This is a genomic window from Methylorubrum sp. GM97 (genome assembly GCF_024347855.1).
Lineage (GTDB): Bacteria > Pseudomonadota > Alphaproteobacteria > Rhizobiales > Beijerinckiaceae > Methylobacterium > Methylobacterium extorquens.
Window position 1 is genome coordinate 4,202,099 of record NZ_AP025942.1, and the last position, 53,987, is coordinate 4,256,085.

55 protein-coding genes and 2 pseudogenes (2 of these 57 running past the window's edge) are annotated in these 53,987 nt (G+C 69.8%); 25 read left to right on the plus strand and 32 right to left on the minus strand.

Features of this window, described 5'->3' with window-relative positions; translation table 11 throughout:
- A protein-coding gene (locus tag MSPGM_RS19655; protein WP_015857324.1) for a DUF488 family protein crosses the window boundary here: on the plus strand, window positions 1-92 show its 3' end. It extends 361 nt beyond the left edge of the window; the window shows 92 of its 453 coding nt (coding positions 362-453); its start codon lies beyond the left edge, outside the window; its stop codon occupies window positions 90-92.
- Window positions 93-146: 54 nt separating this feature from the next.
- On the opposite strand, the gene MSPGM_RS19660 is transcribed toward MSPGM_RS19655, so the two are convergent.
- Window positions 147-1,382: an FAD-dependent monooxygenase gene (locus MSPGM_RS19660; protein WP_015857325.1), complete on the minus strand. Its 1,236-nt coding sequence runs from the start codon at window positions 1,380-1,382 to the stop codon at window positions 147-149.
- Between the two features lie 627 nt (window positions 1,383-2,009).
- Here MSPGM_RS19660 and MSPGM_RS19665 point away from each other — a divergent pair.
- From MSPGM_RS19665 to pncA, 3 genes are all read left to right on the plus strand, one after another.
- Complete coding sequence (locus tag MSPGM_RS19665) at window positions 2,010-2,234, plus strand: hypothetical protein (RefSeq protein WP_015952173.1); 225 nt, start codon at window positions 2,010-2,012, stop codon at window positions 2,232-2,234.
- A 158-nt stretch (window positions 2,235-2,392) separates the two neighbouring features.
- Window positions 2,393-3,364, plus strand: a complete 972-nt coding sequence (locus MSPGM_RS19670; RefSeq protein WP_003606981.1) for a quinone oxidoreductase family protein — start codon at window positions 2,393-2,395, stop codon at window positions 3,362-3,364.
- 83 nt (window positions 3,365-3,447) lie between these two features.
- Window positions 3,448-4,074 carry a bifunctional nicotinamidase/pyrazinamidase gene (gene pncA / locus MSPGM_RS19675; protein WP_003606982.1) on the plus strand — a complete coding sequence of 209 codons (627 nt, stop codon included), beginning with the start codon at window positions 3,448-3,450 and terminating at the stop codon, window positions 4,072-4,074.
- Window positions 4,075-4,084: 10 nt separating this feature from the next.
- Here the strand turns inward: pncA and MSPGM_RS19680 are convergent, their stop codons facing one another.
- Genes MSPGM_RS19680 through pabB form a run of 3 tightly spaced genes read right to left on the minus strand, consistent with a single transcriptional unit; the run spans window position 4,085 to window position 6,955 of the window.
- Window positions 4,085-4,942, minus strand: coding sequence for an aminotransferase class IV (locus MSPGM_RS19680; RefSeq protein ID WP_015857326.1), 858 nt, complete (start codon window positions 4,940-4,942; stop codon window positions 4,085-4,087).
- Window positions 4,929-5,558 carry an anthranilate synthase component II gene (locus MSPGM_RS19685; protein ID WP_003607382.1) on the minus strand — a complete coding sequence of 210 codons (630 nt, stop codon included), beginning with the start codon at window positions 5,556-5,558 and terminating at the stop codon, window positions 4,929-4,931. The genes MSPGM_RS19680 and MSPGM_RS19685 overlap by 14 nt, the downstream gene beginning before the upstream one ends.
- On the minus strand, window positions 5,555-6,955 hold the full coding sequence (gene pabB / locus MSPGM_RS19690) for an aminodeoxychorismate synthase component I (protein WP_015857327.1): 1,401 nt from the start codon (window positions 6,953-6,955) through the stop codon (window positions 5,555-5,557). Before pabB ends, MSPGM_RS19685 begins: the two co-directional genes overlap by 4 nt.
- 292 nt (window positions 6,956-7,247) lie before the next feature.
- Between pabB and MSPGM_RS19695 the strand changes: the two genes are divergently transcribed.
- The 6 genes from MSPGM_RS19695 to MSPGM_RS19720 all read left to right on the plus strand — a co-directional run bounded on the left by MSPGM_RS19695 (window position 7,248) and on the right by MSPGM_RS19720 (window position 10,212).
- Window positions 7,248-7,511: a type II toxin-antitoxin system RelB/DinJ family antitoxin gene (locus MSPGM_RS19695; RefSeq protein WP_003605879.1), complete on the plus strand. Its 264-nt coding sequence runs from the start codon at window positions 7,248-7,250 to the stop codon at window positions 7,509-7,511.
- Window positions 7,498-7,779, plus strand: coding sequence for a type II toxin-antitoxin system YafQ family toxin (locus MSPGM_RS19700; protein ID WP_003605878.1), 282 nt, complete (start codon window positions 7,498-7,500; stop codon window positions 7,777-7,779). Before MSPGM_RS19695 ends, MSPGM_RS19700 begins: the two co-directional genes overlap by 14 nt.
- Before the next feature lie 116 nt (window positions 7,780-7,895).
- Window positions 7,896-9,242 (plus strand): 30S ribosomal protein S12 methylthiotransferase RimO, encoded by a 1,347-nt coding sequence (rimO, locus tag MSPGM_RS19705; RefSeq protein ID WP_003605876.1) that lies wholly within the window; start codon window positions 7,896-7,898, stop codon window positions 9,240-9,242.
- 96 nt (window positions 9,243-9,338) lie between these two features.
- Window positions 9,339-9,524: a hypothetical protein gene (locus MSPGM_RS19710; RefSeq protein ID WP_003605874.1), complete on the plus strand. Its 186-nt coding sequence runs from the start codon at window positions 9,339-9,341 to the stop codon at window positions 9,522-9,524.
- A gap of 6 nt (window positions 9,525-9,530) precedes the next feature.
- On the plus strand, window positions 9,531-9,932 hold the full coding sequence (locus MSPGM_RS19715) for a DoxX family protein (RefSeq protein ID WP_003605873.1): 402 nt from the start codon (window positions 9,531-9,533) through the stop codon (window positions 9,930-9,932).
- Between the two features lie 88 nt (window positions 9,933-10,020).
- Window positions 10,021-10,212, plus strand: coding sequence for a hypothetical protein (locus tag MSPGM_RS19720; protein ID WP_003605871.1), 192 nt, complete (start codon window positions 10,021-10,023; stop codon window positions 10,210-10,212).
- 85 nt (window positions 10,213-10,297) lie between these two features.
- Here MSPGM_RS19720 and mazG read toward each other — a convergent pair whose 3' ends face one another.
- Window positions 10,298-11,128, minus strand: a complete 831-nt coding sequence (mazG, locus tag MSPGM_RS19725) for a nucleoside triphosphate pyrophosphohydrolase (protein WP_043708089.1) — start codon at window positions 11,126-11,128, stop codon at window positions 10,298-10,300.
- Window positions 11,129-11,891: 763 nt separating this feature from the next.
- Between mazG and MSPGM_RS19730 the strand changes: the two genes are divergently transcribed.
- Both MSPGM_RS19730 and MSPGM_RS19735 read left to right on the plus strand, forming a co-directional pair.
- Complete coding sequence (locus MSPGM_RS19730) at window positions 11,892-12,989, plus strand: replication protein RepA (protein ID WP_003605867.1); 1,098 nt, start codon at window positions 11,892-11,894, stop codon at window positions 12,987-12,989.
- 476 nt (window positions 12,990-13,465) lie between these two features.
- Window positions 13,466-14,020, plus strand: coding sequence for a winged helix-turn-helix domain-containing protein (locus tag MSPGM_RS19735; protein ID WP_015857329.1), 555 nt, complete (start codon window positions 13,466-13,468; stop codon window positions 14,018-14,020).
- A 130-nt stretch (window positions 14,021-14,150) separates the two neighbouring features.
- Here the strand turns inward: MSPGM_RS19735 and MSPGM_RS19740 are convergent, their stop codons facing one another.
- Entirely contained in the window at window positions 14,151-15,452 is a 1,302-nt protein-coding gene (locus MSPGM_RS19740) for a patatin-like phospholipase family protein (RefSeq protein WP_003606526.1), read from the minus strand.
- Here MSPGM_RS19740 and MSPGM_RS19745 point away from each other — a divergent pair.
- The 4 genes from MSPGM_RS19745 to MSPGM_RS19760 all read left to right on the plus strand — a co-directional run bounded on the left by MSPGM_RS19745 (window position 15,424) and on the right by MSPGM_RS19760 (window position 18,822).
- On the plus strand, window positions 15,424-15,657 hold the full coding sequence (locus MSPGM_RS19745) for a hypothetical protein (protein WP_131473099.1): 234 nt from the start codon (window positions 15,424-15,426) through the stop codon (window positions 15,655-15,657). The genes MSPGM_RS19740 and MSPGM_RS19745 overlap by 29 nt on opposite strands.
- Window positions 15,658-15,967: 310 nt before the next feature.
- Complete coding sequence (locus MSPGM_RS19750; RefSeq protein WP_003606527.1) at window positions 15,968-17,017, plus strand: HpcH/HpaI aldolase/citrate lyase family protein; 1,050 nt, start codon at window positions 15,968-15,970, stop codon at window positions 17,015-17,017.
- Window positions 17,018-17,076: 59 nt separating this feature from the next.
- A complete protein-coding gene (hspQ, locus tag MSPGM_RS19755; RefSeq protein WP_015857330.1) occupies window positions 17,077-17,415 on the plus strand; it encodes a heat shock protein HspQ in 339 nt (112 codons plus the stop codon).
- A gap of 180 nt (window positions 17,416-17,595) precedes the next feature.
- Entirely contained in the window at window positions 17,596-18,822 is a 1,227-nt protein-coding gene (locus MSPGM_RS19760; protein WP_015857331.1) for a sensor domain-containing diguanylate cyclase, read from the plus strand.
- A gap of 176 nt (window positions 18,823-18,998) precedes the next feature.
- Here the strand turns inward: MSPGM_RS19760 and MSPGM_RS19765 are convergent, their stop codons facing one another.
- Entirely contained in the window at window positions 18,999-19,181 is a 183-nt protein-coding gene (locus MSPGM_RS19765) for a hypothetical protein (protein ID WP_015857332.1), read from the minus strand.
- A gap of 282 nt (window positions 19,182-19,463) precedes the next feature.
- On the opposite strand from MSPGM_RS19765, the gene MSPGM_RS19770 reads away from it, so the two are divergent.
- The 3 genes from MSPGM_RS19770 (at window position 19,464) to MSPGM_RS19780 (ending at window position 25,397) form a co-directional block, all read left to right on the plus strand.
- A complete protein-coding gene (locus MSPGM_RS19770) occupies window positions 19,464-20,672 on the plus strand; it encodes an efflux RND transporter periplasmic adaptor subunit (protein WP_015857333.1) in 1,209 nt (402 codons plus the stop codon).
- Window positions 20,673-20,682: 10 nt separating this feature from the next.
- Window positions 20,683-23,823: an efflux RND transporter permease subunit gene (locus tag MSPGM_RS19775; protein WP_003606644.1), complete on the plus strand. Its 3,141-nt coding sequence runs from the start codon at window positions 20,683-20,685 to the stop codon at window positions 23,821-23,823.
- A gap of 416 nt (window positions 23,824-24,239) precedes the next feature.
- Window positions 24,240-25,397 carry an HD-GYP domain-containing protein gene (locus MSPGM_RS19780; protein WP_209688321.1) on the plus strand — a complete coding sequence of 386 codons (1,158 nt, stop codon included), beginning with the start codon at window positions 24,240-24,242 and terminating at the stop codon, window positions 25,395-25,397.
- A 53-nt stretch (window positions 25,398-25,450) separates the two neighbouring features.
- Here the strand turns inward: MSPGM_RS19780 and speB are convergent, their stop codons facing one another.
- The gene (gene speB, locus MSPGM_RS19785; RefSeq protein WP_003606829.1) at window positions 25,451-26,488 is read right to left on the minus strand and encodes an agmatinase; all 1,038 of its coding nucleotides are present in this window, start codon (window positions 26,486-26,488) and stop codon (window positions 25,451-25,453) included.
- A gap of 339 nt (window positions 26,489-26,827) precedes the next feature.
- Here speB and MSPGM_RS19790 point away from each other — a divergent pair, with 339 nt between their 5' ends.
- Entirely contained in the window at window positions 26,828-27,832 is a 1,005-nt protein-coding gene (locus MSPGM_RS19790) for a lipid II:glycine glycyltransferase FemX (RefSeq protein WP_003606830.1), read from the plus strand.
- Between the two features lie 63 nt (window positions 27,833-27,895).
- On the opposite strand, the gene MSPGM_RS19795 is transcribed toward MSPGM_RS19790, so the two are convergent.
- From MSPGM_RS19795 to MSPGM_RS19840, 10 genes are all read right to left on the minus strand, one after another.
- On the minus strand, window positions 27,896-28,210 hold the full coding sequence (locus MSPGM_RS19795) for a hypothetical protein (protein ID WP_003606831.1): 315 nt from the start codon (window positions 28,208-28,210) through the stop codon (window positions 27,896-27,898).
- Between the two features lie 200 nt (window positions 28,211-28,410).
- Complete coding sequence (gene coaBC / locus MSPGM_RS19800; protein WP_015857338.1) at window positions 28,411-29,697, minus strand: bifunctional phosphopantothenoylcysteine decarboxylase/phosphopantothenate--cysteine ligase CoaBC; 1,287 nt, start codon at window positions 29,695-29,697, stop codon at window positions 28,411-28,413.
- A gap of 69 nt (window positions 29,698-29,766) precedes the next feature.
- Entirely contained in the window at window positions 29,767-30,045 is a 279-nt protein-coding gene (locus MSPGM_RS19805) for a type II toxin-antitoxin system RelE/ParE family toxin (RefSeq protein ID WP_003606482.1), read from the minus strand.
- A gap of 12 nt (window positions 30,046-30,057) precedes the next feature.
- Window positions 30,058-30,285: a hypothetical protein gene (locus MSPGM_RS19810; RefSeq protein WP_003606483.1), complete on the minus strand. Its 228-nt coding sequence runs from the start codon at window positions 30,283-30,285 to the stop codon at window positions 30,058-30,060.
- A gap of 42 nt (window positions 30,286-30,327) precedes the next feature.
- The gene (gene ubiB / locus MSPGM_RS19815; protein ID WP_041929320.1) at window positions 30,328-31,890 is read right to left on the minus strand and encodes a 2-polyprenylphenol 6-hydroxylase; all 1,563 of its coding nucleotides are present in this window, start codon (window positions 31,888-31,890) and stop codon (window positions 30,328-30,330) included.
- 226 nt (window positions 31,891-32,116) lie between these two features.
- Entirely contained in the window at window positions 32,117-32,896 is a 780-nt protein-coding gene (gene ubiE / locus MSPGM_RS19820) for a bifunctional demethylmenaquinone methyltransferase/2-methoxy-6-polyprenyl-1,4-benzoquinol methylase UbiE (RefSeq protein WP_003606485.1), read from the minus strand.
- A 130-nt stretch (window positions 32,897-33,026) separates the two neighbouring features.
- Window positions 33,027-33,434 carry a dihydrofolate reductase gene (locus MSPGM_RS19825; RefSeq protein WP_003606487.1) on the minus strand — a complete coding sequence of 136 codons (408 nt, stop codon included), beginning with the start codon at window positions 33,432-33,434 and terminating at the stop codon, window positions 33,027-33,029.
- 72 nt (window positions 33,435-33,506) lie between these two features.
- Complete coding sequence (locus MSPGM_RS19830; RefSeq protein ID WP_056113180.1) at window positions 33,507-34,250, minus strand: SDR family NAD(P)-dependent oxidoreductase; 744 nt, start codon at window positions 34,248-34,250, stop codon at window positions 33,507-33,509.
- A 20-nt stretch (window positions 34,251-34,270) separates the two neighbouring features.
- Window positions 34,271-35,746, minus strand: a complete 1,476-nt coding sequence (gene purF / locus MSPGM_RS19835) for an amidophosphoribosyltransferase (RefSeq protein WP_004446262.1) — start codon at window positions 35,744-35,746, stop codon at window positions 34,271-34,273.
- A 442-nt stretch (window positions 35,747-36,188) separates the two neighbouring features.
- Entirely contained in the window at window positions 36,189-36,782 is a 594-nt protein-coding gene (locus MSPGM_RS19840) for a CvpA family protein (RefSeq protein WP_004446265.1), read from the minus strand.
- A gap of 387 nt (window positions 36,783-37,169) precedes the next feature.
- On the opposite strand from MSPGM_RS19840, the gene MSPGM_RS19845 reads away from it, so the two are divergent.
- A complete protein-coding gene (locus tag MSPGM_RS19845) occupies window positions 37,170-38,288 on the plus strand; it encodes an MBL fold metallo-hydrolase (RefSeq protein WP_004446267.1) in 1,119 nt (372 codons plus the stop codon).
- Window positions 38,281-38,901 carry an SCO family protein gene (locus tag MSPGM_RS19850; RefSeq protein WP_015857341.1) on the plus strand — a complete coding sequence of 207 codons (621 nt, stop codon included), beginning with the start codon at window positions 38,281-38,283 and terminating at the stop codon, window positions 38,899-38,901. The genes MSPGM_RS19845 and MSPGM_RS19850 overlap by 8 nt, the downstream gene beginning before the upstream one ends.
- 7 nt (window positions 38,902-38,908) lie before the next feature.
- On the opposite strand, the gene radA is transcribed toward MSPGM_RS19850, so the two are convergent.
- The 13 genes and pseudogenes from radA to MSPGM_RS19915 form a co-directional block, all read right to left on the minus strand.
- Window positions 38,909-40,339, minus strand: coding sequence for a DNA repair protein RadA (radA, locus tag MSPGM_RS19855; RefSeq protein ID WP_004446270.1), 1,431 nt, complete (start codon window positions 40,337-40,339; stop codon window positions 38,909-38,911).
- Between the two features lie 179 nt (window positions 40,340-40,518).
- A complete protein-coding gene (gene alr, locus MSPGM_RS19860) occupies window positions 40,519-41,640 on the minus strand; it encodes an alanine racemase (RefSeq protein ID WP_144010609.1) in 1,122 nt (373 codons plus the stop codon).
- Between the two features lie 64 nt (window positions 41,641-41,704).
- Window positions 41,705-43,192 carry a replicative DNA helicase gene (locus tag MSPGM_RS19865; RefSeq protein WP_004446275.1) on the minus strand — a complete coding sequence of 496 codons (1,488 nt, stop codon included), beginning with the start codon at window positions 43,190-43,192 and terminating at the stop codon, window positions 41,705-41,707.
- 323 nt (window positions 43,193-43,515) lie between these two features.
- Window positions 43,516-44,088: a 50S ribosomal protein L9 gene (gene rplI / locus MSPGM_RS19870; RefSeq protein ID WP_004446280.1), complete on the minus strand. Its 573-nt coding sequence runs from the start codon at window positions 44,086-44,088 to the stop codon at window positions 43,516-43,518.
- A gap of 37 nt (window positions 44,089-44,125) precedes the next feature.
- The gene (locus tag MSPGM_RS19875) at window positions 44,126-45,184 is read right to left on the minus strand and encodes a DUF2232 domain-containing protein (protein WP_004446282.1); all 1,059 of its coding nucleotides are present in this window, start codon (window positions 45,182-45,184) and stop codon (window positions 44,126-44,128) included.
- 135 nt (window positions 45,185-45,319) lie between these two features.
- On the minus strand, window positions 45,320-45,574 hold the full coding sequence (rpsR, locus tag MSPGM_RS19880) for a 30S ribosomal protein S18 (RefSeq protein ID WP_004446294.1): 255 nt from the start codon (window positions 45,572-45,574) through the stop codon (window positions 45,320-45,322).
- A gap of 2 nt (window positions 45,575-45,576) precedes the next feature.
- A pseudogene (gene rpsF, locus MSPGM_RS19885) lies at window positions 45,577-46,022 on the minus strand (30S ribosomal protein S6).
- 200 nt (window positions 46,023-46,222) lie between these two features.
- On the minus strand, window positions 46,223-46,771 hold the full coding sequence (locus MSPGM_RS19890; protein WP_004446299.1) for an AAC(3)-I family aminoglycoside N-acetyltransferase: 549 nt from the start codon (window positions 46,769-46,771) through the stop codon (window positions 46,223-46,225).
- 9 nt (window positions 46,772-46,780) lie between these two features.
- Entirely contained in the window at window positions 46,781-47,155 is a 375-nt protein-coding gene (locus tag MSPGM_RS19895; protein WP_004446301.1) for a PH domain-containing protein, read from the minus strand.
- 71 nt (window positions 47,156-47,226) lie between these two features.
- On the minus strand, window positions 47,227-47,556 hold the full coding sequence (locus tag MSPGM_RS19900; protein ID WP_004446303.1) for a hypothetical protein: 330 nt from the start codon (window positions 47,554-47,556) through the stop codon (window positions 47,227-47,229).
- Window positions 47,557-47,964: 408 nt separating this feature from the next.
- Window positions 47,965-48,345 (minus strand): DUF6481 family protein, encoded by a 381-nt coding sequence (locus tag MSPGM_RS19905; RefSeq protein ID WP_004446306.1) that lies wholly within the window; start codon window positions 48,343-48,345, stop codon window positions 47,965-47,967.
- 229 nt (window positions 48,346-48,574) lie between these two features.
- Window positions 48,575-48,909: pseudogene (locus MSPGM_RS25545) on the minus strand (cold-shock protein).
- 463 nt (window positions 48,910-49,372) lie between these two features.
- Complete coding sequence (locus MSPGM_RS19915) at window positions 49,373-49,633, minus strand: hypothetical protein (RefSeq protein WP_004446310.1); 261 nt, start codon at window positions 49,631-49,633, stop codon at window positions 49,373-49,375.
- Between the two features lie 451 nt (window positions 49,634-50,084).
- On the opposite strand from MSPGM_RS19915, the gene MSPGM_RS19920 reads away from it, so the two are divergent.
- A complete protein-coding gene (locus MSPGM_RS19920) occupies window positions 50,085-50,615 on the plus strand; it encodes a peptide deformylase (RefSeq protein WP_004446312.1) in 531 nt (176 codons plus the stop codon).
- 125 nt (window positions 50,616-50,740) lie between these two features.
- On the plus strand, window positions 50,741-51,172 hold the full coding sequence (locus tag MSPGM_RS19925) for a hypothetical protein (RefSeq protein WP_004446313.1): 432 nt from the start codon (window positions 50,741-50,743) through the stop codon (window positions 51,170-51,172).
- 21 nt (window positions 51,173-51,193) lie between these two features.
- Here the strand turns inward: MSPGM_RS19925 and MSPGM_RS19930 are convergent, their stop codons facing one another.
- A complete protein-coding gene (locus tag MSPGM_RS19930) occupies window positions 51,194-53,365 on the minus strand; it encodes a TonB-dependent receptor (protein WP_015857342.1) in 2,172 nt (723 codons plus the stop codon).
- 288 nt (window positions 53,366-53,653) lie between these two features.
- Between MSPGM_RS19930 and MSPGM_RS19935 the strand changes: the two genes are divergently transcribed.
- Window positions 53,654-53,987, plus strand: partial view of a DUF3750 domain-containing protein gene (locus tag MSPGM_RS19935; RefSeq protein WP_004446317.1) — the 5' end (the start) only. 512 nt of this gene lie beyond the right edge of the window; the window shows 334 of its 846 coding nt (coding positions 1-334); the start codon lies at window positions 53,654-53,656; its stop codon lies beyond the right edge, outside the window.

The window sequence follows — 53,987 nt, forward strand, 5'->3', positions numbered from 1 at the left end:
GCGATCCGGCCCGCTGCCACCGCCGCGTGCTCGCCGAACGGCTGGCCCCGCGCGGCTTCGAGACGGTCGATCTCTACGGCGATATTTTGTGACTTTTTGGGGCGTTGGGCGCGCGTCCCGCGCCCGCCCCGAAACTCCGAAATGAATCAGCGCATCAGGCTCGGCGCGCCGAGCCGCGGCTGCACGCCCTCGCGCATGACGATGCGCCGCAGAGGCGGGATCGCGCCGAGCACCACGAGGCCGAGGCCCCGCAGGGCATCGACGGGCAGGAAATCGGTGAGCAGCGAGCGGTTGAGCATGTCCACCGCCGCACCCCGCAGCCGCGCATCGACGCCCCGGTTGCGTCCGAACCCCGCGAGCGAGGCCGGTGCCCCCGGATCGCGGTTCGCCTCGCGGGCGGTGAACACCGCATCCCGCACGGCCGCCGCATCGCGCAGGCCGAGATTGAGCCCTTGCGCCCCGATCGGCGGGAAGACATGGGCGGCCTCGCCGATCAGGGCGAGGCGGTCGGCCACCGGCCGCTCCACCGAGAGGCCGCGCATCGGCACGAGGCCGCGCGGGCCGTCGATCCGCATGGCGCCGAGCATCGAGCGGGCCTGATGCTCCACCGCCGCGGCGAGATCCCGGTCGTCGAGCCCCGAGAGGCGCTTGGCCGCCGGCTCCGCCGTAACCCAGACGAGGCTGGAGCGGTGGCCGCCGGGGAGCGGCACCAGGGTGAAGGGTCCGTTGCGGGTGTGGAACTCGGTGGAGATGTCGCGGTGGGGCCGCTCGTGGGCGAGCAGGGTGGTGAGCGCCGCCTGCGGGTAGGACCATTCGCGGGTGCGCAAGGCAGACGCCGCCCGCAGCGGCGAGCGGCCCCCGTCGGCGCCCACGACGAGCTGCACCGCGAGGCTGCGCCCATCCTCCAGGTCCAGCACCGCGGCGTCTTGCTCGAGGCGCATGCCGGCCGAATCCGCCTCGAACAGGGTGAGGCCCGGCGTGGTGCGGGCCTGACGCCGCAGGGTCTCGACGAGGCGGGCGCTCTCGACGTTCCAGCCGAAGGCGTCGAGGCCGATCTCCGCGGCCGAGAAGCGGGCGGGCGGCGGGCGGAACAGGCTGCCGGTGTCGTCGACGATCTGAAGTTCGGCGAGCGGGCTCGCATGCGGGGCGATCTCGTCCCATGCGCCGAGCACCCTCAGGAACCGCACCGAGCCGTCGAGCAAAGCCACGGTGCGCCCGTCCGCCACCGGTGCGTGACGCCCAACCAGCGCGGTCTCCACCCCGTCGCGGGCGAGCGCCAGGGCGGCGGCAAGGCCTGCCGCCCCGGCGCCCACCACCGCCACGGTGAAACGCGGCGGCGCGGCGGAGGGGCGGGCGGGGGACGTCTGCACCGGGACCGTCACGACGGGAGACTCCTTGAAGGGCTCTCGGAAGGACCCTCAAAACGAGGATCGAAGACCGACTTCCTACAGAGGTGCGGCCGGCCTGGGGTCAAGTGCGGCCGAGGGTCCGAGCAGCACCTTGCCCGAAGCCGTAGGGGCAGCTTCGCGGCGCGAAGAGCGCCGCACCGAGCGGAAGCAACGGCGTGGAAGCATCAGCCTGCGGAGCTGGGCGCCAGCGCATGAGGCCTGCAAGAACCGAGGGTCAACGCCTTCAAGCGATGGCCCTGAGGGTTCGGGAGCAGCCGGACGTTCAAGCGTGGCGGGATCAAATTCAAATGAAACCAATTCACGCGCCCGGCATTGCCAACTTATGTTGAGGGAACTGCGCGCTCTCGCCGCACGCTCTCCGGGACAGAACCATCATTGACGTCCGAGGGGGCGTACCATGAAGCCATTTATCACCTCGCAGCCGGAGTCCGAGCGGAACCGGCTCGGCTCGTCCTTGGATCCCGTGCTCTCGGGCGTTGCGCGCGGCCTCGCGCGGCTGTTTCCACCCGTCGAGAATGTCAGGCCGCAGCGCAGCGGGAGCACCATCCCCGCCACTTCCGGAACGGACGGCACGGCCGGCGGGCGGCGCGGCCGCGTATGATGAGGCCCGACCTGGTCGCGCAGCACATCGCGGCGATGACCACGGCAAGCACCAACCTGCTGCGCCAGATGGAGGATGAGGGCCTGCGCTATCGGGTCATCGTGAGCCCGGAGGATACCGCCACGCTGCACGTCCGCGTGCGCGAACTGACGCCCGACCTCACGCAACGCATCGAGCGCTGCCTCGCGGGCATGGGCATGCAGGTCGCGGTCCGGGAAGAGTGACGGGCGAACCCGCCCACTTGGCCTGTTCCCACTTGGCTTGTGCCCAATTGGCCGGTGTCCTTCGGGCATAAGCCGCCAGGAACCCCTCGGAGCCCTTGTCTGGCTCCGCCGGACCGATATCTCGACCGTAGTTCGAGACGGGAACGCGGGAGACGGCGATGAAAGCGATCCGGGTACACGCCTACGGTGGGCCGGAGGCAATGGTCTACGAGGACGTGCCTTCGCCCGAGCCGGGGCCGGGCCAGATCCGCGTCCGCCAGACCGCCGTCGGCGTCAACTTCATCGACATCTACTTCCGCTCCGGCGCCTACAAGGCGCCCTCGCTTCCCTTCACCCTCGGCAAGGAGGGCGCGGGCGTGGTCGATGCCCTGGGCGAGGGCGTCACCGATTTCCGCGTCGGCGAGCGCGTCGCCTATGCCGGCGCCACCGGCACCTATGCCGAGGAAGTGGTGGTGGACACCAAGGGCGTCGTCCACGTGCCGGATTCGATTTCCGACGAGACCGCCGCGGCGATGATGCTGAAAGGCCTCACCGCGCAATACCTGCTGCGACGGACCTACCGGGTGCAGCCCGGCGACACGATCCTGTTCCACGCCGCCGCCGGCGGCGTCGGGCTCATCGCCACGCAATGGGCCAAGCATCTCGGCGCCACCGTGATCGGCACCGTCGGCTCGGCCGAGAAGGCGGAGTTGGCGCGCGAACACGGCTGCGACCACGTCATCCTCTACCGCGACGAGGATTTTGCGGCTCGGGTGAAGGAGATCACCGGGGGCAAGGGCGTGCCGGTGGTCTATGACGGCGTCGGCAAGGCGACCTTCCCCGCCTCGCTCGACTGCCTCTCCCCCTTCGGCATCTTCGCGAGCTTCGGCTCGTCCTCGGGGGCGATCGAGGCCTTCGACATCGGCATCCTCGCCGCCAAGGGCTCGCTCTATGCCACCCGCCCGACGCTCTTCACCCACATCGCCACCCGCGAAAGCCTCGACGCCAACGCGGCCGAGCTGTTCGAGGTGGTGGCGAGCGGCGCGGTGAAAATCCCGATCCACGCCCGCGCCAAGCTCGCCGACGCGGCGCAGGTTCATCGCGATCTCGCGGGGCGGCAGACGACCGGGACGACGGTGATGACGCCGTGATCCGCGTATCCTAGGACGAAGGGATTCCGGGCTCTGCCCGGACCCGCCGAGGGACTTGTCCCTCGGAACCCTCGGACTTCCCCATGATGCTCACAGACACCGACGTTCTGCTCGTTATCGACGTGCAGAACGATTTTCTGCCCGGCGGGGCGCTCGCGGTGCCCGACGGCGATGCCGTCGTCGCCCCGATCAACCGGCTGGCCGCGTGCGTTCCCCACGTCACCCTCACCCAGGACTGGCACCCGCCCGGGCATGCCTCGTTCCACGGGAGCCATCCGGGCAAGGCACCCTTCGACACCACGGACCTGTCCTACGGTGAACAGGTGCTCTGGCCGGAGCACTGCGTGCAGGGCACGCACGGCGCCGAGTTGGCCGCGGGCCTCAGGACGGAGCGGGCCGAACTGGTGATCCGCAAGGGCACTCACCCCGGCATCGACAGCTACTCGGCCTTCATGGAAGCCGACCGGCGGACCCGCACCGGGTTGGCCGGCTACCTCGCCGAGCGCGGCCTGACCCGCCTGTTCCTCGCCGGCCTCGCCACCGATTTCTGCGTGCTCTGGACCGCGCTGGATGCCCGCGCCGCCGGGTTCGAGGCCTTCGTGATCGAGGATGCCGTGCGCGGCATCGATCTCGACGGCTCGCTGGCGCGGGCCTGGAACGAGATGGAGCGGGCGGGGGTCGGGCGCACCGCCAGCTCGGCGCTCGGCTGAGATCCCGGGATTACGGGTCGAGGGCGTCCGCCTCGACGCCGCACTCCGCCGCCACGGTTTCCCGCAAAGCCGCGTAGAGGCTGCGAACCGTCCCGTGCCCGGCGCTGTCATAGGGCTGCGCACCGAGCGCGGTCACGGGGGCGAGCAGGCGCAGCGAGTTGGTGACGAACAGCGCCTCCGCCGCCGTCAACTCCGAGGGCAGGAGAGGGCGCTCTTCGACCGCGATGCCGAGGCTCGGCGCGATCCTGGCAACAAGCTCGGCCCGAACGATGCCCGGCAGCACGCCCTCGCTGAGCGGCGGCGTGACGAGCGTCCCTCCGAGGATCGCAAAAACATTGCCGGTACCGGCGCAGGCCACGCGGCCCCGCGTGTTCAGGAACAGAGCCTCATCGAAGCCTTGTGCCTGCGCCGCGCGGGCGGCGAGCACCGCATCGAGATAGCCGAGGGTCTTGAGGCGCGCGGCCGGCGAGGTCTCGTTGCGGGCGATCTGCGTGAGCGCCAGCCGCAAGGGCGCGAAGAATAGGGCGGCGCGGGCCGGGGCGGCGCTGCCGAACAGGAACGGGTTCGGCTCGGGCGGGGGCGCCAGCCCGCGCGGGCCGGGGCCGCGGGTCAACGTGGTGCGGATCGCCGCGAGCGGCGCGGTGCTGGCCAGCGCGCGCATCGCCTCGACGATCCGCTCCCGCGCGATCGCGAAGCCGAGCGCTTCCGCGGCGGCGGCGAGGCGATCAACATGGGCGGCCTCGAAGGCGACCTGCCCCTGAATCGCGAGGGCGGTGTCGAACACGCCGTCGCCGAGCAGCAGGCCACGGTCCCCCATGGCGAAGGGGAGGGTGCCGCCCTCGACCAGCCGCCCGTTAGACCACAGCATCGGCGAGCCTGTCCGTCCGCTCCGGCGCGCCCGCCGCCCGCCACGCACGGGCCTCCTTCAGGAAATTGGAAAACAGCGCGTGGCCGTTCTCGGTCAGCACCGATTCTGGGTGGAACTGGATGCCCCAGGTCGGGTGGCTACGGTGCGACAGCGCCATCACCTCCCCCTCCCCGGAGGCGGCATCGACGGTGAGGTGGCGCTCCATCTCCGGCGTCGGCTCCACGATCAGCGAGTGGTAGCGCCCGACCTGCATCGGCTGCGGCAGCCCTGCGAACAACCGCTCGCCCCCGTGCCGGATCGGCGTGGCGTGGCCGTGGAGCGGGCGGCCCGCCCGCTCGACCCGGCCGCCGAAGGCCGCGCCGATCGCCTGATGCCCGAGGCAGACGCCAAGGATCGGCACCTCGCCGGACAATTCGCGGATGGCCGGCAGGCTCACGCCGGCTTCCGCCGGGGTGCAGGGGCCGGGCGAGATCACCACCGCCTCCGGGTTCCGCGCGCGGATGCCGGCCACATCGAGCGCGTCGTTGCGCACGACCTCGACGGTCTCGCCCAACTCCTCGAAGTAGCGCACCACGTTGAAGACGAAGGAATCGTAGTTGTCGACGACGAGGATCATGGCGCCTCCTCCTCGAAGGCCGCGAAGACGCGGGCCGCCTTGGTCAGCGTCTCCTCGTATTCGGGGCCGGGCTCGGAGAGCAGCGTCACGCCCCCGCCCGCCTGGAGCACGGCCTGTCCCTTTGCCATGAACACGGTGCGGATCGCGATCGAGGTGTCGAGCGATCCGTCGAAGCCGAGCGCGCCGATCGCCCCGCAATAGAGCTCGCGCGCATCCGTCTCGATCTCGGTGATGATGTCCATGGCCCTGAGCTTCGGCGCGCCGGTGATCGAGCCCCCGGGAAAGGTTTTCTGGATGAGGTCGAGGGCATCCGAACCCTCGCGCAGCGTGCCCGTCACCACCGAGACGAGATGGTGGATGCCGGCATAGGATTCCAGCCCGCACAGGGTCGGCACCCGCACGCTGCCCGGCTCGCACACCCGCGACAGGTCGTTGCGCAGCAGGTCCACGATCATGATGTTCTCGGCCCGCTCCTTCGGATTGGTCTGGAGCGCGGCGGCGATCTCGGCATCGCGGGCGGGATCGGGATGGCGGGCCACGGTGCCCTTGATCGGTCGCGTCTCGACCGCCCGCCCCTCCAACTTGAGGAAGCGCTCGGGCGAGGAGGAGGCGACGGTAAGCCCTTCGAAATCGAGATAGGCGCCGAAGGTGGCCGGGTTGGTCTCGCGAAGCCTCCGGTAGAAGGCGAACGGGTCGAAGCCGGGCGGCAGGTCGGCGGCGAAACGCTGGGCGATGTTGGCCTGATAGATATCGCCGGCGCCGATATAGTCGCGGACCTTTTCGACAGCCACTTCATAGGTTTGTCGCGAAAAATTCGAGCGCCATGTGAGCCGGGCGCCCGTCCATTTCGGCAGCGGTTCGGACGGGGCGGCGAGCCAATCGGCGAAGGCATCGAGCCGCGCCTGCGCCCGTGCCGCGCGGGCCGGTCCGTCGGCTTCGGGAAAGCCGGTGGCGATCAGCAGGCAGGTGCCGCGGCCATGATCGACGGCAAGCAGGGTGTCGTAGAGGTTGAAGGCGATGTCATCGGTGAGCCCCGCCCGGCGCGCCGGGGCCGCGACCCGCTCCAGGCTCGCACCGAGATCGTAGGCGAAATAGCCGATCGCTCCCGGAATGGCGGGCAGGTCGGGCCGGGGCGCCAGACGGTAAGGGGCGAGGCACGCCCGCAACGCCGCGATGGGCGAGCCGGGCACCGCGCGCCCGTCCAGGGTGGCACGGCCGTCGCGGTAGCGGAACCGCGCGAACGGGTCGGCGGCCAGCACCGAGACGCGGCCGAGCGTATCGTGCCGCATGGCGCTGTCGAGGAAGGCGAGACCGGGCAGCCGGGCGAGCCGCGCCGCGGCCGCGACCGGGTCGATGAAGGGAATCTCGCGGGTCCAGACCATGGGCTCGGCCGTCATGCCTCGTGCGGCGCTCATTGGGATTCACCCAAGGGCGCGCGGCACCCTCCCGTCAATCGCCCCCGCGTTCCGGCCTCGCGGGCGGGGTATGCAGCCGCTCAGCCCGAAGATGAAGTGCTGTCTGAGGTTCCTGTACAAAGCCACTGTTGAATAGAGTCTTTTGGCTCTCAACGCCGCAAAGAGAGAAAAAGCTGAGAGGGGCCACCATGGCCTCGCCTCGTAGAGTCGCACCGGACGCGCTTGCAGCGCGTTCCACGCTGCACGACACTGTCAGGCAGCTCAAGGAGCCGCCATGCCGACCAAGTCGCTGATCCAGGCGCGGATCGATGCCGACACCAAGGAAGAGGCCACAGCCGTTCTCAAGGCCATGGGGCTGACCGTCTCCGATGCGGTTCGCATGATGCTCGTGCGCGTCGCGCGCGAGAAGGCGCTTCCCTTCGAGCCTCTGGTTCCCAACGAAACGACCATCGCAGCCATCCGCGAGGCGCGGTCCGGTAACCTTCCGGGCTTCACCAGCGTCGAGGCGCTGATGGCCGATCTCGATGCGGACGATTGAGCGAACCACGCAGTTCAAGCGTGACTATAAGCGGGAGATGAAGGGCAGGCACCGGGCGAGCCTTCAAGCCGACCTGACGGCGGTGCTGACCGAGTTGGCCGCGGATCGCCCCCTGGCGGCGCGCCTGCGCGACCACGCCCTGACCGGCAACTGGGCCGACCATCGCGACTGCCACGTGAAGCCGGATCTGGTGCTGATCTATCGGCTTGCAGGAACGGAAACGCTCCAATTGGTGCGCCTCGGCTCGCATGCCGAACTGGGCTTCTGACGATCCTACCGGCTACGCTCGCAACAGCGCCCCAATGCCGTTATATCGGCGCATCCACCGCTCTCGATGCAGGACGCGCGGGCCTCCGTTCCGGAGGGCCGCCCCAACGGGCCGTCATGACCGCAACCGCCTCTCCCTCGGACACCAAGGGCGCCGCCGCGCCGCGGATCTCCTTCGTGTCGCTGGGCTGCCCCAAGGCGCTCGTCGATTCCGAGCGCATCCTCACCCATCTGCGCGCCGAGGGCTACGAGCTGTCGCGCCGCCATGACGGGGCGGACGTCGTCATCGTCAACACCTGCGGCTTCCTCGATTCGGCCAAGGCCGAGTCGCTCGCCGCGATCGGCGAGGCCATGGCCGAGAACGGCCGGGTGATCGTCACCGGCTGCATGGGCGCGCAGCCGGAAGAGATCCGCGAGAAGTACCCGAACCTGCTCGCCGTCACGGGCCCCCAGGCCTACGAGTCGGTGGTCGCCGCGGTGCACGAGGCGGTGCCGCCCGCCCACGATCCGTTCCTCGACCTGATCCCGCCGCAAGGGGTCAAGCTCACCCCGCGCCACTACGCCTATCTGAAGATTTCCGAGGGCTGCAACAATCGCTGCACCTTCTGCATCATCCCGAGCTTGCGCGGCGATCTTGTCAGCCGCCCGGCGGGCGACGTGCTGCGCGAGGCGGAAAAGCTCGTCAAAGCCGGCGTGAAGGAGTTGCTGGTCGTCTCGCAGGACACCTCCGCCTACGGCATCGACACCCGCTACGCGTCGAGCCCGTGGCAGGACCGGGAGGTGCGCGCCCGGTTCTACGATTTGGCCAAGGAACTCGGCGAGCTCGGGGCGTGGGTGCGGCTGCACTACGTCTACCCCTACCCGCATGTCGACGAGGTCATCCCGCTGATGGCCGAGGGCAAGATCCTTCCCTATCTCGACATGCCGCTCCAGCACGCCAGCCCCTCGGTGCTCAAGCGCATGCGCCGGCCGGGCAACCAGGAGAAGCAGCTGGACCGCATCCGGCGCTGGCGCGAGATCTGCCCGGATCTGGCCATCCGCTCGACCTTCATCGTCGGCTTCCCCGGCGAGACCGATGCCGAGTTCGAGGAACTGCTCGACTGGATTCGCGAGGCGCGGCTCGAGCGCGTCGGCTGCTTCGAGTACGAGCCGGTCAAGGGCGCCACCGCCAACGATCTCGGCCTACTGGTGCCGCCGGAGGTGAAGGCCGAGCGCAAGCGCCGCTTCATGGAGGCGCAGAGCCACGTCTCGCTGCGCTTGCAACGGGCGAAGGTGGGCAAGCGCCTGTCTGTCATCATCGACGAGGCGGGCCCGACGGTTGCGCGGGGCCGCTCCAAGGCCGACGCGCCGGAGATCGACGGCAGCGTCCACGTCACCTCGCGCCGTCCCGTGCGACCCGGCGACATCGTCACCGTGAAGATCGAGCGGGCCGACGCCTACGATCTGCACGGCATCGCGGTGTAGGGCCGGGCGGCGGAGGAGCGGGGAGGGCGGGACGCGAACCGCCCCGCGCGCCGCACGTTGCCCCGTCACGATTCCACGCGAATGACGAGGCTCAGCATGGCGGACGAACAGCGCGACCAGAGCAGCGGGGCCGCGGTCTCGCCCAAGGACCCGGCGACGGGCAAGCTGAAGTCGCAACCGGGACCGATGGAGCGGGCCGGCACCGAGGCCGAGGAGGCCGCGCGCGGCAACTCCCCCTCCGGGGAAAGCAAGACAGGCTCCGAGGACGATCGCTCCGCTTGATCTGAGATGCGCACCGGCCTGACCGGCCTCTACGGCTTCATCGGCATCGTCCACCTCGTGGCGACCGAGCGCTTCCTGCCGATCATGCCGGGTTGGGTGCCCGCGCCCCGCCTCGTGGTGATCGGCACCGGTCTGTGCGAGATCGCCGGTGCGCTGGCGCTGTTCGTGCCCCGGCTGCGACGGATCGCCGGGATCATGCTGGCGCTCTACGCGGTCTGCGTGTTCCCGGCCAACATCAAGCAGGCGGTCGAAGGCATCGCCGTGCCGCCGATCCCCGACACGTGGTGGTATCACGGCCCGCGCCTCGCGCTTCAGCCGGTGATGGTGTGGTGGGCCCTCTACGCCGTCCACGCCATCGATTGGCCGTTCGCAGCACGAAGAACGGGCGATACTGGAGCACCTCGTTAAGATTAACCCGTCGGAGTAAAAGGCTTTTCGCTGAGGAAAACGGCACCGAAAGCGTATCCGAGCGGGCTCAACCGGTGGTCTTCGCCTCGTGACCCTGTCTACGCTCGCCGTCATGCCGAAGAGCCGCGATTCGAACCGGACGAACCGCCCGCCAGACGGCGCCGCACCGCCGGAGCAGGCGGCGGTCGAGCGCGCCCTGGAGCAGATCGTGGAGCGCCTGAAGCCGAAGGCGCCGGACCCGAAGCCCGCGAAGAAGGGCGACCCGCGGACGAAGGGCTGAGTCCCTGCCCATCGGCTCCGCCGACGTCAGGGCACTGCCCTGACAACCCGCCAAAGGGCCTGAGGCCCTTTGGGATCCCCGAACCTCATGTCTTCTCGTCGCGCTTCACGGCCTGCCAAGCCGCTTCCATGGCGGGGAGGGCGGTGTCCTCCAGGGTGTGGCCCTCGGCGGCGAGCCGGGCGGCCATGGCGGTGAAGCGGCGCTCGAACTTGAGGGTGCCGCGCCGCAGGGCCTCCTCCGGATCGACGCCCGCGTGACGGGCGAGGTTGGCGACCGAGAACAGCAGGTCGCCGATCTCCTCGAACACCGCCTCCGGCTCGCCCTTCTCCAAGCTCTCCTCGACCTCGTCGGTCTCCTCACGCACCTTGGCCAGGACCTGGGCCGCGTCCGGCCAGTCGAAGCCGACGCCGGCCGCCCGCTTCGAGATCCGGTCGGCCCGGGCGAGGGCGGGGAGGGCGCGCGAGACTCCGGCCAACGGTCCCGCCACCTCTGTTTTGCCCGCCGCCGCCTTCTCCGCGCGCTCCCGCGCCTTGATCGTCTCCCAGGCCGCCTTGATCGCGGCCGGGTCGGTCGGGCGCCGCTCGGGCGGCAGGAAGTCACCGGACGCGTCGAAGACGTGCGGGTGACGCCGGATCAGCTTGGCGCAGATCGCCTCGGCGACGTCAGCGAAGCGGAAGGCGCCCTCCTCCTCGGCGATCCGCGCCTGGAACACGACCTGGAGCAGGAGGTCGCCGAGTTCGTCGCGCAGGTCGGCCCGGTCGCCGCGCTCGACCGCGTCGGCGACCTCGTAGGCCTCCTCGATCGTGTAGGGGACGATGCTGGCATAGCTCTGTTGCACGTCCCAGGCGCAGCCCCGTTCCGGATCGCGCAACCGCGCCATCAGCGTCAGCAGCCTGTCGATCGGCGCCTCGTCCATCGCTCTTTCGCCCCATCCCGCCGGAAGCCCGGCCTCAGCCAAGCCACCGCTCATAGACCGTCCGCCGCTGCCGCGCAGCGCCGCTTCGCGGGCTCTCAATCGGGGAGAGAAGGGGCACAGTCTGTGCAAAATTCCGTGTATTCCTTTTGAAAAGAAGAGAAAAAGCCTCCGTTCGGTTTGGCGAACGCAGCTCCAACCTCCCTAGGAAAGCTATCTGTTAAGGATTCTCAGGGAGTCAGTTCAGCAGGTTATAGGGGAGGCGGAAAAGCCGTGATTTTACCGTGGCTTGAGACCCCTTTGCGCATCGAACTCTGCGCGAAACCGCATCGAACTCTGCGCGGCCCTGCATCGGATTCTGCGCAACCGACGGGGCCTGTCGCATCGGATTCTGCGTGGGCCCGTACCGGATTCAGCGTGCAAAACCGGTTTGGCCGGGGAAGAGCGGGGACAAGTCCGGAGTCGGGGGCAAGCGGGGGCGTATTGAACTCTGCGCAGGCGGATTCGGGCCGGCCGGCGGGCGTATGGAACTCTGCGTGCCCGGAATCCGCCCCTCCTCCGATCGCGGACGACACGCCTGTGCAGGACTCGGCCGTCCAAGCGTGGATTCCCGGGAAAACTCCGAAAGGCCACGGGACTCCGCGGAGCCGAATCGTGACAGATCGGTTGCGGCCCTGAGGGTCCTCCGACGATTCCGTCCGGAGCCCGAGGCTTGGATGAAGGCGAACACGACGTGACACGCAGCGGGAGGCCTTGAGGGCAGGCGATGTCGGGGCTTGAGGCCAAGATCGCCGCGATCCGTGACCCGGATCTGCAGGCGGAGCTGGAGGCGGCGCGGGGCAGGTTCCTGTTCGCGCCGATCGTCGAGCACCTGCTGTTCCGCCAGCGCGAGCGTGACGCCGCCCGGGCCCAGGAGGGGGCGCAGGCCGAGGCCCGCGAGGCCATGGGCCGCGACCGTCGCCGCCGCGACGCCGTGCGCGAGGTGATCGAGAGCGAGCCCACCGGCCCGGAAAACCTCCAGCATCTCCACTCGGTGCTGGCGCTCTGCGGCCTGCCCTACCGCGATCCCGGCGACGCCCGCGACTTCGTGCGCGAATACGGCCGCAACTCGCTCAGCCTCTCGGCGGGGCGCCTCAAGAACCCGATCACCGGCGAGATGGAGCTGCAGGGCCTGCCCTACGGCCCCAAGGCCCGGCTCGTGCTGCTGCACCTCTGCACCGAGGCGGTGCGCCAGCGTAGCCCGACCATTGAGGTCGCCGACAGCCTCTCAGGCTTCATGAAGGCCATGGGGTTCGCCGTCACCGGCGGCGAGCGCGGCACCATCGGCGCCTTCAAGGAACAGCTCAACCGGCTCGCCGCCTGCTCGATGCAGCTCGGCCTGTGGGACGGGGAGGGGCAGGCCTCGACCCTCAACGTGCCGCCCTTCCGCCAGCTCGAATTGTGGCGGCGCGGCGATGACGGCCTCGTCTGGCAGCGCACCGTCTCGTTCCATCAGGATTTCTACGACAGCCTGATCCGGCACGCCCTGCCGGTCGATATCCGCGCCGCGCGGGCCTTCTCCGGCTCGGCGCGCAAGCTCGACCTCCTGTTCTGGACCGGCTACCGCCTGCGCGCCCTGCAGCGCCCCCTGCGGCTGACCTGGGACAACCTGCACCGCCAGTTCGGCGCCGAGAACGCCAGCCTGCGCAGCTTCCGCCAAGCCTTCAAGGCGGATCTCGCCGGCCTTCTCGAGGTGTTTCCGCGGCTGCGGATCGACCTCGACGAGGGCGGCATGCTGCTCCACCCGGCCGATCCCGGCAGCCTGCTGGTGCCGCCCAAAGCCGCCCGCACCGCGCGCGCAGCGGCTTCTGCGGCCCGCGCCTGACGGAATTTTTTCGGGTTTCGGCCTTCAGAATATTCCGTGCGCCTATCCCCGTCGTTTAGGTAGTATGGAATATTCCAACATTCCGACGAAGGAAGACTTCTTCCCCAGCCGGGGAACGGTTCATTCTCTCTTCGGGGGCCGTATGATCCGCCTGTTCCGATACCCTGAAAGCCCTTCTTGCCGCGGTGGTGTGACAGCCGCCTCGAAGCACGCCACGACGCGTCTTCCCGTTGAGAGCTGATCCGGCCCGTTTCGAGGTGGCGCGCTGGCTCGGCGCCTCGGCACGCGGAGTGGCGGCCCGTAAGCCGCGCTCGCACAGACTTCCATCGCGCTGGTTCACTGTGTGCCTTCCATTCCGTATTCCGATCAGCGAACACCCCTGACGGAATAGAAAGACTCGCCTTCTCTTCCATTCCATGACATCGTCCATTCCGAGAAATTCCCCTCGTTGGGAATGAACGGTGAGGAATGCCAGCATGGTCCTGTCGGAAGCCGAGGCTCTGGCGCGGCTGGAGGCTTTGCGTCAGCAGCGCGACGCGATCGAGCGGCAGATTGCCGATCTCCTTCTCTACCTCGATCTCGGTCGACGCCTCGGCGGCCCGGCCGCTCCCGCTCAGCCCTCGCCGGACGCACGAGCGGACGCCCCCATCCCCGTTCCGGAACCCACGCCGCAACCGGCTCGGGCGCCGGCCGCCGCCCCGCCGGCTCCGCCCGCCGCTGCGCCCGAGAGACCTCCGGTGCCGGCCTTTGCCGTGCCGGTCGAGGGGGAGGCCGGCCTGTCGGAGACGGTGCTCGCCCGCCGCTACGGCCGGGCGGTGATCGAGGCGGTGCTCGCCGTCCTGGAGGAGGTGGGCCGCCCGATGCATGCGAGCGAGATCCTGGCGCGGATCAGCGAGCAGGGATTTTCCCTGCCGGGGCAGGACCCGGTGGCGGCGCTCAACACCCGGCTCTGGAAGCGCTCCGGTCCCGGCGGCCCGCTGAAGCGCCTGGGCGAGGCCGTCTACGCCCCGGCCGATGCGGAGGAGGCATAGGAAGAGGGATCGGCGGCGCGCCCTGAAAACATGAAGAGGCGGCCCGCGCGGAGCCGCCTCTGAACCCTGTCCGATGCCGTCTGCGGGCGCGACCGCCCCGTCCGAAGGAGCGCCGCCGGTCCGCGCCGTCTCAGCGCGAGGCGGCGACGGAGCCGGTCGATTCCGTCACCGCGCGCCGGTTCAGGTCTGGGCCAAGGTCTGGCCCCTTGGCCGTGGCGGGCGGATGGGCCGGAGCGAAGGCGCTGCCGTCGCGGGCCAGGGCCTCGCCGTGGGCGAACAGCGCCTTCATGTAGGGCTGGTCGAACGGCTTCTCCGAGGTCTTGGCGAAGCGCCCGTCGATGAGGGCGATCCGGAGATCCAGGCCGGTGCGCGCGGCATAGCCCTTGGTGAGCGCGAGCACCGCGCGGGTCTGCGCCTTGATCGCCGCCGACATGGTGCGGCCGAGCACCGAGAGCGTGGTGCGCGAGGCCATCTGGAATTCCGGTTCGAGCCGGTTGTTGACGACGAGGTAGACCCGGTTCGTCGGCAGGCGCAGCCGCGCCTCCCCTTCCAGGGCGGCGGCCGGCGCGAGGTAGAACGGGGCCATCGCCCCGCCATCGTCGTGCAGCTCCGCGAAGGGCTTGGCTTTGGCTCCGTCTTTCACTTCGGCGGGGATCGCCACCGGCGGGAAGACGCCGGGCACCGCCGTCGAGGCGAGCACGATCGAGCGGAACAGGGCCAGCGCCCGCGGGTCACCGGTCTCGGCATTGCGCTGGGCGATCGCGCCCATGTCCCACAACACCGGCCGCTCGCTGTCCACCTGCGTCGTGGCGATCAGCAGACGGCGGCCCTTGGCGTGCTCGGCCGCCACCGCCTTGAGCAGGGCCGGCGTCACCGCGCGCCCGATCCGCTCCTTGAGCGGCCACGTGTCGGTGAGCGAATCCGGCGTGCCGCCGAACTCGAACACGTCGGCGGCCGAGATCTCGGTGTAATTCTCGCGAAGGGCCGCGTCGGCCTTCTCGCCGAGCGTCGGCGCCGCGAAGGCGAAGGGGGCGATCAGCGCGCCGGTCGAGACGCCGGTGACGACGCCGAACTCGGGGCGGTCGCCGCGCTCCGACCAACCCGCCAGCAGGCCGGCGGCAAACGCGCCGTTCTCGCCGCCGCCGGAGAGCACCAGCCAGGGATCGGCGGCGCGGGGCGCCCCATCGATCAGGGCCTGGAACGCACGCGTGTCGTCGCCCGCGATCCGCACCGAGGCCGGCAGGCCCTCGGGCTGCGCGGTCGCAGCCTGGGCTGCAGTGTAGTCCGGCCGCGCGTCGGCGGGCTTCTTCGCCGGTCCGGCCATCGCCCCCTGCGACAGCGCGAGCGCGAGCAGCACGCCGGCCAGGACCCCGCCCCCGCGTGGGCCGGACGGAAAAGTCCGCATGATCGGTTCGTTGAACAGTTTTGGCATCGACGTACGTCTCCCGACGATGTTCGACAGCCCGCCTCGGCCGGAAAACACGGGCCGCGGCGGTCCGTTCCGTCCCGACTGCCCGGCGCCGAATGCTGCGCCGGGCAAGCTTTGCCGTTTCGCTCGTCCCGCGCACCCTTGCCGCCTGTCCTGGCATCCGGGCGGAAGCGGCGAAAACGAGAAAGACCTTGATGAAGACTTCTGAAATCTTGGGAAGTGTCGGACGATTTGGCTCACCGCGCAATCTTCGCTTTCGGATATTCACGGGTGGATCGCCAATGGGTGATGCGGGTCCGTATGCGGGAGCGGGTTCGTGCCGTGCGCGGGCGCACGATCCGCCGGATCGGGGATCGCGCGTCTCATCCCGCATCTCATCGCGTGTCTCTTGGGCCGATCACACGGCCGAGGGCAGGACCAAGGTCGGCTTTACGCCGGGGGGCGCCGTGCTCTAACGCCAAGGGCATAAGCGGAGGGCCGACGCCACGGCCCTTCGCGCAGCCGGAGACCGAGAGCCGATGAAACTGCCGCGCCGCTTCTTCCAGCCCCTCGCCGCGGGTGCGCCCGAGCCGTTCCGCGAACTGCCGATCAAGCTCGAGCGGATGATCCACTTCGTGCCGCCGCACAACGAGAAGGTCCGCGCCCGCGTGCCCGAACTCGCCAAGACGGTCGATGTGGTGCTCGGCAACTTGGAGGACGCGGTCCCCGCCGACCAGAAGGAGGCGGCGCGCAAGGGCTTCGTCGAGATGGCCCGCGCCACCGATTTCGCGGCCTCCGGCACCGGCCTGTGGACGCGCATCAATGCCCTGAACTCGCCCTGGATCCTCGACGACCTGTTCACCATCGTCGCCGAGGTCGGCGCGAAGCTCGACGTGGTGATGGTGCCGAAGGTGGAGGGCCCCTGGGACATCCACTACATCGACCAGTTGCTGGCCCAGCTCGAGGCGCGCCACGGCGTGACGAAGCCGATCCTCGTTCACGCCATCCTCGAGACCGCGGAAGGCGTGGCCAACGTCGACGCCATCGCCTCCGCCTCGCCGCGCATGCACGGCATGAGCCTCGGGCCCGCCGATCTCGCGGCGTCCCGCGGCATGAAGACCACCCGCGTCGGCGGCGGTCACCCGGATTACCGCGTCCTGTCCGATCCCAAGGGCGATGCCGAGCGGGCGTCCGCCCAGCAGGATCTGTGGCACTACACCATCGCCAAGATGGTCGATGCCTGCATGGCCAACGGCATCAAGGCGTTCTACGGCCCGTTCGGCGACTTCTCCGATTCGGCCGCCTGCGAAGTGCAGTTCCGCAACGCCTTCCTGATGGGCTGCGCCGGCGCCTGGACCCTGCATCCGAGCCAGGTCGCGCTGGCCAAGACCGTGTTCGCCCCCGATCCGGCCGAGGTGAACTTCGCCTCCCGCATCGTCGAGGCGATGCCCGACGGCACCGGCGCGGTGATGATCGACGGCAAGATGCAGGACGACGCCACCTGGAAGCAGGCCAAGGTCATCGTCGATCTCGCCCGGCTCGTGGCCGAGAAGGATCCGGATCTCGCCAAGGTCTACAATCTGCCCTGATCGTCGCGAATGGTGGCCTTGCGTTGGAACGGAAGGGCCGCGAGGCCTATCTATCGGTCATGACCCAGACCAGCATGAGAACCGCCAAATTCGGCCTCGGGGCGGTGGTCCGGCATCGGATCTACCCGTTCCGGGGCGTCGTGTTCGACGTGGACCCGGAATTCGCCAACACCGAGGAATGGTGGCTCGCGATTCCGGAGGACGTCCGGCCGCGCAAGGACCAGCCCTTCTACCACCTGCTCGCCGAGAATGCGGACAGCGAGTACGTCGCTTACGTCTCCGAGCAGAACCTCGTGCCCGACACCTCCGGCGAGGCTCTGCGCCATGCCGGCATTAGTGAGGTGTTCGAGCGTAGCGCCGACGGGGCCTACCGCATGCGGGTCAGCCACGCGAACTGACAGGCCCCGAAAGCGGACATCCGGCTCTCGGTAAAAGGCGGCGTGAAAACAACAGCCTAGCCTCGTCCGGAAGGGTGTGGCTGGGGCGATGGGCCGAAACGTCAAGCCGGGGAACGCTTTGTTCAACGGCTGTTGCTATCGAAGCGCGTCACCTCACCGTTGCGCGGGTTCGAGATAGCCATGGATGTGGTCACCATGCTGGTCATGAGCCTTGCCGCGGCCGCTGCCGCTGCGGGCTTCCTGGCCGTCGAGTGGCGGATCCTGCGCAACCCCGCGCTGCTTCTGTGGAGCGCGGGCTTCGCCACGATCGTCCTCGGCTGCTCGCTCTCGCCGGTCCGCGCCGCCTCCTTCCTCGTCGGGGTCTGGTTCGCCAACGGCCTGCTCGTCGTCGCCCACCTCCTGTTCCTCTTCGGCACGGCCCGCTTCACCGGGCGCCGGGTCGCACCGCTCTGGTGGGGCCTGCTGCTGGCCTGGGCCGGGCTCCTGCTCCTGCCGGCGGGGATCGACCCGACCCCGGCCTTCGCGATGACCAATTCCAGCCTCGTCGCCCTTGCCGCCCTGCGGGCCGCCCATCTCCTGCTGTCGCGGGCCGGCACGCCCTTCCCGGAGCGCACCGCCGCCTCCGACGCGCTCGGCGCCGTCTTCCTCGCCCACGGCACCTTCTACGCCGTCAAGGCGCTACTCGTGCCCGTGCCCGGCGCCTTCGTCAGCCTCGTCGGCTTCAAGGGCGTGCTGATCCAGGTCTCGCTGTTCGAAGGCATCCTCGTCGAGATGCTGCTCGCGCTGCTGATGGCCGCCGCGGTGCGCCGCCGCCGGGAGGAAGCGATGACGGCGCTCGCCGAGCGCGATCCCCTCACCGGCGCCTTCAACCGCCGCGCCTTCGAGAGCCGCGCCGCGGAGGCGTTGCGGGACATGGCCGCCGGACGCCAGTTCGGCGCCCTGCTGCTGCTCGACGTGGACCGGTTCAAGACGGTCAACGACAGCTTCGGCCACGCCGTCGGCGACCGCATCCTCGTGGCGCTCACCGGCGTGCTGGAAGCCTGCCTGCCGCGCCACGCGATCCTGGCACGGCTCGGCGGGGACGAGTTCGTGATCCTGGTGCCCGGCCTCGACGAGGCGGCGGCATCCGCGCTCGGCGCGGCGATCCGCGACCGCATGGCCCGCGAGAGCGGCCGGGGCCTGCCCACCGGCGCCACGGTCAGCCTCGGCGCCGCCCTGTTCAGCGGCGGCCCGGCCGGGCTCGACACCCTGATGGCGCTCGCCGACACGGCGCTCTACGAGGCCAAGGCCCATGGCCGCGACCGGCTGCAGGCCCGCCGCCTGGAGCCGCCGGCGGAGCGGGTTCCGGATCGATCCGGGCCGGGGGCGGCGACGCAAATGTCCGCGCAGGGTGGCTGCTGCGCCTGAGTGTCTCTCACAAAACGCCCGCTGCGCTGCCGTGCCCAGAACGGAGACGATCGGTGATCGGGAGTTTTGTGAGGCACTCTGAGACGGTTTCCGCGTGTGCGACGTCCGAATCGAAAGGGGCGCCCGCATGGCGGACGCCCCTGGTCGCAGATGATGTCGGGGATGCCGGACGGATCTCAGAAGATCAGGTCGAGTCTCGCCGCCTCGAAGCCCGCCGCCCGCACGCTGTCGGGGAGGGCGGAGGAATCGGCATAGCCGGCCTCGCGGGCCATGGCGTCGAGGGCGGTGCGCTCGTCCTCGGCACTGCCGGTCCAAAGGATCGCGCCGCTCGTCTTCTGCCGGATCTGGAAGATGCTCATCGTGAACCGTCCGTCGTCGTGAATCTCTTGACGGGGTAACCCGGCGCAGCCGTCCCGGTTGCACACGAGCGGTCCGGCGAAATCTTGAGCGAAGCGAGGAGGCGTCCGCCGCGTCTCGGGACCGACGGACCTCGGGGACGGGCCGCCGATCTCATTCGCCTGCGGCAACGCGCACAGGCTTCGACCGGGGATGGGTTTGCTACCCCATTCGCCACGAAATCGCCGGTTGCGCCGCGGAAAGCAGGCTGCGGCGCATCGGCGCGCCCCATGAGGCGATTCGCGATGCCGGCCCGTTTGCCCTTCCGTCCCGCTGCGGCGTGCCTCGCCGCCCTCCTCGTCGCGACCCCGCCGGCCCGCGCCGCGGAGACGCCGCCCGCGGCCGGGGTGCCCGATCCCGCTACGCTCCTGCCCGCGGTGAGCGTGGTCCCGGCTGAGCGCCGGGAGATCGTCGAGCGGGCGGTCGTGACCGGGACGCTGGTCCCCCGCGACGAGATCCTCGTCGCCCCCGAGGTCGAGGGCCTGCGCATCGTCGCGCTGCTCGTCGAGGAGGGCGACCGGGTCGAGCGCGGCGCGGTGCTGGCGCGGCTCTCATTGGAGATGATCGAGACGCAGGAGGCCGCCAACCTCGCGGCCACGGCGAAGGCGGAGGCGGCGATCCTCCAGGCGAAGAGCCAGATCGTCCAGGTGCAGGCGGCCCAGACCGAGGCGCGCCAAGCCCTGGAACGGGCGCAGGCGCTGGTGCGGACCGGCAACGCCACCGCCGTCACCCTGGAGCAGCGGGTCTCGGCGGCGCAGGGCGCCGACGGCCGGCTCGAGGCGGCACGGGCCGGGCTGGCGCTCGCCGAGGCGGATCTGGCCGCCGCGCGGGCGCAGGGGCGCGAGATCGGCCTGCGCCGGGCCCGCACCGAAATCCGGGCGCCGGAGGCCGGGATCGTCAGCCGCCGCACGGCCCGGGTCGGCGCCACCGCGAGCGCGGTCGGCGAGCCGCTGTTCCGCCTGATCGCCCGCGGCGAGATCGAGCTGGAGGGCGAGGTGCCGGAATCCGTCCTGCCGCGGCTCAGGGCCGACGCCCCAGCGCGGCTCGAATGGGAGGACGGGCGCGTGACGCCCGGCGCCGTGCGCCGGGTCTATCCCGAGGTCGATCGGGCGACGCGCCTCGGCCGGGTCCGCATCCGCCTGGACGCCGACCCGGCGCTGCATATCGGCGCCTTCGCCCGCGGCCGGGTCGAGGTCGCCCGGCGCGAGGGCGTGGCGGTGCCGCTCGCCGCCGTGCTCTACGCCGCCGACGGCTCGGCGAGCGTTCTCGCGGTTGCCGACGGCCGCGTCTCCGCCCGCCGGGTCGAGACCGGCCTCTCGGCCGAAGGCTTCACGGAACTGCGCTCCGGCATCGCGGCGGGGGAGGCGGTGGTCGCCCGCGCCGGCTCGTTCCTGCGCGACGGCGACCGGGTGCGGCCCGTCCCGCCGACGGCCCGAGCGGCCGCGGCCCGCTGAGGATCATCGCATGCGCCTCAACGTCTCGGCCTGGGCGATCCGCAAGCCGATCCCCTCCCTCGTTCTGTTCCTCGTGCTGATGGTGCTCGGCCTCGTCAGCTTCCGCGCCCTGCCGATCACCCGGTTTCCCAATATCGACATCCCGATCGTCTCGGTGACGGTCACGCAGTCGGGCGCCGCACCCTCCGAGTTGCAGACCCAGGTCACGAAATGGGTCGAGGATTCGGTGGCCGGGGTGAAGGGGGTCAAGCACATCCTCTCGACCATCTCGGAAGGGTCCTCGATCACCACGATCGAGTTCCGCCTGGAGGTGAACCAGGACCGCGCCGTCAACGACGTGAAGGACGCGATCTCGAAGATCCGCATCAACCTGCCGCGCACCATCGACGAGCCGATCATCAGCCGCGTCGAGATCGCCGGCCTGCCGATCATGATCTACGGCGCCTCCGCTCCGGCGATGACGCCCGAAGACCTGTCTTGGTTCGTCGACGACGTGGTGGCGCGCCAGCTCCAGGGGGTGAAGGGGGTGGGCGGCGTCGAGCGCCTCGGCGGCGTCGCCCGCGAGATCCGCGTGACCCTGAAGCCCGACCGCCTGCTCGCGCTCGGCATCACCGCGGCCGACGTGAACCGGCAATTGCGCCTCACCTCCGCCGACATGGCCGGCGGGCGCGGCGAACTCGCGGGCGGCGAGCAGTCGATCCGCACGCTCGGCGCCTCGGCGAGCCTCGAGACGCTAGGCGCGACCTCCATCGTCGTGCCGGGCGGGCGCAAGGTCCGCCTCGACGAGTTGGCGAGCCTGATGGACGCGGCCGAAGAGCCGCGCACCTTCGCCCGCTTCAATGGCGAGCCGGTGGTGGGCTTTGCCATCTCCCGGGCGATGGGGGCGAGCGACGCCGAGGTCGCGGTCGCCGTGGCCAAGCGCATCGAGGATCTGCACGCCGAGAATCCGGGCGTGCGCTTCGATCTGATCGACACCAGCGTCGTCAACACCATCGGCAACTACCACTCGGCGATGATGGGGCTGCTGGAGGGCGCCGCCCTCGCCGTGATCGTGGTGTTCCTGTTCCTGCGGGATTGGCGCGCCACCCTGATCGCGGCGGTGGCGCTGCCGCTCTCGGTCCTGCCGACCTTCTGGGTGATGAGTGCCCTCGGCTTCTCGCTCAACGCAGTGAGCCTGCTCGCGATCACGCTGGTAACCGGCATCCTCGTCGATGACGCCATCGTCGAGATCGAGAACATCGTCCGCCACATGCGGATGGGCAAATCCGCCTACCGCGCGGCGCTCGAAGCCGCCGACGAGATCGGGCTCGCGGTCATCGCCATCACCGCGACCATCATCGCGATCTTCGCCCCCGTCTCCTTCATGCCCGGCATCGCCGGCCAGTACTTCAAGCAGTTCGGGCTCACCATCGCGGCGGCCGTGTTCGTGTCGCTGCTCGTCGCGCGCCTCATCACGCCGCTGCTCGCCGCCTACTTCCTGCGCGACCACGGCCCGGACCACGAGCGCGAGGGTCTGGTGATGCGGGCCTATACCCGCCTCGTCGCGTGGTCGGTGCGGCACAAATACCTGACGCTGATCCTCGGCCTCGCCTGCTTTGCCGGCTCGATCGCCTCGACCCGGCTGCTGCCCGCGGGCTTCATCCCGGCGGAGGACGCGGCGCGCACGATGTTCGTGGTCGAACTGCCCCCCGGTGCCCGGCTCGACGATACCCAGCGCCTCTCCGACGGCCTCGTCGAGACCCTCCGCCAGATGCCCGAGGTCCGCTCCGTCTTCGTCGATGGCGGGCGCCAGTTGCCCGGCAAGAAGGAGGTGCGGCTGGCGAGCCTCACCGTGAACCTCACCCCGAAGAGCGACCGCGCCCTGACCCAGAAGCAGGTCGATCTCAAGATCTCGAGCGTCCTGCGGCAGGTCCCCGACATCCGCTTCTGGTCGCTGCAGGAGGGCGGGCAGCGGGAATTCGCGCTGATCGTCTCGGGCCCCGACAAGGCGGTGGTCGCGGATGTGGCCGCCCGCCTCCAGCGCGAGGCCGCGGGCGTCCCCCACCTCGTCAACGTGATCTCGACCGCGCCGCTGGACCGCACCGAGATCCGCATCACCCCGAAACCAGGCGTTGCCGCCGATCTCGGCGTCTCGACCGACGTCATCGCCGAGACGGTGCGGGTGGGCACCATCGGTGACATCGCGGCCAACCTCGCCAAGTTCAACGCCAAGGACCGGCAGGTCCCGATCCGGGTGATGCTGCCCGAGCGGCTGCGCGGGCAATTGCCCGAGATCGCCAGCCTGAAGGTGCCGGTGAAGGCCGGCGCGGCGGTCCCGCTCGCCACCGTGGCCGACCTGACGCTGGGGCGCGGCCCCACGGCCATCGACCGCTACGACCGCACCGTGCGCGTCGCCGTCGAGGGCGATCTCCAGGGCTCGGACGCGCTCGGCTCGATCATCGAGCAGGTGATGGCCCTGCCCGCCGCCACGAACCTCCCCGAGGGCGTCACCATCCGCCAGACCGGCGACGCCGAGGTGATGGGCGAGGTGTTCGAGGGCTTCGCGCTGGCCATGGGCGCCGGGCTGATGATGGTGTTCGGCGTCCTCGTGCTGCTGTTCGGCAACTTCCTCCAGCCGCTCACCATCCTGTTCTCGCTGCCGCTCTCCATCGGCGGGGCGATCCTGGGGTTGCTCGTCTTCCACATGCCGATCTCGATGCCGGTGGTGATCGGCATCCTGATGCTGATGGGCGTGGTGACGAAGAACGCGATCATGCTGGTCGATTTCGCCATTGAGGAGATGGCCCGCGGCGTCGATCGCGTCACCGCCATCGTCGATGCCGGACGCAAGCGGGCGCGCCCCATCGTGATGACCACCATCGCCATGGCCGCCGGCATGGTGCCGTCGGCCCTCGCGCTCGGGATCGGCGGCGAGTTCCGCGCGCCGATGGCGGTCGCCGTGATCGGCGGGCTGATCGTCTCGACGGGCCTATCGCTCGTCTTCGTGCCGGCGATCTTCCTGCTCGTCGACGACCTGTCGCGGCTGTTCGTGCGCCTGTTCGGCCGCTTCGTCGGCGGGGCGGACGAGCCGGAGGAAGAGGACGATGCGTATCGTCCGGGTCCGCCCGCCAACGCCTCCGGTCTCGGCCGCCGAGGGGTGGCCGCCGAGTGATCCGGGCTTCGGGTGACCAATGGGGGACATCAGGGTGCCGAAGTCGCGCGGCTGAGGCGTCTGTCACAAAACACCCGCCACGCCGCCTCCGGAAGGACAATGGGCCCGTGACCGGGGGCCGGGGATCACGCCGAGAACCAGGGCAACCTTAAGTAGCGCGCCCATGGCGCGGGCCTGACGACCCTTGTGCTCGGGCTCGGCACGCGTCCTGCAAGCGTGATTCCCTGACCCGCCACCGAAATCGCTGCGGAGTGAACGGCGGCTCGGCGGCATCGCCGCGGTGGCGAAGCATGGCACCGTGCGAATACGTCAGGGTTGTACCATCAAGATGGTGCGAAGCATTTCTCAACGCTTTTGATGTAAGCGGCCAAGATACGCTTCGAGTCCGCCACTGGCCTCGCGGCCACGGATGACCGATGCAGGAACCTCGGGACCGACACGAGCGTCAGGGAGTGCAACGCGAGGACGTCGTCGTCCTCGTCTCGGACCGCCGCGAGCGGGCGGAGCGCCTTGCCCGCGGCATCGCCCTGGTCCTGCCCTGCCGGGTCGTCGAGCCCGGTGCAGCCCTGCCCGCCGACCGGCCGATCGCCTTCGTTGTCGATCTCGCCACCGATCTCGCGGCCGATCGGGGAAGTGCCTGGATCATGTGGCTCGCCGAGCGCATTCGCGAGAGCGGGCTGCCCTGTCTCTATCTCGCCCGCGGCAATGCCGTCCAAGACACGGCGGCCGTGCGTCTGCTCGGCACGCCGACGGTGATCGATCCGCGCCAGTCCGCCGGCATCGTCCCGACGCTCATCCGCCTCGTCGCGGAAGGAAAGGCGAGGGGAGGCTCATCCGACAAGGCCCGGAAACCGGGCGGCGTAAGCCCCGAACTGCGGGTGGAGCGGGCCACCACCCTCGTCACCCGCCTGTTCGACAAGGCGGCCACCGGCCGGCCCCCGAGCCCCGAGGAGGCCGAGGAAGGCACGCGGATCGTCCTCGACACGGTCTCCGAGGTCGGCATCCGCACTTGGCTCGACCTCGTCTGGCGCCACGACATCCAGGTCTACCAGCACTCCTTGAGCGTCGCGGGCTTCGCGGCCGCCTTCGCCGCCGAGCTCGGCTTCTCCCGCGGCGACCGGCAGCGGCTCGCCAAGGCCGCGCTGCTGCACGATGTCGGCAAGGCGCTGATCCCCCATGCCATCCTCAACAAGCCGGGTCCCCTCACGCCCGACGAGATGAGGGTGATGCGCACCCATGCCGCGCTCGGCGCCGACCTGCTGGCCCAGGAGGCCGCCTTCGAGCCCGAGATCCTCGACGTGGTGCGCTACCACCACGAGCGCCTCGACGGGTCCGGCTATCCCGAGGGCCTGAAGGGCGCGCGGATCAGCGATCTCGTGCGGCTCGTGGCGATCTGCGACGTCCACTCGGCCCTGACCGAGCGCCGGGTCTACCGGCCGCCGCTGCCCGCCGCCGAGGCCGCCGCGATCATGCAGGCCCAGGCCGGCCAGCTCGATCCCGACCTGCTCAGGGTCTACCGCCCGATCATCTTCCGCGCCGGCGACGCCGCGGGCGGACCGTCCGTGCGGAGCTGATCCGGGATTCCGAACGGCATCCCTCCAAACCAGGGTCCCGTCTTTCAAGCCGGTCAGTGCCGTGCGGCGACCCGCTCGGCCAGCAGGCACAGGATCTCGAAGGCGATGCCGGCGCCCGCCAGCGCCGTGATGCCGGCGGAATCGAGCGGAGGAGCGACCTCCACCACATCCGCCCCGACGAGATCGAGGCCGCGCAGGGCCCGCAGCAGGTGCAGCGCCTCGCGGGTGGTGAAGCCGCCGATCTCCGGCGTGCCGGTGCCGGGGGCGAAGGCGGGGTCAAGGGCGTCGATGTCGAAGCTGAGATAGGTCGGGCCGTCGCCGGTCACGGCGCGGGCTTCCGCGGCCACCTCCGGCAGGCCGCGGGCGCAGACCTCCTCCATCGTAAGGATGCGCATGCCCTGCGCCAGGGCCCAGTCGCGATCGTCGGCCGCATCCATGCTGCCGCGGATGCCGATCTGGATGCAGCGCCGCGGGTCGAGCACCCCGTCCTCGACCGCGCGCCGGAACGGCGTGCCGTGGGTGAGCCGCGCCCCGCCATACTGGGAGTCGTCGGTGTCGCTGTGGGCGTCGATATGGATCAGCCCGAGCGGCCGGGCGGCCCCGAGCGCCCGCAGCACCGGATAGGTGATGAAATGGTCGCCGCCGACCGTGAGCGGCACGATCCCGGCCTCGGCGAGCGGCCGGTAGAACGCCTCGATCCGCCGGGCGGTCTCGGCGGCGTCCACCGGGTTGACCGGCACGTCGCCGAGATCGGCGCAGGCCGCCAGGGCGTAGGGCGCCACCCCCGTGGCGTGGTTGAGCGCCCGCGTGCCGGTGGAGGCCTCGCGCACGGCCCGCGGCCCGAGCCGGGCACCGGGGCGGTTGGTGGTGGTGCCGTCGAAGGGGATGCCGATCAGGCCGATCTCGATCAGTCCAGTCCCTTCGCCGGCCCCTTCGCCGGCCCCGTCTCCCACCGCCTCGACGGGATCGAGCACCGGCAGCCGCATGAAGCTCGCAAGGCCGGAGAAGCGCGGTGTCAGCATCCCCGAGGCCGGCTGGAACCGCGCCAGCCGTTCCGCCCGCGCGCCCGCCGATTCGCTCTCATCCGCCATGACGATCCTCCCCGGCGCGGCGTCTTCACAGCCACTTGCAGCGATGGTGCGATCTCACCCGCGCTCCGCATCAAGCCGCTCGTCTCCTCCGGCCGCAAGCCGTTTCATGAACCCGTTTCATCAACCGGTTTCCTGGCCGCAGCGTCATGCGCCTGTCGCGGCCGGCGCAGACTACGCAAGGGGCTCCGGCGAGCGGATACATTCGCTTGCGATGGCGTTGCGCATCGGAGCACGATACCGCCAAGCCTGATCGCGCAAGCCTGATCGAGACGTCGGGCACGCGCTCGAGAGACGTCGTCCGGCTGGCGCAGAGAGCGAGCGGACAGGAGAGGGCGGTTCATGACAGCTCAGGTCGCGGTCATCGACCGTTCGGGGGCCGAGGATTGGGATGAGATCCTCTGGCAGCAGCCGGCCGCCAACCTCTACGCGTCCCGGAGCTGGGGCCAGTACAAGAGCCGGCTCGGCTGGACCGTCCGGCAGGTCGCCCTGAACGACAACGGGGCCGATCTCGCCTACATCCAGTACCAGGAGCGCCGCACCGGCCCCGTGCGCCGGATCCTCGTGCAGGGGGGGGCGGTCCTCACCGCCCGCGGGCAGTTCCGGGCGGAAGCGGTGCTCGCCGCCTTCATCGACCATCTCGCCCTGCGCCCGGCGGACCTGCTCGCGGTGAAGAGCTACCGGCCTCAGGATCCGGAGGGGGTCACCGCCCTGCTGTCGCACGGCTTCGTGCCCGTCGTGACGGCGATGGATCACACGATCGAACTCGACCTGACACCGGACACGGACGCGATCCTGGCCGCGGCCGACCGGCGCTGGCGGCGCGAGGTCAACAAGGCGACGGGACAGCCCGATCTCACCGCCGTCTTCCTGACGGACCCGGACGAGCGGCTGCGGGCCTTCGACACCTTCGTGCGGATGTATGCCGCTCTCCAGCAGCGCAAGGGCTTCTCGAGCGGCCTCGACACGGCCGCCTATCGCGACCTCGCGGCGTCCGATCCGCACCTGCTCTTCCTCGAAATCCGCCAGGGCGGAGAGCCGATCCTGGTGCGCATCGTCCACACCGCGCGGGCCGTATGGACCGATTTCTTCACGGCCTCGGACGAGCGGGCACGATCGACCGGTGCGGCGACCCTCGCCGTCTGGCGGATCATCGAGCGCGCCCGGCAGGAGGGCGCCAGCCGCTTCGATTTCGGCGGTGTCGATCCGGCCGGCAACCGCGGCGTCTTCGATTTCAAACGCGCCTTGAGCCGCAACGTGATCCAGAGCGGTCCGACCTGGATCTACGCACGCAACGCCTTCATCCGCCGCGCCGCCGCGACCGCCCTGTTCCTGCGCTCGATCTAAGCCGCCGCCGGCCGGGGAGGTGGGGTCGGGCGCGCTGCCCCGCCCTCCCCTCGACGCAGCGGCTCAGCCTCGCTGCTTCGCGCGCAGGCTGCTGGCGTCGCCCGAGGTGTTCGTCATCGGTCCGGCGGGGCCGCTCGAATTGGCCTCTTCCTCGCCGGTGCGGCCTCCGCCTTGGCGGGCGCCGACATGGTCGTGGTACTGCTCGGTCTGGACGTGGCGGCTGTCGAGGCCGCGCTGGTCGGTGTGCCGGGACTTGTCGCGGTTGCTCAGCACCTCGTTCTCGCCGAGGATGCCCTCGGGCAGATCGGTCATGGCGCCGCTGCCGTCGCCCTTGCCCTGCGCGCCGGGGCCCATGCTGTGCCGGTCGGCCTTGGCCATGATGTCGCTCCTGTCGCTGTGAATGACGTGGAGGGAAGATCTGGGCACGGGGCCGAAGAGGGCAAGCTGAGCAGAAGAAAACTTATAGGTCTTTTGTGCGGGAACATTTCCGCTCACCGGACGGTCGCGGTATGATTGCCGCGCAACGGCTGCAGAGTCTCCTGCCGAACCGCGAATACGCTCCGAGGAGCCGGAGATGTTCAGGCGGACTTCGCCGCGAGCAATTCCGCAAACCGCGCAACCAGCCGCCGTGCGACCTCCTCCTTGCCGAGCTTCGGCCACGTCTCGACACTGCTGCCACCGTCGCGGGCGACGAGGTGGACGGTGTTCTCGGTGCCGCCCATGACCCCGCCCTCCGCCGAGACGTCGTTGGCCACGATCCAGTCGCAGCCCTTCCGCGCGATCTTCTTCTGCGCGTTCACGATGACGTCGTCGGTCTCGGCGGCAAAGCCCACGACAAGGGGCGGGCGCCCTTCGCTCCGGCCGGCGATGGTGGCGAGGATGTCCGGGTTCTCGACGAGCTGCAGGGGGGCGGGCGTGCTGCCGTCCTTCTTGATCTTGCCCGCCCGCATCTCGGCGGGCCGCCAGTCGCCGACGGCGGCGGCGAAGATCGCAAGATCGGCGGGCAGGGCCGCCTCGACCGCGGCGAGCATCTCGCGGGCGCTCTCGACCCGCACCACGGTAACGCCCGCCGGATCGGGGATCGCCACCGGCCCCGAGACCAGGGTGACGCGGGCGCCGGCCTCGGCCGCGGCGGCGGCGACCGCGTGGCCCTGCCGCCCCGAGGAGCGGTTGGCGAGGTAGCGCACCGGATCGATCGGCTCGTGGGTCGGCCCCGAGGTGACGAGCACGTGCCGCCCCGCCAGCGGTTTTTTTGGGATTTCATGGCCCGCCAGGAACCCGATGCCGGCGCCCTCGGCGCGCTGCGCCAGCAGGGCTTCGAGCGCGTCGGCGATCTCGTGCGGCTCGGCCAGGCGCCCCGGCCCGAACTCGGCCTCGGCCATCGCGCCCTTGTTGGGGCCGATCACCGCGACGCCGTCGGCCTTCAAGGTCGCGAGGTTCCGCTGTGTCGCCGGATGCTGCCACATCCGCACGTTCATGGCCGGGGCGATCAGGATCGGCAGGGTGGTGGCGAGCAGCACCGTCGAGGCGAGGTCCGGCGCGTGGCCGGTCGCCATCCGCGCCATCAGGTTGGCGGTGGCCGGCGCCACCACGATGGCGTCGGCGTCCCGGGCGAGCTTGATATGGCCGATATCGGCCTCGCTCTCCCGGTCGAACAGGTCGGTATGGGTCCGCTCCCCGGCCAGCGCGGCGGCGGCCAGCGGCGTGACGAACTCCTGCGCTGAGTCGGTCAGCAGCGGACGCACCTGCGCCCCGCGCTCGCGCAGGCGCCGGATCAGGTCGAGCGCCTTGTAGGCGGCGATGCCGCCGCCGACGATCAGGAGGATGCGGCGGCCGGCGAGGGGTTTTGGGGACGGAGAAGACATGAGGGCAGAACGGGGAATCGTAGGGCGCGCGTCAAGGGCCGCATGTTCGGCGCAGCTTGAGCCGAGGATTCAGGTCAAAGGGCGACGCGCGGTATGGCGCACGCTGCGGATGATGATTTCGCCGTTTCCGATGCGGTAGGTGAGTACGTAAGGATAGGGCGAGGCGACGATCCGCCGGACTCCACGCCGTGCGGTTGCCTGCCCTGCAAAAGGATGTTGCAGCAACAGGAGCATCAGGTCTTGCAAGCGTGCCTGCACATGGTTCGCACCCTGCGGATTATGCTGCGCGATGTAAGCGAGTGCCTGATCGAGTTGACGCGCGGCAGGGCGTGTGAGCCGCAGCTTCATAAGCCGCACGTCTCACAGCCCATACTTGGCCCAGATGGCGCGCACTTCCTCGTCGGTCGCGAAATCGCCACGCGCTTCGGCGGCATCGGCCTCATCCTGCTCCGCCTCTTCCTCAGGAGTGAAGCGGTAGACGGCCTGTTCCTCGCCCGCATAGCTCAGCACCATGCGGGCGATGGCGTCCTGCACCTCGGGCGGGAGGTTCCGGGCGGCGGTGATCGCCTTGTCGAGCAGATCGGTCATGGCAGGGGAGTGTAGGAGAAATCCGGCCGGTGAGAAGGTCTCTCACCGAAAGGCCAGCACCAGCGCCCCCACCGCGATCCCCCACAGGGCCAGGGTCGACCAGATCGCGCGTCGCCGTTCCAGCCGGGCGATCCGCTCTATCACCTGAACGTCGCGCGAGCCCTCCTCGTCGAGGCGGATCATGATGCGGCGGATGCGCTGGGCGATGTCGGGGATGTCGGAGACGACCTCGGCGAGCGTCAGCGCCGCGCGGGCGCCGCCCTCGATCCGGCCGACGGGGCCGAGATGGCGGGTGATCCAGGAGCGCACGACCGGTTCGGCGCCGGTCCACATGTCGAGCTGCGGATCGAGCGAGCGGGCGACGCCCTCCACCACCACCATGGTCTTCTGCAGCATCACCAGCTCGGTGCGGGTGCTCATGTCGAACAGGGCGGTCACGTCGAACAGAAGCGTGAGCACCTTGGCCATCGAGATCTCGTCGGCCCGGCGCTGGTGGATCGGCTCGCCGATCGCCCGGATCGCCTGCGCGAAATCATCCACCGAATGGTGGCGCGGCACGTAGCCCGCCTCGAAATGCACCTGGGCGACGCGGCGATAATCGCGGGTGATGAAGCCGAGCAGGATCTCGGCGAGGAAGCGCCGCTCGGCGTGGCCGAGCCGGCCCATGATGCCGAAATCGACCGCGACGAGCCGCCCCTGCGGATCGACGAACAGGTTCCCCGGATGCATGTCGGCGTGGAAGAAGCCGTCGCGGATCGCCTGGCGCAGGAAGGACTGGATCACCGTGCGGCCGAGCGCCTTCGGGTCGTGGCCCGCCGCGACGATGCCGGGGCGGTCGTTGAGGCGCACGCCGTCGATCCACTCGCTCGTCAGCACGTCCCGCGAGGTCAGGGCCCATTCGGGGCGCGGCGTGCGGAAATCCGCGTCGCCCGCGGTGTTCTGCGCGAGTTCCGACATCGCCGCCGCTTCGAGGCGAAGGTCCATCTCCATGGTGACGGAGCGGGCCAGGATCTCGACCACCTCCCGCGGACGCAGCCGCTCGGCATCGGGCAGGAGCGCGTTGACGATGCGGGCCATGAACCGCATCGCCTGGATGTCGCGCGCGAAGCGCTCGCGCACGCCGGGCCGCATCACCTTGACCGCGAGCGTGCGCTGCGTGCCGTCGGCATCGAGCACCGTCGCCTTGTGGACCTGGGCGATGGATGCCGCGGCGACCGGCTCGCTGAAGGCGGTGAACAGCGCTGGGACCGGCTTGCCGAGTTCCCCCTCGACCACGCGCAGCGCCACCCCCTGCGGGAAGGGCGGAACCCGGTCCTGAAGCCGCTCCAGATCGCGCGCGGCGGCCATGCCGACGATGTCGGGGCGGGTCGCCAGGAACTGGCCAAACTTGACGTAGGAGGGACCGAGCCGGGTCAGCGCCCGCTCCAGCGGGCTCGCGCCGGGGGCCTCCGCGATGCCGCGCCGCTCCAGCGAGCGGCCGAGCTTGAGCGCGAGCCGCAGATGCGGCGGCAATTGCGCCGCATCGATCAGCGCCAGCCCGCCCTCACGGGCGAGCACGAAGCCGACATGGGCGCCGCGGGCGAGGTAGAAGACGGCGCCGAGCATCATCGAACCCTGACAGGCATTTGCTCGAAGAGGGATCGCACCGGATCACCGACGCTAGAGCATCGTCCCGAAAGGTGGCCTCCGGCTTTCGGAAAAAGACGATGCAGAAACAGGAGCTTAGAGCATCGTCCCGGATCCGATATCCGGGACGATGCTCTAGGCGTGCCCTGCGCCGCGGGGCCCGGCCCGGCCGAGGTGCCCGTCAGCGATCGCGATCGGAAAGAAATCAAGAAATCTTCCAGCCGGAATGGATCGCGACGATGCCGCCCGAGAGCCGGCGATGGCTGACATGGCTGAAACCCGCCGTCTCGATCATCCGGGCGAAGCTGTCCGGGGAGGGGAACTTGCGGATCGACTCGACGAGGTACTGGTAGGATTCGCGGTCGCCCGCCACCCGCTCGCCGATGCGCGGGATCACGTGGAAGGAGTAGGCGTCGTAGATCTTCTCCAGCACCGGCAGGTCGACCCGCGAGAATTCCAGGCAGAGGAAGCGCCCGCCGGGCTTGAGCACCCGGTGCGCCTCGCGCAGCGCCACGTCGATGCGCGGCACGTTCCTGATGCCGAAGGCGATGGTGTAGCTGTCGAAATGGTTCGATGGCAGGGGCAGCGTCTCGGCATTGCCGGTGACGAAATCGATGCGGCCGTCGTACTTATGGCCCGCCCGCTCGGCGCCGACCCGCAGCATCGCCTCGTTGATGTCGAGCACGGTGACGTGGGTCTCGGGGCCGCCCGCCTCGAGAGTGCGGAAGGCGATGTCGCCGGTACCGCCCGCGACATCGAGATGCTGGTAGGGCCGGGTGCGCGACGGGCGCAGCATCGAGATCAGGTGCGACTTCCAGACCCGGTGCAGCCCACCCGACATCAGGTCGTTCATCAGGTCGTAGCGGCGCGCGACCGAGCGGAACACGTCGTCCACCTTGGCCTGCTTCTCGGAAAGCCGCACGCGCTCGTAGCCGAAATCGGCGGTGGCTTCGCTGTCGCCGGCTCCGATGTCCGTTCCGCTCATCCGATCATACCCTGCGCTCGCCCGTCGCCGCTCACGGCGTCGGCCGAGCCTCCTTAGCGAATGCCGGCTGGAACCGCCATGCGGCAGCGCGGATGCAGGCAGTGCCTGCCGCGTGGGTGCAAAATAGGAATCAGCTCCGCAGCGGCCCGCCGACGAGCCAGGCCGGGTCGAACCAGCGGTCGGCCTCGCCGTCGTAGGGGAGGCGGGTGACGTCCCAGTGCTGGATGTATTTCGCGTAGACGTTCCAGACCGCGATGCCGCCGCCGACGAAGATGCGCCGGCCGGGATAGCGCTTCAGCACCGCCTCCGGATCCTCGTGCGAGCGGATCACGTCGATGGTGCGGTCCTTGAACGCGAATTCGGGCACGGAGGCCACGGTCTTGGGGCCGGCGATCAGCACGTGGCCCATGGTGAGCGCGAAGAAGCGCGTCACGTCCTCGACGAAGAGCGGATCGGTGTTGCCCTCCCAGGGAAGGTGCCCGTTGAGGCCGAGCTGGCCCCGCTGGCCGATGGCGCAGATGCAGCGAACGTCGATCATGGCGCGAAACCTGGAAAACAAAGAAAGCGGGCTCTGCCCGTAAACCCGCCGGGGCCTTGGCCCCGGACCCCGTTACTGGGGTGCGGAGAAGGCGAGAACCCGGTCGCTGGGGAAATCGTAGAGTTTGCCCGTCTCGTTCCATGCGGGGGAGGCGAGGCGCACGAAATGCGGCGCCAGCTCCTCCGGGGTCTTCAGCGTCGCCGGATCCTCGCCCGGCATCGCTGCGGCGCGCATGCTCGTGCGCAGCGGGCCGGGGTTGAGCAGCATGGCGCGCACGCCCGTGCTCTCGTTCTCGGCGGCGTAGGTGCGCACCATCGCCTCCAGCGCCGCCTTCGAGACGGAGTAGGGCCCCCAATAGGCCCGGCACTTCGCGGCTGCGCCCGAGGAGACGAAGATCGCGCGTCCCGCATCCGAGCGCTGGAGCAGCGGGTCGAACGAGCGGATCAGACGCCAGTTGGCGGTGACGTTGATCGCCATCACCTGATCCCAGACCTTCGGCGTGACGTGGCTGACCGGCATCAGGTTGCCGAGGATGCCGGCATTGCCGACCACCGCGTCGAGCCGGCCCCAGCGCTCGTTGAGCGCCGCGCCCAGGCGGTCGATGGCGTCGTAATCGGTGAGGTCGAGGGGCACCAGCGTCGCGTGGCCGCCGGCGGAGCGGATCGCGTCGTCGAGTTCCTCCAGGCCGCCCTGCGTGCGGGCGACCGCGACGACATGGGCACCGGCGCTCGCCAGCGCCAGCGCGGCGGCGCGGCCGATGCCGCGCGAGGCGCCGGTGACGACGGCCACCCGACCGTCGAGGATCTTGTCGGCCAAAATCTTCTCGACCACGGGCTTCAGTCCGCCTCGGCCAGCATGGCGAAGCGCTTGGGCCCGGCGATCGCCAGATCGGTCAGGCCGGTCGGGTAGTCGCCGGTGAAGCAATGGTCGGTGTATTGCGGGCAGTCGGCGTTGCGCGCCTCCTCGCCCATCGCCCGGTAGAGGCCGGGGATCGACAGGAAGGCCAGCGAATCGGCGCCGATATATTGGCGCATCCCCTCGAGGTCGTGGGTGGCGGCCAAGAGCTTCTCGCGCTCGGGCGTGTCGATGCCGTAGAAATCGGGATAGGTGATCGGCGGCGAGGCGATGCGGAAATGCACCTCGCGGGCGCCGGCATCGCGCATCATCCGCACGATCTTCACCGAGGTGGTGCCGCGCACGAGGCTGTCGTCGACGAGCACGATGCGCTTGCCCTCGACCGCGGCGCGGTTGGCCGAGTGCTTCATCCGCACGCCGAGTTCGCGCACGGTCTGGGTCGGCTGGATGAAGGTGCGCCCGACATAGTGGTTGCGGATGATGCCCATCTCGAAAGGCAGGCCCGCTTCCTGCGCGAAGCCGAGGGCCGCCGGCACGCCGGAATCCGGCACCGGGATCACCACGTCGGCTTCGGGGGCCGCCTCGCGGGCGAGTTCCTGGCCGATGGCCTTGCGCACGCCGTAGACGCTCTTGCCGTTCACCACCGAGTCGGGGCGGGCGAAGTAGATGTACTCGAAGATGCAGGGGCGCATCGGCTGCTTTTCGGCAAAGCGGATCGACTCGACGCCCTCTTCCGAGATCACCACCACCTCGCCGTTCTCGACGTCGCGGATGAAGCGGGCGCCGATGATGTCGAGCGCGCAGGATTCGGAGGCGAGGATGTAGCGGCCGTCGAGTTCGCCGAGCACCAGCGGGCGGATGCCGAGCGGGTCGCGGGCGCCGATGAGCTTCTTGTTGGTCAGCGCGACGATGGCGTAGGCGCCCTGGATCTGCTGCAGCGCGTCGATGAAGCGCTCGACAATGCGCGGTTTGCGCGAGCGGGCGGCGAGATGGAGGATCACCTCGGTGTCCGAGGTCGATTGTGTGATGGCGCCGTCGCGCACGAGATCGCGGCGGATCGACAGGGCGTTGGTGAGGTTGCCGTTATGTGCCACCGCCAGCCCGCCGCCGGCGAGTTCGGCGAAGAGCGGCTGGACGTTACGCAGGATGGTGCCGCCGGTGGTCGAGTAGCGCACGTGGCCGATGGCGGAGCGGCCGGCCAGCCGCTCGATCGTGGCGCGGTCGGAGAAGGAATCCCCGACGAGGCCCTGGCGGCGCTCCGAGTGGAACACGCCGTCGTCGTAGGAGACGATGCCGGCCGCCTCCTGGCCACGATGCTGCAAGGCGTGCAGGCCGAGCGCCGTGATGGCCGAGGCGTCGTCGTGCCCGTAGATGCCGAAGACGCCGCATTCCTCGCGAAGCGTATCCCCGTCGATGTCCAGGTTGCGGACATCGGCGCTCGCGCTGACAACAGACATGTCGATCTCGAATCCTGGAGGCGCGCGGGTCTCGCGGGCCTCGCATCCGGCACGGCGGGAAACGGCCGGAGACGCGTGCCGCCCGCGACCTCGGCCGCGAGGGGTTACGCCAGGACCGTCGTGAAACCGTTACCTAGGCGCGGATCGCGTCGCAACCAAGACCGATTCCAACATATCGCGCGCAATGCGGCTGCATTGCTGGCGCAGGGCAATCGCTTGCAAGCGATCGCCCTGGTTTTTTACTGGCCTCAGTCGCCGGCGCCCGCCTCCGCGAACTGCATCGGCTCCTTGGGCTTTCGCTCCGCTCGACGCTTTCCGGGGTTACACCCCGAAAAGCCCGCTGCGCGCGGCGCTCTTCGCGCCGGCAAGCCGCTCAAGCGGCTTCGGAAACGGCCCGGATTGCGGGTGCAACGCAGATTTCGGATTTGAGGCGCGGTTCTCCTCAGCGCTTCGGCTCGGGCCCGGCCTCGCTGCGGCGCTGGGCGGGGAGATCGGTCTCCGGCGGCGGCTCTTCCGGCCCGTCGCCCTTCGGCTTGCGGAACTGCTTGAGGAAGCCCTCGGGATTGTCGGGCAACTGCGCCACCAGCGCCTCGCCCGAGCTTTCGAGCAGCGACCGGCTCTTGGCTTGCGCCGCCCAGTCCGGAACCTTGCCCTGGACGAGCCAGGCCAGGAACACCCAGCCGATCACGCAGATCAGGAAGCCGCGGCCCGCCCCGAACAGGAAGCCGAGCGAGCGATCGACGGCGCCGATGCGCGAATCGAGCACGAGGTCGGAGATCTTCACCGTCACCAGCGAGACCACGATCAGGGTGGCGAGGAAAATCGTGGCGATGGAGGCGACCAGCGCCACCGTATCGCTGGAGATGTGCTGCTTGACGGTGGGCAGGAGCAGCGGGTGGAGCGACCACGCCACCGCGGCGGCGGCCACCCAGGCAATGATCGCGAGCACCTCGCGGGTCACGCCGCGCACGGCGGCGAGCAGCGCCGAGACGAGCACGATGCCGAGCACCACGAGGTCGAGGACGGAAAACGGCATCGCAGGATATGGTTCGCTGGGGCGGAACGAGGCAGCCTTGCCCGGACGACGACGGCTCCCCCGGGCCGCGCATCCGCTGTGGTCCTTAACCATATACCCCGGCGAACCTCGGCCGTCACCTTCGGGCCGGCGCTCCGTGCGAGCGTCGCCGAGCCGCACGCGCGGCCTTCCGCATTCCCGTGCCGGCAGGGCGCGGGGGTTCCTCCCGGTATCGGACGTCCCGGCCGCAGATCCGATCCGCCAAGAAAGGCCGGTTGGTGAGAGCGAAATCCCACGCCGCGACGATGGCGCGCGCATGATGTTTTGTGATCGCTTCGAAAGAGGAAAACATCTTCCAAGCAATCTTGGCTATAACCGAAGTATTCAGGATCCGGACGGGGTGAGTTTATGGCTGGTACGATCGACAGGCGTGACTTCCTGCGGGGCTCCGCACTCTTCGCGGCCGGTGCCGCCGCCGGATTCTCCTGTATCGAGATCGCGAATGCCGCGCCGATCGCGGTGCCGACGGTCGACCGGTTGTCCCTGCGCGTCCTGATCGACTCGGCCCACGACCAGTTCCTGAAGCCTGCGACCGTCCAGGGCGTGCTGCATCAGCCGCCGGGCAACGGGCGCGGCGCCGATTACCGCAAGGTGCTGCACAATCAGTGGGGCCTGTCGCTCTTCGCGGAATCCTGGCGGGCGGAGGAGGCCCGCACGATCCTGCTCGATTTCGGCTACAGCCCCGAGGCCCTGCTCAACAATATCGAGATCCTGAAGGTCGATCCCACCAAGATCGATGCGCTGATCGTCAGCCACGGCCACCACGACCATTACGGCGGCCTGACCGGGTTCCTCGACAAGTACAGGAGCGCGCTCGCGCCCGACCTGAAGCTCTATGCCGGCGGCGAGGACAATTTCTGCCACCGCCACAGCCCGAGCGGCGTCCCCGGCCAGTTCACCGATTTCGGCCAGCTCGACCGGCGCGAACTGACGGCGCAGAAAATCTCGACCGTGCTCTGCGAGACGCCCACCGTGGTCGCCGGCCACGCCTTCACCACGGGGCAGATCAAGCGCGCCTCCATCGAGCGCATCCTGCCCAACACCTTCGTCGAGCGCGGCATCACCGACGGGCTGGGCTGCGATGCCACCCACTATTCGCCCGCCGAACTCCAGGGAAAGATCATCCCCGACGAGCACGTCCACGAGCATGCCACCTGCTTCAACGTGAAGGGCAAGGGCCTCGTGGTGATCTCGTCCTGCGGCCATGTCGGCATCGTCAACTCCGTGCGCCAGGCGCAGGAGGTCTCCGGCATCGAACGCGTCCACGCCATCGTCGGCGGCTTCCATCTCGGACCGGCGCCGAAGGAGTACCAGACCCAGGTCGTGGCCGAGATCAAAAAACTTGCACCCGACGTCGTCGTGCCGATGCATTGCAGCGGCCTGAACTTCGCCCTCGAGGCGCAGGCGCAGATGCCGGAGAACGTCATCGTCCCGACCACCGGCAGCCGGCTCGTCTTCAGTGCGTAGCCGGACATTCGCGGCCGGACTGCTCTGCCTGCTCGCAGCCTTGGACCCTGCGCGCGGCGAGACCCCGCCGCGCCGCTCGGCCGCCGAGCTGATGGACGTGCTGATGTGGAACCGCGAGCCGGTCGGCGGCCCGTTCGCGCTGATCGATCAGGCGGGGCGGCCCCGGACGGAGGCCGATTTTCGCGGCCGTCTCCTTCTCGTCACTTTCGGCTACACCGCCTGCCCGGATGTCTGCCCCACGGACCTGATGGAGATCGGCCGGGCCCTCACGCTGCTGGGCGAGGCCGGCGACGCCGTCCAGCCGCTCTTCATCACGCTCGATCCCGAGCACGACACCGCCGCGCTGCTGGCGGAGTACCTGCCGAACTTCCATCCGCGCCTGGTCGGCTTGACCGGCAGCGAGGCGGCGGTCCGCCGGGCCGCCGACGCCTACAAGGTCTTTTACGAGACGAGCCCACGCCCCGGGGGCGGCCGGGCCATCGAGCATTCCGCCTTCGTCTACCTGATGGATCGCTCGGGCGCCTATCTCGGGTTCTTTCCGCCCGGCACCTCGGCCGAGCGGATGCTGACGATCCTGCGGCCGCATCTCGCCGCACGGCCCGCGCCCGAGTAGGGCCGCGCTACATCTCCTCCTCAAACCGCACCGCCCGGGGCCGGCCCCCACCCTTTCGCGGCGCGCCCGAGGCGATGCCGGCGACGAGGTCGGCGATGTGGCGCAGCGCATCCGTCGGCAGCGCCCGGTCCCCGGCCTCGCCGCGCCCTTGCGGGGTGATCGCTTTGCCAAAGCCGAGCTTCAACGCCTCCTTCAGCCGGGCCGGCGCCTGCGAGACCGGCCGCACCGCCCCCGACAGGCCGAGTTCGCCGAAATAGACCGAGTCGGAGGGAAGCGCCGCGCCCGAGAGCGACGAGACGAGGGCGGCGGCGACCGCGAGATCCGCGGCGGGCTCGGTGATGCGCAGGCCCCCGGCGACGTTGAGGTAGACGTCGTGGCCGCCGAGCCGGATGCCGCCATGGGCCTCCAGCACGGCGAGCACCATCGACAGGCGGTTGGGGTCCCAGCCGACCACGGCGCGGCGCGGCATGCCGAGCGAGGAGGGGGCGACGAGCGCCTGGATCTCGACCAGCAGCGGGCGCGTACCCTCCATCCCGGCAAAGACGGCGGTGCCCGGCGCGGCGTGGTCGCGCCCGGCTAGGAACAGGGCGGAGGGGTTGGGCACCTCGGACAGGCCGGCATCGGTCATCTCGAACACGCCGATCTCGTCGGTCGGCCCGAACCGGTTTTTGACCGCCCGCAGGATGCGGAAATGGTGGCCCTGGTCGCCCTCGAACGAGGCGACCGCATCGACCATGTGCTCGACCACGCGGGGGCCCGCGATCTGCCCGTCCTTGGTGACGTGGCCGACGAGGATGACGGCCGTGCCCGTGGTCTTGGCAAAGCGGATCAGCGCCTGGGCCGATGAGCGCACCTGTGTGACGGTGCCCGGCGCCGATTCCACCGTCTCGGTCCACATGGTCTGGATCGAGTCGATGATGACGAGCGCCGGCGGGTGGCCCTGCGACAGCGTCTCGACGATGTCTTCGACGTTTGTTTGCGCCGCCAGCTCCACCGGGTGTTTGGCCAGCCCGAGGCGCTCGGCGCGCAGGCGCACCTGCCCCACCGCCTCCTCGCCGGAGATGTAGGCGACGCGCTCGCCGCTCTTGGCCATGGCGGCGGAAGCCTGCATCAGCAGGGTTGACTTGCCGATGCCGGGATCGCCGCCGAGCAGGATCACCGAGCCGCGCACGAAGCCGCCGCCGGTCACCCGGTCGAGCTCGTTGATGCCCGAGGGCGTGCGCGGCGCCTCCTTGGCCTCACCGGTCAGGCCTTCGAGGGGGAAGACGCGGCCCCGCGCCCGCGAGGGCCGGGTCGCGGCCGGGCCCGATCGCGGGCCGGCGGAGGCGACCTCCTCCTGGATCGTGTTCCAGCCGTTGCAGGCCTCGCAGCGCCCGCGCCAGCGGTTGTAGACCGCACCGCAGGACTGGCAGACGAAGGTCTGTTGGATTTTTGCCATGGGGGAGACGGCTCAGGGCAGGGATCTGTCGAACCTCCCACCCAGTCCCTCATCCTGAGGTGCTGCGAAGCCGCCTCGAAGGAGGGCTCCAGCCGGCCACGCGATCCCTGGAGCCCTCCTTCGAGGGCGCCGTTTCGCGCCGCCGCCTCAGGATGAGGGGAATGGGTGGGAAAGATCGGTCACTCTACATAGTCGCGAACATAACGGGAACCCAGGCTCGTCAGGATCTCGTAGCCGATGGTGCCGGCGGCTTGCCCCACCGTGTCGATGTCGAGGCTGTCGCCGATCAGCGTGGCGGTGCCGCCGCGCCGGGCCTGGGTTGCGTCGGTGACGTCGAGGATGATGAGGTCCATCGAGATCAGGCCGACGATCGGGCAGGGCACGCCGCCGACCAGCGCGTGGCCGCTGTTGCTGGCCGAACGGGGATAGCCGTCGGCGTAGCCGAGCGAGAGCGTGGCCAGCCGGCGCGGGGCAGGGGCCTGCCAGCGGGCGTTGTAGCCGCAGGTCGCGCCGGCCTCGACGTTACGGACCTGCAGGATCGTCGCCTCCAGCCGCACCACCGGCCGCATCGAATTGGGTTGGCCCGGATCCGGGTTGCCGCCGAAGAGCGCATAGCCCGGCCGCAGCAGGTCGTGGCGGGCGTCATTCGCAAGGCAGGTGCCCGAGGAATTGGCGAGCGAGGCGCGCATCTGCGGAAAGGCCGCCCGCACACGGGCGAAATCGGCGGCTTGGCGCGCGTTGAGCGGGTCGTCGGGCAATTCCGCGCTGACGAGATGGCTCATCACGAGATCGATGCCGGCGCGCGCGATCACCGGATCACCGGCCAGCGCCAGGGCCTCCGCGACGCAGAGGCCGAGCCGGTTCATACCGGTATCGACGTGGAGCGCGGCCGGCCCCGCGCCCTGCATGGCCTCGGCCCACTCGGCGAGTTCCTGCGCGTCCCCCAGGACCGGGCGCAGGCGATGGGCGCGAAACGCCTCCGCGTGGCCGGGCGGCAGACCGTTGAGCACGTAGAGCGCGGCCTCCGGCAGGATTTTCCGCGCGGCGATGCCCTCGGAGAGGTGCGCCACGAAGAACGTCCGGCAGCCCGCCCGCCACAGGGCCGGCGCGACCGCGGCGAGGCCGCAGCCATAGGCATCCGCCTTCACCACGGCGCCGCATTCGGCCTGCGGCGCGCACGCGCCGAGCGCCCGCCAGTTCGTCACCACGGCCGAGAGATCGACCGTCAGATGGGCGCCGTGGCCGCTGCGGAATGGATCGCCCGTGGTCGGGTTTTCCGGGAAGGATTCTACGGGCGCTATGACAGACTCCTGCGGGGAAAGCCCCGGCGGAGACGGGACCGGACCGTCGATCCGGCCACCGATATCACATCTGCTCGGGCATCCGGTCGCTTTGCGCCAGGTTCGAGAACCGGGTGATGTTGGCGTCGAACTGCAGCTCCACCGTGCCGGTCGGGCCGTGGCGCTGCTTGCCGAGGATGACCTCGGCCTTGCCGTGGACGCGCTGCATCTCGGCCTCCCAGGCGAAGAACTCCTCGGTGCCCTCGCGCGGCTTCTTGTTGCCGACGTAGTATTCCTCGCGGAACACGAACATCACCACGTCGGCGTCCTGCTCGATCGAGCCGGATTCGCGCAGGTCCGAGAGCTGGGGCCGCTTGTCGTCGCGGTTCTCGACCTGACGCGAGAGCTGCGACAGGCCGATGATCGGCACCGCCAGCTCCTTGGCCAGAGCCTTCATGCCGGTGGTGATCTCGGTCATCTCCTGCACGCGGTTGTCGCTCTTCTTGCCGGAGCCGGAGAGGAGCTGGAGATAGTCGATGATGAGCAGATCGAGGCCCTTCTGGCGCTTGAGGCGGCGGGCGCGGGCGGCGAGCTGGGCGATCGAGATGCCGCCGGTCTGGTCGATGTAGAACGGGATCGTCTGCATGTCCCGGGCGGCGTCGGTGATCTTGTAGAAGTCCTCCGGGCGGATGTCGCCGCGGCGGATCTTGTAGGAGGGCACGCCGGACTGCTCGGCGATGATACGGGTCGCCAATTGCTCGGCCGACATTTCGAGGGAGAAGAAGCCGACGATGCCGCCGTTGACGGTCTGCATGGTGCCGTCGGGCTGCTTCTCGCCGCGATAGGCCTTGGCGATGTTGAAGGCGATGTTGGTCACGAGCGAGGTCTTGCCCATGGCCGGGCGCCCCGCGAGGATGATGAGGTCCGAGGGCTGCAGGCCGCCCATCTTGGCGTCGAGGTCGGTGAGCCCCGTGGAGATGCCCGAGAGCTTGCCATCGCGCTGGTAGGCTTTCGCCGCCATGTCGATGGCCGCGGTCAGCGCGTCGGAGAATTTCTGGAAGCCGCCGTCGTACTTGCCGGATTCGGCGAGTTCGTAGAGCCGGCGCTCGGTCGCCTCGATCTGGTCGCGCGGCCGGGACTCGACGGGCGCCTCGAAGGCGCCGTTGACCAGATCCTCGCCGATGGTGATGAGCCGGCGGCGGATCGCCAGATCGTAGATGGTGCGGCCGTACTCGCCCGCGTTGATGACGGTGGTCGCCTCGGCCGCGAGGCGGGCGAGGTACTGCATCGGCGTGACGCCGCCGAGGTCGATGTCGCCGAGATAGGTCTTCAGCGTGATCGGCGTGGCGAGCTTGCCCGCCTTGATCAGCGAGACCGACACTTCGAAGATCTGGCGGTGCACCGCCTCCATGAAGTGCTCGGGCAGCAGGAAGTCCGAGACACGGTAATAGGCGTCGTTGTTCACCATGATCGCGCCGAGCAGGGCCTGCTCCGCGTCGATATTGTGCGGCGGCACCCGGTATTCGGGCTGCACCGTCTCGAGATTGGCCGTGAGGGCGTTGGGCAGGGCCATGGCGCTTGTCCGTCGCTCCGATGCGGGCGGCTTGGCCGCCCCGTTTCATGCCCGCCGGACCTTGCCTCGGGATGGTGAAGCCTTCCTTAGCCGACCCGGCTGGGAACGGCTGCAACACGCACGCCACGGGCCCCGAAACGCGAGACGCCCGCGGCTCCCGGGTCACGGGAATCGCGGGCGTCATGCTGGAACGGATTGAGAACAAGTCAACGCCGAAGCCCGGCGCATCCCCGTTCTCCACCGCTTATGCGGCTCAAGTCAGAGGTTTCGAAAGGACGGGTCCTTTCGCGGGTCCAGGGCGGAGCCCTGGAGAAAACCCGGACTTAGCCGCGGTCGTCGGCGCCCTCGCCGGCATCGGCCAGGGCCTGGCCGACTTCGAGGCCGAGATCGTCGAGGTTGAACTGCTCGCGCTCGGTCACCGACTCGCCGCGGGCCTGACGCTCGGCCTCTTCCGGCGAACGGGCGATGTTGACGGTCACCTTGACCTCGACCTCGGGGTGCAGGGTCACCGGCACGGTGTGCAGGCCCAGCGTCTTGATCGGCTGGTTGAGCACGAACTGGCCGCGCTCGACGCTGAAGCCCTCCTTGGTGACGACTTCGGCGAGGTCGCGGGTCGAGACCGAGCCGTAGAGCACGCCGGTCTCGCCGGACTGGCGGATCAGCACGAAGCTCTGGCCGTCGAGCTTCTCGGCCACCGTCTGGGCCTCGTTGCGGCGCTCGAGGTTGCGGGCCTCGAGCTGGGCGCGCTGGGCCTCGAAGTGCTTCTTGTTGTTCTCGGTGGCGCGCAGGGCCTTGCCGCGGGCGAGCAGGAAGTTGCGGGCGTAGCCGGGACGCACGTTCACGGTCTCGCCCATCTGGCCGAGCTTGGCGACGCGTTCGAGCAGGATGACTTCCATGGGGCTTCTCCTTGAGGTTGCTTGGAAGCGGGTGCGATCAGGCGTCGCCGCGAGCTTTCGGGCGGCGCCGGTCGAGGGCGGTATCGGCAATGCCGAACAGGATCAGGGCGAGCATGGCCACGCCCTGGGTGAGGAACAGCAGCACGTAGAGTCCGGCGAGCAGGGCGAAGCGCCCCGGCCGGCCGCGGCTGCGGTCATGGAAGGCAGCGAGCCCCTGGAGCGCGAAGGCCGCGCTGAAGGCGCCGATCAGGGCGATGCCGAGCGCGCCGGGATAGCCGGGCACCATCGCCAGCGTCAGGGCCGCGGCGAAGACCAGCAGCGTGGAGCGCGGCATCATCGTGGAGGGCAGGTCGGGCCAGGGCCGGAGCAGGCGCCCCGAGATCTGCACGATGCGGGCGGCAGCCCAGAGGTAGAAGGTGAACAGGATCGTGAGACCCTGGGCGGCGATCGCAGGCGCGACGGTCGCCAGCGCGTCGGCAACCTCGCTGGCAAGGTCGTCGGACTTTTGCGGCTCGCCGGTCTGAGCATCTCCCGGCGGCTGCGACACAGCCCCCTCGGCGTTTGTCTCCGCGGGCTTCTCGGCGCTGCCGGGAGCTTCACTAGCTGTACCGCTCTGCGGCGGAGCGGGAATCCGGCCGCGCTGCACCTGAACCTGCACGATCCGGCGGCTCATCGTGGTGAGCTGCGCGCGGAAGGTGTCGTAGTCGGGCGAGGCGATGACGGCGATAGCGATGAAGGCGAGCGCCGCGGTGCCCGCGACCCAGGCGAGCAGGCGCCCCGTCGGATACCACTCGATCGTGCCGTCCGCGTTCGGCCGGCCGAGCAGGGCGAGATAGGCGAGCCACCAGGCGGGGATGGCGAGGTAGGCCGCAAACGCCAGGCCGAGATAGGGCGAGATGAAGAGCGCGAGCGCGAGTCCGCCCGAGACGACGGCGGCGAGCGCCGCGCGGTGGCTCCAGCCCAGGCCGACGATGAGGATCGGCAGCGGGGCGAGCAGGTAGAGCAGGATCGAGAGCGTCGTGGCCTTGAGCAGCACGCCGAACAGCAGCGCCGCCACGAGGCCGGCACCGGCGCCGACAGGTATGTCCTTGGTCATGAAATCCGCTGTCCCGCTGTCCCGTCATGGGCAGGGTTAGGGGCTGAAGACGTCGCCCCAACGATCGGGCGGCCCCTTTGCGGGGAGCCGCCCTCGCGATTGATGACCGGCCCCCGTAAGGGCCGGCGGAAGGTCCTACTTGATAACGTAGGGCAGCAGGCCGAGGAAGCGCGAGCGCTTGATCGCCTGGGCGAGCTCGCGCTGCTTCTTGGCCGAGACGGCCGTGATGCGCGAGGGAACGATCTTGCCGCGCTCAGAGACGTAGCGGGAGAGCAGCTTCACGTCCTTGTAGTCGATCTTGGGAGCGTTCTCGCCCGAGAACGGGCAGCTCTTGCGACGACGGAAGAACGGACGACGGCCACCGCCGCCACCACCAGCACCGAATGCCATGATTAGTTCTCCCCGCCGAAGTTGCGCTCGGGACGATCGCCGCGATCACCACGGTCGCCGCCACCGAAGTCGTCGTCGCGGCGGCGCGGACGGTCACCGCGGTCGCGGTCCTTCCGGTCGTCGCGGTCGCGCTTCTGCATCATCGCGGAAGGCTCGGCCTCCAGCTGCTCGACGCGAACGGTCATGAAGCGCAGCACGTCCTCGGAGATCTGCATCTGGCGCTCCATCTCGGCCACGGCGGCCGGGGGGCGGAGATGTTGAGGAGCGTGAAATGCGCCTTGCGGTTCTTCTTGATACGGTAAGCGAGGGACTTGACGCCCCAGGACTCGATCTTCTCGATCGTGCCGCCGCCCGTCTCGATGACGCCCTTGTAGGTCTCGACCATGGTCTCGACCTGCTGGGCCGTCACGTCCTGGCGCGCCAGGAAGACGTGCTCGTAGAGAGGCATTCTTGGGCCTTTCCTTGCCATAAGGAAGCCCGCCCGCGCGTCGCGGGTGTGTCGGGCCGGTTCGTCTCGCATTCTCTCGGCGCCAAGCCCTTCGAGCCGTGATGATGGCCCGAGCGGTTGATCGAAGGCGGAGACACCGGACGACGGGTTCTGTGAAAAACCCTGTGCCGAGAGAGGTCGTCTCTTGCGGCACCGTCCGTTCAGCCCCCGGCCGGAGCGAACGCGAAGGCCGGGCCTTTAGAGGGATTCGCTCCCAATGGCAAGGGCAGGGCCCCGACGGGCAGGTCGAAATGCAGGACTTCCTCGCGGGTGCCGAGCCGCTCGTAGAGCGCGAGCGCCGGGCCGTCGCCGGGATCGCCCTGGACGAAGATGACCCAGGCGCCCCGGCCCGCGGCATGGGTCTGCAGCTGCCGGATCAGCGCCGTGGCGATGCCGCGGCGGCGGTGCTCGGCCTCGACGGCGAGATCGTAGAGGTAGATCTCGCGCCGTGCCCGCTCGAACTTGTCGAGCTCGTAGGCGACGAGGCCACCCAGAACGGTGCCGTCACGTTCCGCCACCAGCACCGCAACATGCGCCTTGGCCAGCAGGTCCGCGAGGTAGGCATCGTCCGGCGGGGCGGCGCCGTAGGTGTCGGGCTCGGCGAAGGTGCGTCCGAACAGGGCGTTGAGGGCGCGCATCGACGGGATGTCGCCAGGGCCGAGGCGCCGGACCGTGAAGCCCGGCTCGGGCCCGTCCGTCTTCGACGTCATGGCGGAGGTCTATTTCAGCGAGCCGGCGATGGCCTGCTGAATCCCCAAGATGTCGGCGCCGCGCTTGAGCGTGCGCTGGATCGGGTCGGGCCGCCCCGAGACCCAGATCTTCAGCTCCGAATCCATGTCGAAGCTGCCCGCGGTCTCAACCGAGAACGAGGTGATCGCGCGGTAGGGCACGGTCAGGTACTCGACCTTGCGGCCGGTCATGCCCTGGCGATCGACCAGGATCAGGCGGCGGTCGGTGAAGATCATCAGGTCGCGGATCACCTTGAAGGCGACGCGCACGCTCTCGCCCGGTGCCAGCACCCCGGCGAGCTGCCGGTCCACCTCGTCCGCGGAGAGGTCGCTGCCATGCCCGAGCAGCCCGTCGAGTAAGCCCATCACGCGTCTCCTGCTTTATCTCCGGCAGGATGTGGGGACGGCCCCGTTCGCGCGCGAGGGCGGTTCTGCGCTCAGCGGTGGCGGCGCTTGCGCGGCTTCTGCCCCTTGCGCGGACGGGCCTTAAGCGGATGGGCCTTGCGCTGGGTCCGGTCCATGCAGCTCGCCCAGATGCGGCGGCCGATCTCGCGCAGGCCGAGATTGAGCGGGTCCGGGGCGGAGAAGACCTGCGCCCGCGCCTCGCTGCGGCAGAACGCGTCCTCCGCGCTGCGGATCGGCGGCTCGCTCTGCGCGGCGGCGGGAGACGGCCCGAGGCCGGTTCCGAGAAGCGTGGCGAGAAGCAAACCGGCCGCGGTCAGACCGCGCCGGGCCGGCGGACCGAAGTGGTTGCCCAGGATACGCAATGCTCGGCCCTCCCTGTTCGGCCCCGGCGCTCGCCGCCTGCAGCGCGCATCCGCGGCGATCGAAGCATCTCTCACAAAACGCCCGCCGCGCTGATCATCACCGGGGCGAGAACGACCCGTGACCGGGCGATTTTGTGAGGCACTCTAACGTCGTCGGAGACGGGCTTGCCAAGCGTTGCCGGTCGATCGCAGCCATCAACTGCGTAATCTGCCCACAGGGAATGCTGCCGCTCGTCCGGCCGGGGGCATTGAGCGGTCTCGCACCGCATCATGACGAGGCGGAGGGGCAAAAGAAAACGCGCCGGGCTCGAAGCGTCCGGCGCGTGTGGTCGTGTCGTAAAACAGCCGATCGGTTGGGCGGACCGGCTTTGCGGCGCTCCCGGAGAGCCGGGAGCGTCCGCGGGAGGCTCAGCGACGAATCTTGACGTTGGCCTTGCGGGCGGCATAGCGCGCGTCGCGGGCCGCCTTCTTCTCCGCGGCTTCGGCAGCCTTGCGCTCGGCCAGTGCGGCGGCCTCGGCAGCCTCGCGGGCGAGCTGAGCGGCGAGCTCGGCTTCCTCGCGCAGGCGCTTCTCCTCCGCCGCCTTCCGCTCGGTCTCGATGCGGATGCGCTCGCGCTCGCGGGCGCGCTCGTCGCGGGCGCGGGCAACCTCGGCACGAGCCTGGGCCTTCGCACGCATCTCCGGATCGTCAAGCGGTGTCCGGGCCTTGAACTTCTCGAGCAATGCCGCCTTGGCGGCTTGGGAGCTCTGGCGGCGGTCTTCGAAATTCCTGAAGTCGAATGCGCTCATATGACCTTTCTCATGCATTGACACGGCCGGATGCCGGATCAGTCACAGTCCGGGCAGCCTGGACTCGGATCGAGCCTTTTATAGAACCGGCGCAGTCGATGCACGAGTGCGCCGCAACACGCAACAGATGTCGCCCCGGTTCGGGGCGGCTCCGGTGACATTTTTGGACCTGTTGCGGGATGGAATCAGGTTTTAGGGCAGGGCCCTCAAGCGTCCAGCGTATCCAGCCTCAACTGGCCTGCAGGTTGACGGCGGCTGGCTTGCCGCTGCGGCGGTCGTTCTCGACGTCGAAGCTGACCTTCTGCCCCTCGACGAGGCCGCGCAGGCCCGCCTGCTGGACGGCGGAGATATGCACGAACACGTCCTTGCCCCGGTATCGGGCTGGATGAACCCGTAGCCCTTGACCTCATCGAACCATTTCACGGTACCAGTCTGCATCCGGGTTCCTCCTCCGCTCGCCGCGGCACCCCGTATGAAATGCGTCCCGTCCTCGGCCGAAAAGGCCGTCCCGTTCGTCGAAGCGAGCGAGGAAACAAGCCGGCGCCGCGTCCCTTCCGGGGGCATCGAAGGTCTTGCCAAAGGCAGCCACCGATCGACGGTGCATGGTTAGATTCGATGCGGTAACCGTGCAAGCGGCGCAAAGGTTTCCGCCAAGCACTGCTCTTCGCGCAAAGCGGAAATTCGAGGAAGAAACTTGGCCATTTGGAGCAACTACGCTGGTCTTGCGTCGGATGTGACCGATTTGGCCCGGCGTAACATTGTTGTGACGACAACATTTGTTGGGGGGGGCCGCAAACGATCGCCGCTGCCGATTCGGGCCGTCGAACCGTATGGCGATCGATGGCGCATCCCGAAGACGCGCGGCCGGCATGACGTGATGTCGAGGGCTCGAGGAGGCGATGGACGGTGTTCTCCGGCCACGAAAAAGGGGCCGGTCACCCGGCCCCGTTCCGCCTCATCATCGTAACCCCACCTCGACCGCGGTCGATCGCGGCAGGGCCCCTGAAGCTGAGGGGCTCGCCCCTGATCAGTAATCGTAGCCGCGACGGTCGTAACCGCGGCGCTCGTACCGGTCGCGATCCCGGAAGCGCTGCTCGCGATAATAATCGCCCCGGTCGCGCCTGCGCATCTCGCGGCTGTCGTCGCGATCGCGCTGCCCCCGGGACCGGAGGTCGAACCCCGGCCGGCCGTCCGGACCAATGGTGATCGATTGCGCGGAAGCCGGCACCGCGGCGATCATGGTCGCCGCGACGAGTGTGCCGGCGAGCAGGGTCGTCAAGGTCTTCATGAGAGATCCCTCCTTTGTTGGTTGGGACGACAATGCATCGTCGCCGGAGCGGTTCCAGTATCGTGCCATCGGCGGGCCCACCGCATCTGGACTGTCCGGATAAGGCGAAGGCGCACGTCGCCGAACATCAATCTTCCCGTCCCGGCGCCTCCGAAGGCCGATAGCGTCCTTCGATGGGCGGCGTCGCGGATTGAGATGTGGGCGCAATCCCCGGAGCGAGATCCGGGTCCTGTTCCTCCCAATACAGTCATGGGAGCGAGCCCATCGTGTCGATGATCCGTCTTCGGACGGGCCGTCCGCTCGCCCCATACGCCGTGGCGCCGAGGTGCCGAGATCCTCGACGGCATGCCGAGCCGGAGGGGCCCCGCTTGACTCGATCTCGAGGCTGCATCTCAAGACGGCGCGTGCATCGGGCCCGCCGCCCTGTTGCCTGGCCCCGGAACCCGCTCGCATGCCCGTCCGCCCGCTGATCTTCTATCCCGATGCGCGCCTGCACCGGGCGGCCGAACCCGTCTCCGCGAACAGTGAGTCCTTGACCGGTGAGTCTTGGCGCGCGCTCGCGGCGGACGTGCTCGACACCCTCGGCGCCGTCTCGGCGATGGGGCTGACCGCGATCCATATCGGGCGCCCGGAGCGGGTGGTGGTGATCCGGCTTCAGCCGGACGAGCCGCACGCGGTCTACGTCGATCCGGTCGTCGCCTGGTCCTCGCCCGAGCGGGCCGCGCATCCGGAGGGAAGCGTCTCGATGCCGGGCGTGGTCGAGCCGGTGGAGCGGCCGGCCCGGGTCCGGGTGCGCTACCGCGACCTCGACGGCGCCGAGCACGAGGAGGAGGCCGAGGGCCTGCGCGCCGCCTGCCTGCAGCACGAGATCGACCAGCTCGATGGCATCTTCTGGATCGACCGGCTGACCCGGCTGCGCCGCGAGCGGGTTCTCAAGCGCTACGCCAAGCTGCGGGCGCAGCAGGCACGCGCGGGATCGTGAGGCATCACGCCGGACGCGCCAGGCTCGGTCCGGGGCGCCGGGCATGGTATGCCGGGCCTCGGCGTCTCGTCCCGAACAACGGCAACCGCCGTTCGGGATCAGGCTCCACCGTCCGAGACCGCTCCATGTCCCGCTTGCTGCACGTCGCTCACCGAGCCCTCGCCGCCTCAGCTCTCCTTGTCCTCGCGCTGTCCGCGCCGGGTGCCGTTGCGCAAGGGACAGGGCAAGGGACAGGCGGCCGGGCCGGCGATCAGAAGGCCCAGGCCCGGGCCGCTTCCGTGGTCGGCTGCACCTCGCTGGCCAACCTGCGCGGCCTCCTGCGCAGCACGGGCGAGGACCGCGCCGCCGCGCTCGCGGTCGCGAGCGATCCGAAATCCGATCTCGGCTGCAGCCCGGTGGACCGCGCCACGGTCATGGGGCTCGCCGACCACGTCGCCCTGAACGGCCGCGCCTACGATTGCCTCACCCTCAAGGGCACGGCGGTGTGCCACTGGACGGTGGCGGGCGCCGTCACGCCACCCGAGCGGCCGGCGGCGAAGCCGGCCCGCGGCAAGTAGGGTCGCGAGCGAGGGGCGGTCTCAGAACCGTGCCGTCAGGAACAGGCGGAGGTTGCGGCCCGGCAGCAGGATCTCGTCCTTCTTGAACGAGGCCGAGTTGCGGATGTCGTCGTCGAGCAGGTTGCGGCCTTGCAGCCCCAGCGTCACCTCGGTGGCGCCGTAGACCGTGGGGTCGAGCGCCTGGGTGTAGGCGAGTTCGGCGCGAAGATCGTTCCAGCCCGGCGTCGTCGTCTCGAACGGGGCGATCTCGGTGTGGTCGAAGGCGTGGAGCAGGTTGATCCGCGCGAACCAGCCGTTGGCCCGCACGAAGGCGCCGCCGCCGAGCCGGTGCGGCGGGATGCGCGGGACGTAGGAGCCGTCGTCGAACTGGGCGCGGACGAAGTCGTACTGCGCCTCGATTCCGGCCCAGCCGTCGCCGACGGCGAAGAGATCGAGCTGCGCGCCGATCTCAGCGCCGTAGAAGCTGGCATTGGCCTGCGAGTAGACGACCTGGCGCAGCTCGTCGCCGGAGCCGCAGGAGCCGAAATCGTCGTCGCAGCGGTTCCCGGTGTCGCGCCGGTAGATGAAGCCGGTGTAGCGCGTGACGTAGCCGGTGGCGTCGAGCCGCAGCGGCCCGTCCGCCCGGCGCAAGGAGATCTCGGCGGTGCGGGCGCGCTCCAGCCGCAGGGTCGGATCGCCGATCTCGAAGGTCGCCGAGGCGTGGTGCGGCCCCTGCGAGAACAGCTCGGCGCCGGTGGGCGCACGCTCGACATAGGAGCCGTTGAGGCTCGCCACGAAGCCGTAGGGCAGATCCTGCAGGGCGCCGAAGCTGAGGCTCTTGGGAGCGAAGCGGCGCGTCAGGGCATAGCTGAGCGGGTCCCCGTCCGTCGGAAGGTAGCTGCCGGGGAACTGCGTCGCGATGCTGTTGAGCCGGTCGCCCTCGATCCGGCCCGCGGCCTGGAACCGGAGCCCCCTGCCGACCGCCAGTTCCTCGAACAGGTAGGCGGCCAGCACCCGCGACTCGGTCGGCGGCAGGAAGCTCTCGAGCTGCGAGTTGAGCACCCGCCGGCTCGTCTGGACGCCGACCGCGCCGGTGAGCGTGCCGAGCGCGGTGAAGACCGGCACGTGCTGCGCCTCGAACCGGGCTTCAACCTCGCGGTTCTTGAAGATCGCCTGCACGCCCTCGCCGGCCGGGCCCTCATGCGCGTGGTCGTCATCGTCCCCGTGATCGTGATGGGCGTGCCCGAAGCCGATCTCCTCGTGGCGGTAGACCGAGCCGCCGGCCCAGAACCGCAGCACCTCGAACGGGCCTTCCAGCGGGCGGTATTCGCCGCGGGCGAGCACGCGGTCCTGGTTCGGGTTGAGCCGGGTGCGCGCCTCCTCCGCCTCGCCGCCGGGGATCTGATAGAGCGCGTTGAAGTGGCTGTAGGAGATGCCGAGGAAGCCGCGGTCGCCGATCGCCGAGATGCCGACCGAGCCCCCTTGCGTCTCGGTCGCCGAGTTGCGCTGGATGCCGCCGGGGATCGCGTAGGAATCGGTCGCGGTCGCGAACCCGTCGGCATGGACCGCGATGCCGTTCGCGCCCGCATCGACGCTCGCCGCCCCGAGCCGGCCGTTGTCGACGGTGGTGTAGCCCGTCGTGACCTGCCCCGTGATCCCGCGGGCGGGGATGAAGGTCGGTACTTGGTTGTTCTCGGCCGAGACCACGCCGCCGATCGCGCCCGAGCCGTAGCGCAGGGTCGCGGGGCCGCGGATCACCTCGATCCGGCTGGCGTTGAGCGGGTTGACCGGCACCGCGTGATCCTCGCCGAGATCCGACACGCCGCCGTTGACGATGCCGTTCTCCTGAATGCGCACCCGGGCGTTGTCGAGGCCGCGGATGATCGGCCGCGAGGCCGCCCCCGGCGCGTAGGTCGAGGCGGAGATGCCGGGCCGGTCGAACAGCGCGTCGCCGAGCGTGCGCGGCTGGTCGCGGGCGATCCGCTCCTGCGGCACCACCGTGACCGGCGAGAAGGTGTTCGTCACCACCGGCAGCACCTCGGCCGCGCGGGCGAACGGCACGGCGGGGGAGGGAGTCGCCGGAGCGGCGGGCCGGCCCTGGATCGGGCTCACCGAGGTCACGCTGATCTCCTCCAGCGTGGCCGCCTCCTGCGCCTGCGCCGAGAGCACGGTTCCGGGCACGCCCGTCAGCACCGCCCCCGCCGCCAGCAGCATCCGTCCTGAACGTCCGCCCCGCATGCCCGTCGATCCAGCCTCGTCACGTTACAATGTTTCATCGCGAGAATGTTACAATGTTGCAAGGCTTATCTGCCGCCCGTTCCGTCGGGGGAGGGCGTGTGTGACCGGCCTGCATCAGGCGGCTGTCCGGTGCGCGGCTGCACGGGGCGCGCACTGTCACCCGGCGCGCGGCGTCGCAGGCGCTTGTGCCGAGCGGAGCCGGACGTGACATTGGGGGCCCCGGAGATGGTGCCGCCTGTCCGGATTGATGTTTTCCGGAACCCGATGCCCACCGACGTGCTCCTGCCCGCCCTTCGCTTCCTCCTTCTCGGCCTCGGCCTCCTCATCCTTCTCTTCCTCGTTCCGCTCGCGACCCACGCCCTGTGGTGGACCGCGAAGGGCGGACGCGCGGAGAACTGGTCGACGGCGGATTGGTCGAGCGCCGGGCTGCTCCCGCCGGCCGCCGCCGTGCCGGGGGCGATGGTGCGGGTCTACGCCGCCCGGGTCGGGCGCTGGCGGGGCATCTTCGCCCACCACAGTTGGGTGGTGATCAAGGAGGCCGGGGCGCCTCGCTACACCCGCTACGACGTGGTCGGCTGGGGCCGGCCCGTGCGCACCG

What these genes read in the sequence shown, in the direction of transcription:
- MSPGM_RS19665 (WP_015952173.1), top strand. Translation starts at nt 2,010, where the DNA reads ATGAGGCCCGACCTGGTCGCGCAGCACATCGCGGCGATGACCACGGCA.
- MSPGM_RS19670 (WP_003606981.1), top strand. Translation starts at nt 2,393, where the DNA reads ATGAAAGCGATCCGGGTACACGCCTACGGTGGGCCGGAGGCAATGGTC.
- pncA (WP_003606982.1), top strand. Translation starts at nt 3,448, where the DNA reads ATGATGCTCACAGACACCGACGTTCTGCTCGTTATCGACGTGCAGAAC.
- MSPGM_RS19680 (WP_015857326.1), bottom strand. Translation starts at nt 4,942, where the DNA reads ATGCTGTGGTCTAACGGGCGGCTGGTCGAGGGCGGCACCCTCCCCTTC.
- MSPGM_RS19685 (WP_003607382.1), bottom strand. Translation starts at nt 5,558, where the DNA reads ATGATCCTCGTCGTCGACAACTACGATTCCTTCGTCTTCAACGTGGTG.
- pabB (WP_015857327.1), bottom strand. Translation starts at nt 6,955, where the DNA reads ATGACGGCCGAGCCCATGGTCTGGACCCGCGAGATTCCCTTCATCGAC.
- MSPGM_RS19695 (WP_003605879.1), top strand. Translation starts at nt 7,248, where the DNA reads ATGCCGACCAAGTCGCTGATCCAGGCGCGGATCGATGCCGACACCAAG.
- MSPGM_RS19700 (WP_003605878.1), top strand. Translation starts at nt 7,498, where the DNA reads ATGCGGACGATTGAGCGAACCACGCAGTTCAAGCGTGACTATAAGCGG.
- rimO (WP_003605876.1), top strand. Translation starts at nt 7,896, where the DNA reads ATGACCGCAACCGCCTCTCCCTCGGACACCAAGGGCGCCGCCGCGCCG.
- MSPGM_RS19710 (WP_003605874.1), top strand. Translation starts at nt 9,339, where the DNA reads ATGGCGGACGAACAGCGCGACCAGAGCAGCGGGGCCGCGGTCTCGCCC.
- MSPGM_RS19715 (WP_003605873.1), top strand. Translation starts at nt 9,531, where the DNA reads ATGCGCACCGGCCTGACCGGCCTCTACGGCTTCATCGGCATCGTCCAC.
- mazG (WP_043708089.1), bottom strand. Translation starts at nt 11,128, where the DNA reads ATGGACGAGGCGCCGATCGACAGGCTGCTGACGCTGATGGCGCGGTTG.
- MSPGM_RS19730 (WP_003605867.1), top strand. Translation starts at nt 11,892, where the DNA reads ATGTCGGGGCTTGAGGCCAAGATCGCCGCGATCCGTGACCCGGATCTG.
- MSPGM_RS19735 (WP_015857329.1), top strand. Translation starts at nt 13,466, where the DNA reads ATGGTCCTGTCGGAAGCCGAGGCTCTGGCGCGGCTGGAGGCTTTGCGT.
- MSPGM_RS19745 (WP_131473099.1), top strand. Translation starts at nt 15,424, where the DNA reads ATGATCGGTTCGTTGAACAGTTTTGGCATCGACGTACGTCTCCCGACG.
- MSPGM_RS19740 (WP_003606526.1), bottom strand. Translation starts at nt 15,452, where the DNA reads ATGCCAAAACTGTTCAACGAACCGATCATGCGGACTTTTCCGTCCGGC.
- MSPGM_RS19750 (WP_003606527.1), top strand. Translation starts at nt 15,968, where the DNA reads ATGAAACTGCCGCGCCGCTTCTTCCAGCCCCTCGCCGCGGGTGCGCCC.
- hspQ (WP_015857330.1), top strand. Translation starts at nt 17,077, where the DNA reads ATGACCCAGACCAGCATGAGAACCGCCAAATTCGGCCTCGGGGCGGTG.
- MSPGM_RS19760 (WP_015857331.1), top strand. Translation starts at nt 17,596, where the DNA reads ATGGATGTGGTCACCATGCTGGTCATGAGCCTTGCCGCGGCCGCTGCC.
- MSPGM_RS19765 (WP_015857332.1), bottom strand. Translation starts at nt 19,181, where the DNA reads ATGAGCATCTTCCAGATCCGGCAGAAGACGAGCGGCGCGATCCTTTGG.
- MSPGM_RS19770 (WP_015857333.1), top strand. Translation starts at nt 19,464, where the DNA reads ATGCCGGCCCGTTTGCCCTTCCGTCCCGCTGCGGCGTGCCTCGCCGCC.
- MSPGM_RS19775 (WP_003606644.1), top strand. Translation starts at nt 20,683, where the DNA reads ATGCGCCTCAACGTCTCGGCCTGGGCGATCCGCAAGCCGATCCCCTCC.
- MSPGM_RS19780 (WP_209688321.1), top strand. Translation starts at nt 24,240, where the DNA reads ATGCAGGAACCTCGGGACCGACACGAGCGTCAGGGAGTGCAACGCGAG.
- speB (WP_003606829.1), bottom strand. Translation starts at nt 26,488, where the DNA reads ATGGCGGATGAGAGCGAATCGGCGGGCGCGCGGGCGGAACGGCTGGCG.
- MSPGM_RS19790 (WP_003606830.1), top strand. Translation starts at nt 26,828, where the DNA reads ATGACAGCTCAGGTCGCGGTCATCGACCGTTCGGGGGCCGAGGATTGG.
- MSPGM_RS19795 (WP_003606831.1), bottom strand. Translation starts at nt 28,210, where the DNA reads ATGGCCAAGGCCGACCGGCACAGCATGGGCCCCGGCGCGCAGGGCAAG.
- coaBC (WP_015857338.1), bottom strand. Translation starts at nt 29,697, where the DNA reads ATGTCTTCTCCGTCCCCAAAACCCCTCGCCGGCCGCCGCATCCTCCTG.
- MSPGM_RS19805 (WP_003606482.1), bottom strand. Translation starts at nt 30,045, where the DNA reads ATGAAGCTGCGGCTCACACGCCCTGCCGCGCGTCAACTCGATCAGGCA.
- MSPGM_RS19810 (WP_003606483.1), bottom strand. Translation starts at nt 30,285, where the DNA reads ATGACCGATCTGCTCGACAAGGCGATCACCGCCGCCCGGAACCTCCCG.
- ubiB (WP_041929320.1), bottom strand. Translation starts at nt 31,890, where the DNA reads ATGCTCGGCGCCGTCTTCTACCTCGCCCGCGGCGCCCATGTCGGCTTC.
- ubiE (WP_003606485.1), bottom strand. Translation starts at nt 32,896, where the DNA reads ATGAGCGGAACGGACATCGGAGCCGGCGACAGCGAAGCCACCGCCGAT.
- MSPGM_RS19825 (WP_003606487.1), bottom strand. Translation starts at nt 33,434, where the DNA reads ATGATCGACGTTCGCTGCATCTGCGCCATCGGCCAGCGGGGCCAGCTC.
- purF (WP_004446262.1), bottom strand. Translation starts at nt 35,746, where the DNA reads ATGTCTGTTGTCAGCGCGAGCGCCGATGTCCGCAACCTGGACATCGAC.
- MSPGM_RS19840 (WP_004446265.1), bottom strand. Translation starts at nt 36,782, where the DNA reads ATGCCGTTTTCCGTCCTCGACCTCGTGGTGCTCGGCATCGTGCTCGTC.
- MSPGM_RS19845 (WP_004446267.1), top strand. Translation starts at nt 37,170, where the DNA reads ATGGCTGGTACGATCGACAGGCGTGACTTCCTGCGGGGCTCCGCACTC.
- radA (WP_004446270.1), bottom strand. Translation starts at nt 40,339, where the DNA reads ATGGCAAAAATCCAACAGACCTTCGTCTGCCAGTCCTGCGGTGCGGTC.
- MSPGM_RS19865 (WP_004446275.1), bottom strand. Translation starts at nt 43,192, where the DNA reads ATGGCCCTGCCCAACGCCCTCACGGCCAATCTCGAGACGGTGCAGCCC.
- rplI (WP_004446280.1), bottom strand. Translation starts at nt 44,088, where the DNA reads ATGGAAGTCATCCTGCTCGAACGCGTCGCCAAGCTCGGCCAGATGGGC.
- MSPGM_RS19875 (WP_004446282.1), bottom strand. Translation starts at nt 45,184, where the DNA reads ATGACCAAGGACATACCTGTCGGCGCCGGTGCCGGCCTCGTGGCGGCG.
- rpsR (WP_004446294.1), bottom strand. Translation starts at nt 45,574, where the DNA reads ATGGCATTCGGTGCTGGTGGTGGCGGCGGTGGCCGTCGTCCGTTCTTC.
- MSPGM_RS19890 (WP_004446299.1), bottom strand. Translation starts at nt 46,771, where the DNA reads ATGACGTCGAAGACGGACGGGCCCGAGCCGGGCTTCACGGTCCGGCGC.
- MSPGM_RS19895 (WP_004446301.1), bottom strand. Translation starts at nt 47,155, where the DNA reads ATGGGCTTACTCGACGGGCTGCTCGGGCATGGCAGCGACCTCTCCGCG.
- MSPGM_RS19905 (WP_004446306.1), bottom strand. Translation starts at nt 48,345, where the DNA reads ATGAGCGCATTCGACTTCAGGAATTTCGAAGACCGCCGCCAGAGCTCC.
- MSPGM_RS19915 (WP_004446310.1), bottom strand. Translation starts at nt 49,633, where the DNA reads ATGAAGACCTTGACGACCCTGCTCGCCGGCACACTCGTCGCGGCGACC.
- MSPGM_RS19920 (WP_004446312.1), top strand. Translation starts at nt 50,085, where the DNA reads ATGCCCGTCCGCCCGCTGATCTTCTATCCCGATGCGCGCCTGCACCGG.
- MSPGM_RS19925 (WP_004446313.1), top strand. Translation starts at nt 50,741, where the DNA reads ATGTCCCGCTTGCTGCACGTCGCTCACCGAGCCCTCGCCGCCTCAGCT.
- MSPGM_RS19930 (WP_015857342.1), bottom strand. Translation starts at nt 53,365, where the DNA reads ATGCTGCTGGCGGCGGGGGCGGTGCTGACGGGCGTGCCCGGAACCGTG.